This window comes from Streptomyces sp. NPDC052101 (genome assembly GCF_040680235.1).
In the GTDB taxonomy this organism is placed as follows: Bacteria; Actinomycetota; Actinomycetes; order Streptomycetales; family Streptomycetaceae; genus Streptomyces.
On sequence record NZ_JBFAWH010000041.1, the window covers coordinates 1 to 53,143 of the forward strand.

At 69.2% G+C, this 53,143-nt stretch carries 32 protein-coding genes and 6 pseudogenes; 6 read left to right on the forward strand and 32 right to left on the reverse strand.

The window, feature by feature from the left end; genetic code table 11:
* Nucleotides 1-213, forward strand: a pseudogene (locus AB0L75_RS38595) (hypothetical protein); the annotation flags it as partial.
* 335 nt (nt 214-548) lie between these two features.
* Here AB0L75_RS38595 and AB0L75_RS38600 read toward each other — a convergent pair.
* The 8 genes from AB0L75_RS38600 to AB0L75_RS38635 all read right to left on the reverse strand — a co-directional run bounded on the left by AB0L75_RS38600 (nt 549) and on the right by AB0L75_RS38635 (nt 9,422).
* Nucleotides 549-770 (reverse strand): helix-turn-helix transcriptional regulator, encoded by a 222-nt coding sequence (locus AB0L75_RS38600; RefSeq protein ID WP_181648025.1) that lies wholly within the window; start codon nt 768-770, stop codon nt 549-551.
* Nucleotides 770-1,282 carry a DUF2975 domain-containing protein gene (locus AB0L75_RS38605; protein ID WP_365190802.1) on the reverse strand — a complete coding sequence of 171 codons (513 nt, stop codon included), beginning with the start codon at nt 1,280-1,282 and terminating at the stop codon, nt 770-772. The genes AB0L75_RS38600 and AB0L75_RS38605 overlap by 1 nt, the downstream gene beginning before the upstream one ends.
* A 107-nt stretch (nt 1,283-1,389) precedes the next feature.
* Nucleotides 1,390-3,243 carry an RICIN domain-containing protein gene (locus AB0L75_RS38610; RefSeq protein WP_365190803.1) on the reverse strand — a complete coding sequence of 618 codons (1,854 nt, stop codon included), beginning with the start codon at nt 3,241-3,243 and terminating at the stop codon, nt 1,390-1,392.
* 67 nt (nt 3,244-3,310) lie between these two features.
* Nucleotides 3,311-5,047, reverse strand: a complete 1,737-nt coding sequence (locus AB0L75_RS38615; RefSeq protein ID WP_365190805.1) for a trehalase family glycosidase — start codon at nt 5,045-5,047, stop codon at nt 3,311-3,313.
* Nucleotides 5,048-5,127: 80 nt separating this feature from the next.
* On the reverse strand, nt 5,128-5,952 hold the full coding sequence (locus AB0L75_RS38620) for a carbohydrate ABC transporter permease (RefSeq protein WP_365190806.1): 825 nt from the start codon (nt 5,950-5,952) through the stop codon (nt 5,128-5,130).
* The gene (locus AB0L75_RS38625) at nt 5,949-6,932 is read right to left on the reverse strand and encodes a sugar ABC transporter permease (protein ID WP_365190807.1); all 984 of its coding nucleotides are present in this window, start codon (nt 6,930-6,932) and stop codon (nt 5,949-5,951) included. The genes AB0L75_RS38620 and AB0L75_RS38625 overlap by 4 nt, the downstream gene beginning before the upstream one ends.
* Nucleotides 6,933-6,942: 10 nt before the next feature.
* Complete coding sequence (locus AB0L75_RS38630) at nt 6,943-8,190, reverse strand: sugar ABC transporter substrate-binding protein (protein ID WP_365190809.1); 1,248 nt, start codon at nt 8,188-8,190, stop codon at nt 6,943-6,945.
* A gap of 194 nt (nt 8,191-8,384) precedes the next feature.
* Nucleotides 8,385-9,422, reverse strand: a complete 1,038-nt coding sequence (locus tag AB0L75_RS38635; protein ID WP_365190810.1) for a LacI family DNA-binding transcriptional regulator — start codon at nt 9,420-9,422, stop codon at nt 8,385-8,387.
* 337 nt (nt 9,423-9,759) lie between these two features.
* Here AB0L75_RS38635 and AB0L75_RS38640 point away from each other — a divergent pair, with 337 nt between their 5' ends.
* Both AB0L75_RS38640 and AB0L75_RS38645 read left to right on the forward strand, forming a co-directional pair.
* Nucleotides 9,760-11,880, forward strand: coding sequence for a LamG-like jellyroll fold domain-containing protein (locus AB0L75_RS38640; RefSeq protein WP_365190812.1), 2,121 nt, complete (start codon nt 9,760-9,762; stop codon nt 11,878-11,880).
* A gap of 106 nt (nt 11,881-11,986) precedes the next feature.
* Nucleotides 11,987-12,367, forward strand: a pseudogene (locus AB0L75_RS38645) (universal stress protein); the annotation flags it as partial.
* Between the two features lie 50 nt (nt 12,368-12,417).
* On the opposite strand, the pseudogene AB0L75_RS38650 reads toward AB0L75_RS38645, so the two are convergent.
* Nucleotides 12,418-13,146, reverse strand: a pseudogene (locus tag AB0L75_RS38650) (beta-galactosidase); the annotation flags it as partial.
* A 251-nt stretch (nt 13,147-13,397) separates the two neighbouring features.
* Here AB0L75_RS38650 and AB0L75_RS38655 point away from each other — a divergent pair.
* A complete protein-coding gene (locus AB0L75_RS38655) occupies nt 13,398-14,381 on the forward strand; it encodes an acetylxylan esterase (protein ID WP_365190813.1) in 984 nt (327 codons plus the stop codon).
* A gap of 93 nt (nt 14,382-14,474) precedes the next feature.
* Here the strand turns inward: AB0L75_RS38655 and AB0L75_RS38660 are convergent.
* From AB0L75_RS38660 to AB0L75_RS38670, 3 genes and pseudogenes are all read right to left on the reverse strand, one after another.
* Nucleotides 14,475-14,576: pseudogene (locus tag AB0L75_RS38660) on the reverse strand (AbfB domain-containing protein); the annotation flags it as partial.
* A 174-nt stretch (nt 14,577-14,750) separates the two neighbouring features.
* On the reverse strand, nt 14,751-16,304 hold the full coding sequence (locus AB0L75_RS38665; protein WP_365190815.1) for an alpha-L-arabinofuranosidase B: 1,554 nt from the start codon (nt 16,302-16,304) through the stop codon (nt 14,751-14,753).
* Between the two features lie 414 nt (nt 16,305-16,718).
* Nucleotides 16,719-18,949, reverse strand: a pseudogene (locus AB0L75_RS38670) (alpha-L-fucosidase).
* Between the two features lie 452 nt (nt 18,950-19,401).
* On the opposite strand from AB0L75_RS38670, the gene AB0L75_RS38675 reads away from it, so the two are divergent.
* A complete protein-coding gene (locus AB0L75_RS38675) occupies nt 19,402-19,929 on the forward strand; it encodes a transposase (protein ID WP_365190817.1) in 528 nt (175 codons plus the stop codon).
* A gap of 273 nt (nt 19,930-20,202) precedes the next feature.
* Here AB0L75_RS38675 and AB0L75_RS38680 read toward each other — a convergent pair whose 3' ends face one another.
* From AB0L75_RS38680 to AB0L75_RS38705, 6 genes and pseudogenes are all read right to left on the reverse strand, one after another.
* The gene (locus AB0L75_RS38680) at nt 20,203-20,838 is read right to left on the reverse strand and encodes a response regulator transcription factor (RefSeq protein WP_365190818.1); all 636 of its coding nucleotides are present in this window, start codon (nt 20,836-20,838) and stop codon (nt 20,203-20,205) included.
* 22 nt (nt 20,839-20,860) lie between these two features.
* Entirely contained in the window at nt 20,861-21,817 is a 957-nt protein-coding gene (locus tag AB0L75_RS38685; RefSeq protein WP_365190820.1) for a histidine kinase, read from the reverse strand.
* Between the two features lie 397 nt (nt 21,818-22,214).
* On the reverse strand, nt 22,215-22,910 hold the full coding sequence (locus tag AB0L75_RS38690) for an MBL fold metallo-hydrolase (RefSeq protein WP_365190822.1): 696 nt from the start codon (nt 22,908-22,910) through the stop codon (nt 22,215-22,217).
* A 36-nt stretch (nt 22,911-22,946) separates the two neighbouring features.
* A pseudogene (locus AB0L75_RS38695) lies at nt 22,947-23,991 on the reverse strand (IS110 family transposase).
* 203 nt (nt 23,992-24,194) lie between these two features.
* Nucleotides 24,195-25,058, reverse strand: coding sequence for an ABC transporter permease (locus AB0L75_RS38700; protein WP_365190824.1), 864 nt, complete (start codon nt 25,056-25,058; stop codon nt 24,195-24,197).
* On the reverse strand, nt 25,055-26,062 hold the full coding sequence (locus tag AB0L75_RS38705; RefSeq protein ID WP_365190826.1) for an ATP-binding cassette domain-containing protein: 1,008 nt from the start codon (nt 26,060-26,062) through the stop codon (nt 25,055-25,057). Before AB0L75_RS38705 ends, AB0L75_RS38700 begins: the two co-directional genes overlap by 4 nt.
* Nucleotides 26,063-26,164: 102 nt before the next feature.
* Between AB0L75_RS38705 and AB0L75_RS38710 the strand changes: the two genes are divergently transcribed.
* Nucleotides 26,165-26,896 carry a TetR/AcrR family transcriptional regulator C-terminal domain-containing protein gene (locus AB0L75_RS38710; RefSeq protein ID WP_365190827.1) on the forward strand — a complete coding sequence of 244 codons (732 nt, stop codon included), beginning with the start codon at nt 26,165-26,167 and terminating at the stop codon, nt 26,894-26,896.
* Between the two features lie 546 nt (nt 26,897-27,442).
* Here the strand turns inward: AB0L75_RS38710 and AB0L75_RS38715 are convergent.
* The 14 genes from AB0L75_RS38715 to AB0L75_RS38780 all read right to left on the reverse strand — a co-directional run.
* Nucleotides 27,443-27,967 (reverse strand): nuclear transport factor 2 family protein, encoded by a 525-nt coding sequence (locus AB0L75_RS38715; RefSeq protein WP_365190829.1) that lies wholly within the window; start codon nt 27,965-27,967, stop codon nt 27,443-27,445.
* A 99-nt stretch (nt 27,968-28,066) separates the two neighbouring features.
* Nucleotides 28,067-29,302, reverse strand: a complete 1,236-nt coding sequence (locus AB0L75_RS38720; protein ID WP_365190831.1) for a cytochrome P450 — start codon at nt 29,300-29,302, stop codon at nt 28,067-28,069.
* Between the two features lie 137 nt (nt 29,303-29,439).
* Nucleotides 29,440-30,771 (reverse strand): cytochrome P450, encoded by a 1,332-nt coding sequence (locus tag AB0L75_RS38725; protein WP_365190833.1) that lies wholly within the window; start codon nt 30,769-30,771, stop codon nt 29,440-29,442.
* A 375-nt stretch (nt 30,772-31,146) separates the two neighbouring features.
* The gene (locus AB0L75_RS38730) at nt 31,147-32,562 is read right to left on the reverse strand and encodes a carboxylesterase family protein (RefSeq protein ID WP_365190834.1); all 1,416 of its coding nucleotides are present in this window, start codon (nt 32,560-32,562) and stop codon (nt 31,147-31,149) included.
* Nucleotides 32,563-32,581: 19 nt separating this feature from the next.
* On the reverse strand, nt 32,582-33,685 hold the full coding sequence (locus tag AB0L75_RS38735; RefSeq protein ID WP_365190836.1) for a phenazine antibiotic biosynthesis protein: 1,104 nt from the start codon (nt 33,683-33,685) through the stop codon (nt 32,582-32,584).
* An 81-nt stretch (nt 33,686-33,766) separates the two neighbouring features.
* The gene (locus AB0L75_RS38740) at nt 33,767-35,188 is read right to left on the reverse strand and encodes an MmgE/PrpD family protein (protein WP_365190838.1); all 1,422 of its coding nucleotides are present in this window, start codon (nt 35,186-35,188) and stop codon (nt 33,767-33,769) included.
* Nucleotides 35,189-35,190: 2 nt separating this feature from the next.
* Entirely contained in the window at nt 35,191-36,045 is an 855-nt protein-coding gene (locus AB0L75_RS38745) for a cyclase family protein (protein WP_365190840.1), read from the reverse strand.
* On the reverse strand, nt 36,042-36,920 hold the full coding sequence (locus tag AB0L75_RS38750) for a CoA ester lyase (protein ID WP_365190842.1): 879 nt from the start codon (nt 36,918-36,920) through the stop codon (nt 36,042-36,044). Before AB0L75_RS38750 ends, AB0L75_RS38745 begins: the two co-directional genes overlap by 4 nt.
* Entirely contained in the window at nt 36,907-38,130 is a 1,224-nt protein-coding gene (locus tag AB0L75_RS38755) for a CoA transferase (protein WP_365190844.1), read from the reverse strand. The genes AB0L75_RS38750 and AB0L75_RS38755 overlap by 14 nt, the downstream gene beginning before the upstream one ends.
* Before the next feature lie 84 nt (nt 38,131-38,214).
* Nucleotides 38,215-38,898, reverse strand: coding sequence for an alpha/beta fold hydrolase (locus AB0L75_RS38760; protein WP_365190845.1), 684 nt, complete (start codon nt 38,896-38,898; stop codon nt 38,215-38,217).
* A gap of 175 nt (nt 38,899-39,073) precedes the next feature.
* Nucleotides 39,074-40,651: a hypothetical protein gene (locus AB0L75_RS38765; protein WP_365190847.1), complete on the reverse strand. Its 1,578-nt coding sequence runs from the start codon at nt 40,649-40,651 to the stop codon at nt 39,074-39,076.
* Nucleotides 40,648-42,138, reverse strand: coding sequence for a hypothetical protein (locus AB0L75_RS38770; RefSeq protein WP_365190849.1), 1,491 nt, complete (start codon nt 42,136-42,138; stop codon nt 40,648-40,650). The genes AB0L75_RS38765 and AB0L75_RS38770 overlap by 4 nt, the downstream gene beginning before the upstream one ends.
* A gap of 135 nt (nt 42,139-42,273) precedes the next feature.
* Nucleotides 42,274-52,404, reverse strand: a complete 10,131-nt coding sequence (locus AB0L75_RS38775) for an SDR family NAD(P)-dependent oxidoreductase (RefSeq protein ID WP_365190850.1) — start codon at nt 52,402-52,404, stop codon at nt 42,274-42,276.
* Nucleotides 52,405-52,456: 52 nt separating this feature from the next.
* On the reverse strand, nt 52,457-53,143 hold a 687-nt coding region (locus tag AB0L75_RS38780), incomplete at its 5' end, for a beta-ketoacyl reductase (RefSeq protein WP_365190852.1).

A 53,143-nucleotide genomic window follows, 5' to 3' on the forward strand; every position in this document is an offset into this window, starting at 1 on the left:
CACGCGGACCCGCATCTGCGGATCCTGATGGACCCCGACAACGGCCCGTTCGCGGCGTGGTGGCGGTGGCGGTGGCGGTGGCGGTGGCGGTACCCCTGGCGCACCCTGGGCGGCCACTTCCACGACTCCCACGCCTTCTGGACGGCTGCAGGCACAGGCCTGCCGGGAAGCTACCAGCAACGCGAGACCTGCCCGCATACGCCCGAGGGATGAACCCGGCCAGGACCTCGGGCTACCTCGTCGCATCACGGCGGGGCGCACCGGAAGCTATCCGGCCCGGGTCTGCCGGAAACCGTACCGGTATCAGCACCCAACCCATGGAGCAGGCGATGGCCCTCAAGGTCCGCCTCAGCCAGCTCCAGAACCGCGCACGCGGTCAGCGCAAGCATGACGACCAGAACGTGCCGTACGCCGCGCGGATCGCGAGGGTCGGGCACCTCGGCCAGACGCTCAAGCAGGCCTGGGATCGCCCCGGGTACGGCCACGGGGTGCTCGCGGAGTTGGTCAAAGGCAAGCGGGATCCGCGATGGCGCGTCGGCAGGCACGGTTCATTCGCCCGCGCTGTCCTCGGCCTCCCAGCGAAGCAGGTCGCCTGGCTGGCACTTGAGCACCTCGCAGAGCGCGGCGAGCGTCGCAAAGCGCACTGCCTTGGCGCGGCCGTTCTTGAGTACCGCAAGGTTGGCGGGTGTGATCCCTACGCGGTCTGCGAGTTCGCCCACGGACATCTTCCGCCTGGCCAGCATCACGTCGATGTCGACGGCGATCGGCATCAGATCACCTCGGCCAGCTCGGCCTGCATCCGCGCCGCTTCGACGTCGCGGGCGACGGCCTGGGCGAGCAGCATCCGTAGCACGAGCACGATGAGCGCGACTCCCAGGATGGCCACGCCAATCCCGCCCATGATGAGGGTGACGCCCGGGTCGTCCCGCTGACCCGGCGCATTCAGGGCCGTGACCGCGAACCACATGAGAGCAGCCGCAACGATCGCGCCGATGATGACGTCCACGTACCGGAAGGCGGCGTGGGAGAACACGGTTCCGCGTCGCACCATCGTTACCAGCCGCCATACGCAGACCAGGGCGACCTGGGCCGTCCCGATGCCCAGGATCGTGATGACGCGCAGCGCGGTCAGCGGGAGCGACCCGTCCTCCGGGTCACTTCCGCTGGCCAACGCCCACACCATCAATGCCTGTACGAACACGGTGCCGGTGAGCACCACCAGGAGGGGCCGGCCACCCACTTCGTCACGCCTCGGGGAAGCGATCACGGGAGACACCTCCATACGTCTGGCTGCCCTGCTCGCCGCACACAAGGAACGGCGGGGCGGCCACTGGCCCCGGCGGTCGCCCCGCACTGGCCCTTGTCTGGGCGACCGCCGGGCCAGGGTCGTCAGGACTTGCCGATGAGACGCCAGATCTGGTTCTTCTTGGTGGCGAGGGCGCTCGCCGGGTCGCACGTCCACTGGTGGATCAGGGCGCCCGCCGTGGTGGAGACCTTGCTGACGTCGACGCACTTGCCGCTGTGGACGGCGACCAGCTGGTCATCCTGGCTGTTGCCCAGTGCGGTGACCGGATTGAGAGTGAACTGCTGGTTGGTGCCGCCGTTGCACGTGTACTGGATGACGGCGGCACCGTCGGTGGTGGAGGCCCCGGACACGTCGAGGCACTTGCCGCTGAGTTCGTTGACGACGGTGTAGGTGTTGGTCCGGCCGGCGACCGGCTTGAGGTCGAGCATCTGCTGGTAGCCGCCCTCGCAGTGGTACTGCTGGTACTGGGTGCCGTTGGCAGTGCTGAGGTTCGTGTCGTCCAGGCACTGGCCGCTGTTCTCGCTGACCGCCACGGTGGAGATGGTGGTGTCGGAGGGTGGGAGCAGGGTGATGGTGTAGCCGTCCTTGGCGTTGGCGTAGGGGACGGTCAGCGAGGCGGCGTTGTTGCTGACGGTCAGGGTGGTGTCGGAGACGGTGACGGGTCCGGCGACGGCGGCGCCGTTGTTGTAGGGGATGCGCTGGACGACGGCGCGGACCTGGTTGTTCTCCACGACCGAGGTGGTGTTCAGGCCGGTGAGGTTGACGGTGACGTTGCCGGCGTTGCCGTTGCTGCCGACAAGGACCTTGGCGTTCCTGGCGGTGTTGTCCTTGGTGGCCAGGCCATCGGTGTTGCTGCCGGGGACGTAGTTGACGATGTTGCCGGTCTGCGAGCCGTAGTAGCGGTACATGAACCACTCGCCGAGCGGCAGGTACTGGCCGGAGCTGTTCTTGGTGAGCAGGTTGGCCTCGTAGTCGTGCAGGTTCGTGCCGGAGGCCCAGTTGCCACGCAGGCCGTCGGCGCCGGTGCGCTCCAGACGGCCGATGAACCAGGCGCCGCCGCCGGGGTTCTGCTGGGAGAGCGCCCCGTACTCGTTGATCTGGTACGGGCGGGTGTTGGTCAGACCCGCCGCGGCGAGGGTGGAGTTGGCGCTGGCGACACCGGGGACCGGGTCGGCGGGTTCGTCGTGCCAGCTGTAGATGTCGGGGGCGACGTTGTTGGCCTTGACATACTTCAGGTACGTGGTCCACCAGGTGTTGGCGGACGTCGGCTGGCCCGCCATGCTGGGGCCGACGATGAGCTGGTTCGGGAACGTGGCCCGGACGCGGGCGTAGAAGCGCGACCACATCTGCAAGTACTGAGCCTGCGACGGCGCCCAGAAGCCCTTGCCGTCGGGCTCGTTCCACAGGTCCCACTCGACGGTCATGTTGTTGGCCTTGAGGTCGCCTATGAGCTGCGTGACGAAGTTGTCGAACTGCGTCCAGTCACCGTTGTCGCCGGGCCAGCCCTGGTTGGTGGTGCCGTCCGCGCCCCACAGGTCGTGCGGGAGCAGCACGAATGTGCCGCCGAGGGAGACGGTGCGCTTGTACTGGGCCAGGGTCGATTTCCAGCGGGTCTGGTAGTCGGCGAGGCTGGTGGCGTAGCCGCCGCTGTTGAGCTGGGCGCCGCCGGCCCGCATGAAGTGCCACTTGATGTCCTTGAAGAAGTGGTCCTGCGGGAGCGAGCCGTCCGGCGTCATGCCGTAGATCATGCCGGAGGCATGGTAGGTGGGGGCGCCTCCGGCGGTGGCGAAGTCGACGGTGACGCTGGTGTCCGCGGCCCGGGAGGGGGCGGCGGGCACCAGGGTCGAGGCCAGTGCGGCCACGAGGACGGCGACGGACGAGACCGCTCGGCGTCCGGTGCGCGTCGTGGGTCTGCGAAGGGTTACGGTCGAGTACATCGGGCGGCTCCTTGAGGGAGGATGACCGGGGCTCGTACGGCACCGGGGCTGTGCGGGAGGCGGCCGCTCAGCGGCTCTCCCGGTGGGCGTGTGCTTCGGCCAGCAGGAGGTAGCTGCTGGCGGTCCAGGTGTAGGCGCGGTCGCGCAGGCCCGTTCCGGTGACGGCGTCGAAGTTCTCGGCGAAGCCATGTGTCTCGCACAGGGCGCGGAAGCGGGCGCTGATGTCGTCGGCCAGCCGGTGGTGGCCGGCGCGGCGCAGGCCGTCCTCGACGAGGACGGTGGCGGGGGCCCAGATCGGGCCGCGCCAGTAGCCGTCGGCGACGTAGTGCGGTGAGGTGGTCAGTTCGGTGGCCAGGCCGTACGGCGTCAGGTGGGCCTTGATGTGATCGGCCAGCGCGCCGCTGACGTCGCCGGGCAGGTGCTCGCCGAGCACGACGGGCATCAGGTCGAGGAGGCTGGCGCTGCTCCAGGTGTCGCCGCTGGCGACTCCCCGGGCGACGAACCGGTCGCCGGTCCAGAGCTGGTCGAGCAGCTTCGTTTGTGTCTCCTCGGCTGCGGCCCGCCACCGGCGCGCCGCATCCGCTTTGCCCAACTCATCAGCCATGGCTGCGAGTTCGTGCATCTGGAGAACGAGGAAGGCGGCGAGGTCAGCGGTGACGACGACTCGCTCGGGGTCGAAGGTGGTGGCGTTGTCCCAACCGCTGTCGTTGCCGTGCTGGTAGTAGGCCAGTTCGGCGTCGGAGGCTCGTCGTGCGGTGAGCCAGAAGTTGGTCCAGCGCTCCAACCAGGTGTAAATACACGCCAATTGGGTCCGACTGGGAGGTGTGGGCAGTCTGTGGCGCAGGCGACCGAAGGCCCAGCCGTGGACGGGTGGCTTGACGAAGTTGTACAGGACCTCGGAGTGGGTGACGGAGTCGGGCAGGGCACCGCTGTCCTCCTGGTGGTCGAAGGGCAGGGCGAACTGGTCCAGGGCCAGTTCGGGGCAACCAGGAGCCAAAGCAAGGGAGTTGAAGCAGTGGTCCCAGCTCCAGACCTTGTCCATCCAGTGCTTGGACATCAGCACAGCGGGCCGGGTGACCAGGCCCGCCGGGCGCACGGTCGCCGACCAGACGACATAGGCTGCCAGTTCGGCGGCCGGTGTGGCGGACGAGCGCCAGGGGGCCACCGCGTCGACGAAGTCCGTGAACGCGCCCCGCGCAGACTCCACGATGTTGTCGAAGGTCGCCGAGGTCGCGTACGGGGGGCGGGAGGTGTCGAGTTCCTCGATCGCGATCTCCCAGGAACCGTGCCCCTCCGCGGTCACGGCGAGTCCACGGTCGGCGCTGCCCAGCGCCTGGGCTCCTTCCGCCTCGGCGATGGTGCCGGACAGCAGGGTGACGCGATAGCGGCGTCCGGTCTCGTACGACGTGAAGACGTAAGCGTCCGCCGCCGGGTCGTGGAAGAAGTATGTTCCGCTGAACGGGGTCAGGGTCTGTGTGGCGGCGAGGACGCCGATGCCCAGGCCGCTCCCCCGCAGGCGTACGGTGTCCGGTGACTCGTAGGCGAGGTCGATGCGCCCGCTCGCGGCGAGCCAGCGGAGCAGGCCCGGTGTCGCCTCGACGCGGGTCTCGACGCGGTCGCCCTTTGTGGCGTTCAGGGGGACCAGGCGCAGTACGGCGTGCATGCCGTTCTGGTGCGAGACGAGGTGGAGGTCCTCGGCGTACGTCTTCTCCGCCACGACGGGCGAGAGGTCGAACCAGGAACCGTACGTGCTGAACGGGATGTCGCGGACGGAGAAGGCCGGGCCGATTCGGGCGGCGGTCATGTGGCGTGACTCGTTTCTGGGCAGGGGGCAGCGGCCGGCTGACGCGTGAGGTCAGCCGTCGCACACCGGGGCTGGGGGACTCAGTCCTTGACGGCACCGGCGGTCACGCCGGCGGCGACGTAGCGCTGGGCGAGGACGAGGATGACCGCGGCCGGCAGGGAGGCGACGACGGCGGTGGCCATGATGGCGTTCCACTGCTGGTTGTTGTTGCCGATGTAGTGGTAGATGCCGAGGGTGATCGGCTCGTGGGCGCCGCCGTTGACCAGGGTGCTGGCGAAGACGAAGTCGGACCAGGACCACAGGAAGGCGAACAGGGACACCGTGACGACGGCGTTGCGGCTGATCGGCAGGACGATGGACCAGAAGGTGCGCAGCGGCCCTGCGCCGTCGGTCGTGGCGGCCTGGAGCAGTTCGCCGGGGATGCCGGACATGAACGCGGTGAAGATGAAGACGCCGAAGGGGACGGTCAGGGTGGAGTCGGCGACGATCAAGCCGGGGACGGACTGGAGCAGGCCGAGCTGGAGGTAGATGGCGTAGAAGCCCATCGCCATGATGATGCCGGGGATCATCTGGGCGGCCAGCAGGACGAAGTTCAGGATGCCGGCGCCGCGGGGGCGCAGCTTGGCGAGGGCGTAACCGGCGGGTGCGGACAGGGCGACGGTCAGGACGACGGTGCCCAGGCCGATGACGAGGCTGGTGCCGAGGTAGGGCAACTGCTCGTCCAGGACGGTGCGGTAGCCGGCCAGGGTGCCGTGGAGGGGCAGCAGGTCCGGCGGGCTCTTGCGCATGTCCTGGTCGCAGGTCAGGGAGACGTTGACCATCCAGTAGACCGGGAAGAGCATGATCCCGGTCAGCACGACACCGATCGTGGTCTTCACCCACGTGCGCCTGCGGCTTCGGTTCATGACAGGGCCTGCTTTCGCTGGGCCCGGACGTAGACCAGGCCGAAGACCAGTGCGGCGACCACGAGCAGGTTGCCGACGGCCGCGCCGGGACCGAAGGCCGGCAGGAGGTTGCCGAAGCCGAGCTGGTAGGACCAGGTGGCGAAGGTGGTGGACGAGTCCGCCGGGCCGCCCTTGGTCATGATCCAGATGATGTCGAAGACCTTGAGCGTGTAGATCAGCCCCAGGAGCAGGGTGATCGCGGACACCGGGCGCAGCAGCGGGAAGGTGACGCGCCAAAAACGCTGCCAGGCGTTCGCACCGTCGATGGCGGCGGCCTCGTACAGGCTCGCGGGGATGGACTGCAGGCCGCTGTAGAGCACGACCAGGTTGAACGGGACGCCGATCCAGATGTTCGCGATGATCACCGAGGCCAGTGACCACGAGGGCGAGGTCAGCCAGTTCACCGGCCCGATGCCGAGGGCGTGCAGGGCGGCGTTGACGACGCCCGACTCGCTGTTCAGCATCCACGACCAGGTGGAGGCCGAGACGATCAGTGGCAGCAGCCAGGGCACCAGGAACAGGGCGCGCAGAGTGGCCGACAGCCGGAAGTTCTGGCTGAAGAAGACCGCGAGGGTCAGTCCGATGGCGTACTGGAAGACCAGGCACACCGCGGTGAAGACCGCGGTGTGGAGCAGGGCCGGGGCGAAGGTCGGGTCGTCGAAGACCGTGCGGTAGTTCGCCAGGCCCGTGAACGGGGCGTCGCCCTGGACGAAGGAGCGGACAGTGTAGTTGCGCAGGCTCAGATCGAGGTTGCGGTACAGCGGATAGGCGTAGAAGAGGGCGAGGTAGAGGGTCACCGGGGCGAGGAAGGCCCAGGCGGCCCACTGCGTAGAGGTGGTCTGGCGGCGCTTCGTGCCGCAGGACGGGGGCGGAGCGGCGGTGGCCGCCCCGTTCCGGACGCCCCCGGTCCGGTGGTCCGGCGGATGTGTCGTCTGCTTCATCGGGCTCACGTCACTTGGCCGCGGCCTGCGCCGAAGTGAGCGCGTCCTTGGGTGACTTGGACCCGCTGAGGGCGGACTGGACGGCCTTCCACAACTGCTCGGAGATCTTGGGGTACTTGGTGCCCAGGTTGTCACTGGTGCGGCCCTTGGCCGTCCTGACCGCGTCCACCCATGGCTTCAGGTCGGCGTTGGCGGCCACCTGCTTGGCCTGGACCTCGCTGGTGGGGGCCACGTAGGACAGGGTGGTGTCGGTGTTGTAGAGGTTGTCGGTGCTGGTCAGGCAGGTAACCAGCTTCTGGGAGGTGGCATAGCGGCCGGTGTCCTGCTGGACCGGGACGGTTACGAACTCGCCGCCGGTCGGGGCCGCGGCGTTGCCGCCGTTCGCACCGGGGATGGGCAGGACGCCGTAGTCGAAGCCCGCCTTCTTGGCGTTGGCCAGTTGCCAGGTGCCGTTCTCGCTGAACGCGTAGTCGCCGCTCGCGAACTCCTGCCAGCTCGTGGTCTGGGTGTTGTTGAGGACCGAGTTGGGGGCGTAACCGTTCTTCAGCCAGTCCTTCCACAGGGTCAGTGCGGACACCGCCTGGGCGGAGTCGGGTTCGGTCAGCTTGGCGCCGGCGCCCCAGAACCAGGGCAGGAACTGGAAGCTTCCCTCCTCCGTGCCGATCGCCGAGAACGTGATGCCCTTCTTGCCGGCCCTCTTGACCTTCGCCAGGGCCGCCGTCAGCGAGGTCCAGTCCTTGACCGCGGCGATGTCGACGCCGGCCGCCTTCAGGACCTTCTTGTTGTAGTAGAGGGCGAGGGTGTTGGCGCCGATCGGCGCGCCGTAGGTCTTGCCGCCCGACTGGCCCGCCGCCAGCAGGTTGGGGTCGACCTTAGAGGTGTCCAGCTTGTTGTCGTCGGTCGTGGTGAGCACGCCCGCCTCGGCCAGGGTCGACACCACGGGGTTGTCGACGATGAGGAGGTCCGGCGAGTTGCCCTGCTGGGCCGCGAGTAGCGTCTTGTTGCCCAGGTCGCTGGTGTCGAAGGCGGTCCGCTTGACCTTCACCCCGACCTGGGTTCCGCACTGGTCCAGCAGCTTCGCCCAGGCCGAGGCCTTGTCGAACTGCGGGTACGGGTCCCAGATGGTGTACGTGCCGCTGCCGGCGCCGTTGGCGCCGCTGCTGCCCGAGCCAGAGGAGCAGGCGGTGGCGGTGACGGCCACGGCCAGGGCGGTCACGGCCGCGGCGGTCAGACGGCGCTGTCTGGAGGAGCTGTTCATCGCACGGGTTCCTTTGTTCTGGACATGCGGGTGCCGATGTTCTGGACATGCGGGTGCCGATGTTCTGGACATGCGGGTGCCGAGGACACGGGGTGATGAGGAAGGGCACGGCGAACCGCACTGCCGGGCAGTTCGAGCCTCCGGTGAGGTGCGGAGATCCAGAGATGAAGAGAGCTACGTGACGTGCGGCGGGGTTACGCCGATGCGGTCAGGACGCCGTGCCGTCTCCCTGCGGGCCCGGTGCTGGCCCGCAGGGAGACGGGCGGTGCGAGGAGGTGGTGCCGGGGCGGCGCGTCGGGGTGGTCGAGCCGCTCCACCAGCAGGTCGACGGCGCGGCGGCCCATTTCCTCCGCCGGTACGTCGGCCGCGGTGAGCTGCGGGGTCACCGTCTCCGCCCATCGGCTGGCGACGACCCCGGTGACGGAGAAGTCACGCGGCACATGGCGGCCCGCCTGGGCGAGCCCCCGGTAGAGGCCGCCTAGAGCGGCCTCGTTCAGCGTGACCAGGGCGGTGGTGGCTGGGGCGTCGTGGAGGATCTGCTCCAGACAGGCCTGGCCCGATGCCGCGTCGTCCCCGCAGCAGTACGTCCGCACGGTCAGCCCGCGCTCGGCGGCGGCCTTGGTGAAGCCGTCGAGACCCCGGTGCGCGGACTCATACCCGGCCCGCAGCAGCTGCTCGGGACGGTTGACGAAGGCGACCCTGCTGTGGCCGAGGTCCGCCAGGTGGTGAACGCAGGCCGCCGCCAGCGCGGTGTGGTCCAGGCCGACCCACCAGCCGCCCTCCGGATGGGCGGTACGCCCGATGGCGACGGAGGGGAAGTCCAGGGCCGCCAGGTGATCGACCCGGTCGTCCTCCAGCCTGATCTCCATCAGGATCGCGCCGTCGACCCGCCGCTCCCCCAGCAGCCGCTGGAACGAGCGGTCACTGTCCACCCCGCTCGGGGACAGCAGCACGTCGTAGTCGTAGGCCGCGGCGGCCTCCACCACACTGCCGATGAAGTCCAGCTGCATGCCGGTGTAGTGGTTCCCGGCCGGCGGGAACACCAGACCGATCGTGCTGGTCCGGCCGTTGGCCAAGGCGCGCGCACTGGCGTTGGGCCGGTAGCCCAGCTCGTCGATGACCTCCTGGATCTTCCGCCGGGTGTCGTCCGATACCGGGCGCTTGCCGCTCAACGCGTAGGACACGGTGCTCCGCGAGACACCGGCCCGCCGGGCGATCTCACCGATGTTCACGGTCGGCTCCTTGATCGAACCGGTTCGACTCCTCGATGGAAAAGAGTACTCGCCGGTCATGAAAGTGCGTCGGGCGAATGCGAAGCGAAGCCAGTTGTCGAACCGGTTCGCGTGAAGCGAAGGTAGGAACTGTCCCCGCACCTGTCAACACCCCGGGGAGCTTTTCCGTCCCGACAGGAGGCCAGCAGAACCTTGTGACGCAGGGATTGCTGGTCGGACCTACCGGTGCTAGCTTCCCGGAACCGGTTCGATGAAGTGATCCTTCCGACGATCCTCCTGGCCCAGAAATCGAACCGGTTCGACACATGTCGGCACTCAAGGATTGAGGAGGCAATCCATGCCATCTGCTGACAGTTCGGCCCGCCGCCAGGCCCCGGCCGCCACGGCGCTGGCTCTCGGCGCGGGCCTGCCGGCCGCACCGGCCGTCGCCGCGCAGGCGGCCGATACGCCCCGGCCCGCCGCCCACTACACCTTCGACCAGGACGACCTCGCCTCCGGCAGGATCACCGACAGTTCCGGCAACGGCCTGACCGCGACCCTGGTCAACCCCTCCACCGCCCAGTCCGTCACGGGCGCGGTCGGCGGCAGGGCGCTCGGTCTGCCCGGCGGGTCGCCCGCCTCCGACGGTGCTTACGTCCGCCTGCCCCGCGAGGTGCTGGGCGACGCGAGCGACTTGACGGTCTCTGCCCGCGTGAAGTGGAGCGGTGACAAGGCGTCCTGGCAGCGGATCTTCGACCTGGGCACCGACACCACCAAGTACCTGTTCATGACGCCGTACAACGGCAGCGTGCTCCGCACCGCCGTGACCACCGGCGGAGGTGGTGCGGAGGCGCAGGTCTCCGGCTACGCGCCGCTGCCCGGCGACGGATGGTGGACGGTCACCGTCACCCTCGACACCGCCGCCCACCGGGTCACCACGTACCTCGACGGCGTGGCGGTCTCCTCCGCCGCGACGACCGTCAAGGCCAAGGATCTGCTGGACAGTGCGGCCACAGCGGCCGGCTGCATCGGTAAGTCCTTCTATCAGGACCCGCTGTTCAAGGGAGCGATCGACGAGTTCACGGTCTGGCACTCGGCGCTCACCCCGGAACAGGTGGCCGGCACGGTCGCGCCCGTGCGCTGGCAGGGATCGTACGAGGCCGAGGACGCCGCCCACACCGGGTCCGGCTACTCCAAGAACGGTCCGGAGGGCTCGCCCTGCGACGTGTCGAAGTTCTACACCTCCGGCGGCTACGACGTGGGCGGCCTGCGCACCGGCTCGGACGTCACGCTCGACTTCACCGTGGACGTGCCCGAGGACGGCACCTACGACCTGAGCGTCTTCGCCAACTCCCTCAACACCTTCGACAAGGTGAAGGAGCAGGGCCCCACCAACGTCTTCCTGCGAGTGGACGGCACAGCGGACAGCGAGCAGCAGCTCTACCTGCCGCTCGGCTACAAGTGGGTGGTGTGGGACCACACCGACACCAAGGTCCGCCTCACCAAGGGCAAGCACACCCTGACGCTCGCCGCGAAGAGCCTCGACGGCGAGCGCGCCACCAAAGGCGACGCCATCGTCGACCGCGTCACCCTGTCCTTGCCCGAGGCGTCGGCGGCGGCCCAGGTCCACGAGGGTGAGCTGGCCTGGACGGGCGGCGGGGCGGGGCCCGTCTACGACCTGCCGAAGCACACCGGAACCCCGACCACCGGCTCGGGCGCGGTCAGACTCGCGAAGAACCAGACGGCCACGTTCTGGGTCTACTCCCCCGCCGACCGCGAAGCCACCCTCGGGGTCGACACCCTCGGCAGCGCGGACGCGCGGCTGTCCGTCAACGGGCACGACGTGCTGCACCTGACCAAAGGCAGAAGGAGCGTGGCGGTCTCTCTCTCGGGTGGCATCAACAAGGTGACCGTGACCGGCGGTTCGGTCGCCACGCTCGTCGACCGGCTCACGGTCAAGCTCACCGACGGCGCGCTGAAGGCGCGTACGTACGAGGCGCAGGACGCCAAGCTGGCGGGCTCGGCCACGCTGACCCCGCTGTCCCTGGCGACCGACGGTACGGCCATCACCGGGATCGGCGGCGAACCGGGCAACGGCAACACCGCGACGTTCGCCGTCGCCGCGGACAAGGCCGGCCTGTACGCGCTGCGCATCCGCTACTCCAACCCGGAGCAGTCGCAAGCCACCCACTACAACCCGGACCCGCTCGCCCGTCACGCCGACATCGTCGTCAATGGCGGCGCGATGGAGCGCGTCGGCTTCCCGCACACCTTCCACCAGAACAACTTCTGGGAGCTGACCATCCCGGTGCACCTCACGGAGGGACAGAACACGATCACCTTCCGCTGCGAGGAGTTACCGAACTTCGACGGCACCAGCTACGCCTCGGACACCTTCCCCGGCGTGCTGCTCCGCTCGCGATACGCGCCGCTGATCGACCGGATCACGGTCGCGCCGTACGCGCGCGAGGTGCGATGAGGTGAACGCACCGCCGGTGGCAGGAAGGGCCTGAAGGCAACGAGACGAGGCAAGCCTGCTTCCCGACGAGACCTCCAATTCGCTCTGCTGGAGGGGCCAGAGGGGCGGCGTCAGTTCCGGCGCCTTTGCAAGGCTACTCGGCCGTGGCCATCCCGAACGCGACCCTGGCACGGCCGTCGAGCACCTGGCCACCGCCTCCGCCGAACGACTCCTCGCCGAAGCCGCGCAGCTCCTGGGGCGTCCTTGTAACCGTGTTGAGCGCACCGGCCGCGTCGAGCGCGAAGTCGTGGCCGCCGCCGAAGGAGCCGATCTGCTCGTCCTCGCCCGCGACGGCGACCGCACCCATCTCGGGCCTCGCAGCCTCGGCCCCGCCAGCCGCTTCATCGTCGACCACGCCCCCTGCCCCGTCCTGCTCGTCTGGCCCGAGACCGCCCCCGGCGTCGCCACGATCCCACCTCCGCCACCACACCCACCACACCACCCATAGCCGCACACCCCACCGGCACAACGGCCCCGGCAGGCCGAGGAACATCATCATGTGGTGACGAACTGGTCGTCGCGTGCGTAGGCGCGCACGATGTCGGCCTGCCAGGCGACGAACTCGGTGGTCTGGCGTGCCTGGAAGGCCCGCCAGGCGAGGTCGTACTGCGGCTGGACGTTGCCGTCCGGTGTCCACAGGTCGGCCCAGGTGGACAGCCGGTGCGACCAGTAGACTAGGCCCCATTCGCGATTGAGGGTCTCCACGTCCCCGTAGCGGGCGCGCAGGTGGTCCACGAACCGCTGGAAGACACCGTGGTTGTGCGGCAGCCGCAGGCCGGGTTCGTTGTCCACCTGGAAGCCGATGACCTCCGGGTGGGCGGCGTACCGGGCGAGGATGGCTCGGGTGACGCGCTCGGCGTGGAAGCGGAAGCCGGGGTGGGTGAAGTCCGCCTCTTGGCGGGCGCCCCAGCCGATGCGCTGACCGGTGGCCCGCTCGGCGGCGATCTCCGGGTACTGCCGGGACAACCACGGCGGCACGGCGTAGGTCGGCATACCGAGGACGGCCGAGATTCCGCATTCACGGGCACCGTCGAGAACCGACTGCAGCCAGTCGAGGCCGAACGTCCCGTTCTCCGGCTCCCAGGTCGACCAGACCGACTCACCGACCCGGATGACGGTGAACCTGGCCTCGGCCATCAGATCCAGGTCGGCCTTGAGCCGCTCATGCGGCTGGTACTCGTGATAGTAGGCGGCGCCGAACAGGACGCGGGCGGGCAGGACGGGCATGAACAACCTCCGTCGGTTGTTGGAGCGGCCCCTGGCACGCCGATCCGTCAGTTGTCGACATTGCAGTCGAAGCGCTTCGACTATGGAAGCCGAAGAAACGAAGCCGAGACTAAGATGGCCTTTCAGCTACGGCAAGACCTTACGAACTAGACATGATGATGGCACCAGTTGACAGGAACGTATGCACATGACAGCGTCGATGCGCTTCGACTGCGCAGAAGTCTGGTCCCCTCCCCATCGCAAGGACCACCATGCATCTGTCTGATCAAACTCCTGACGAACTCCTCTCCTACCGGCCGGAGGTGTCCGCGCCGGAGGACTTCGACGCCTTCTGGCAGCAGACCCTGGCCGAAGCGCGCGCCCGAGGTGGCGCGGTGAAAGCCGAGCGGGTCACCGACCGGTATCTGCTGAGCACCGTGGAGGTGGACGACGTACGCTTCCCCGGCTGGAACGGCGAGCCGGTGGCCGCCTGGCTGCTGCGCCCGCGCGGCGCCGAGGGACCGCTGCCGGTCGTCGTCACCTTCGCCGGCTACTGCGGCGGCCGCGGGCTGCCCACCGATCACCTGCTGTGGTCGGCGGGCGGGTACGCCCAACTCGTCGTCGACAGCCGGGGTCAGGGTCACGAGACTCCGGACCGCGGTGAGGGCGACGGCACGCAATGGGTCGAAGGCTTCATGACCCGCGGCATCGACTCACCCAGCAACTACTACTACCGCCGCCTCATGACGGACTGTGTGCGCGCCGTGGACGCGCTCGCCGAACTGCCCGGTCTGGATGCCGGGCGGGTCGTCGTGGCGGGCGGCAGCCAGGGCGGTGGCCTGGCCATCGCGGTCGGCGGACTCGCCCCGGACCAGGTGGCGGCAGTGCTTGCGGACGTGCCGTTCCTGTGTCACTTCCGCCACGCGGCGCGGACCAGCGGGGACGGCCCGTACCTGGAACTCACCAAATACCTGCGCTGGCACAGTCCGCACCGCGTCGAGGCGACCTTCGCCACACTCGACTACTTCGACGGTGTGCACTTCGCCCGCCGGGCGACGGCGCCGGCGCTGTTCAGCGTCGGCCTCATGGACCCTACATGTCCGCCTCCCACCGTCTACGCCGCCTTCAATCACTACGCGGGGACGGACCGGACCATGACGGCCTGGCCTTTCGCCGACCACGGCGGCGGCTTCGGCTTCAACACCGCGGTGCAGTTGAAATGGCTGCGCGAACGCGGGCTGTCTCCGCAGCAGTAGGGGAAGTAGGCGAACGGGGCCGGGAGATGCGGTGAGCCAACTGGTGTCCTGGGCCCACGACGACGTGGAGTCCCCGGAGTTGGCGCCGCCATCGCTGGCTGTGTAGACCGTGTAGTTGAAGAGGCGGATGTACTTCGTCGGGTAGTTGACGGACCGGAAGGAGTGGCCGACTCCGCTGTTGCCCGAGCGGGGCAGAAGGTGGCGTCCTGTGCGAACGTGCTAAAAGAACTCCTTCGCAGGGTGGAGTGTGAGGTGAGCGTCGACGAACCCTCGGTGCCCGGCTGTGCGGACGGCGCGAGTTGCGTTGACGCCTCCGGGGCCGGTGCGGATTCGGCCGTCTTCGGCACCGGACCCGGGGCGGGCTGCTCGTCAGCTCCAGGGGGCGGCGGCGAGCCATGTGGTGTCCTGGCGCCACAGTGAGGTGGTGTCCCAGGCGTTCGTGCCACCGTTGCTTGCGATGTAGGCGGTGAAGTCGTGGTGGCGGATGTATTTGGCCGGGTAGTTGAACGACTGAAGGGAGTAACCTGTGCCGCTGTTTCCTGGCTGCGGGCAGAATGTGGCGTCGGCCGCGAACTGGGAGGTCCGGTCATTCGGCTTGAGGTAGAGCTCGAATGCGTAGTGCCTGAGGTAGCTGCCGGATGCGTTGGCCGACTCCAGGGAGATGCAGTTGCTGTTGGCCAGGCCGGGCCTGACGATCCAGGTGGCGTCGGCCTCGTCGGTGGTGGAACTGCTGGAGTTCACCGGCGCGATCACGACCTTGTCGACGCTCGTGTCGTGCTGCAGATAGTCAGAAGTGCAGCAGGAGGTGGTGGCCTGCAGCGAGACCCTCGCGCCCGGGGTCAAGGCGGTGCCGGTAACGTAGCCGACCGCGGCGATGTTGGCCTGGACCGCGGCGTCGGTGGCGTCGGAGGGGTAGCCCTTGACCATGGCGCCCTCGTAGAAGGTGCCCGCGCTCGCGTTGTGGTTGGTCTGGCAGCAGTCGCCGCCGCTGCCGAGGATGACGGCGCCCTGCTTGTGCATCGGGTTGTATCCGCTGGGCAGTGAGCCGCCGTAGAGCTTGGTCAGGCTCCTGGACTGGGCGCCTGCGCCCTGCAGCGCCATCTGGGTGGTGCCGTCGTTCTTGAGCATCGCGGTGACGAACTGGCTGGTCTCGGAGACCTGGTTCGGGTTCCAGGTCTTGCTGCCGCCGGAGAACAGGCCGTTCTCCAGGTCCGCCTGCACCCACGGTCCGGTTCCGCTGCAGCCGCCGAACCAGCATTCCGTGCTGAAGTTGATCGCGTCCATGGCACCGTTGCCGTCGGCCTTGTGGTCGATCTCGGTGTTGCCGTAGTCGAAGCAACAGCCGTTGTTGACGTGGGTGCCACTGGTGACCATGTACTCACCCTCGGGTGAGCTGCCGGTCGGCACACCCCCGGTGGAGCTGTAGGCGAAGTAGCTGTTGCCGGGTTTGATGTAGAGCGCGTAGGCCTTTGTGCCGCCTACGGTTACCGTCTCGGTGGTCGCCGAGGCCGCCGTGGCGGCGCCGCCGGTCCCGCCGGGTCCCTGGTAGACCAGGGTGTTGCCGCTGCCGGTCTGGTCGTAGACGCGGGTGATGGTGCACACGGTGCCCGCGCAGAACGAGTCCTGCGCCGCGGCGTTGGCGACGCCTCCGGCGGACAGTACCCCGATGTTCTGCAACGTGCTGTCCGACGACCGCTGCACCTGGTACAGCGGGCCGTTGTAGGAGGCGAACAGCGCGCGGGTGGTGCTGTGCGCCGCGACGCACGGTGTGCCGCCCGCCGCGTAGATGTCGCAGGGCCCCTGTGCGGCGGCCTGCGAGGCGCCACTCAAGGCGACTAGGCCGGTGAAGGCGAGCGCCACCGCGGCCAAGGGGACGACCAGCCCCCGGCGCAGTCGGTGAAAAATGTGCAGCGCAGACACCATGAACTCCCTTGTTCATCGATACGGGACAGCAAGCCGCGCCCCGACCGGCTTCGCGGTGGACTGTGGGCGGTCTGACGGGGGCGGCTGGGCGGGGTGCGCGGCTTGCGGCGGCGGACGGGATCAGTTCACCTTCACGATCTGCCAGAGCTGGCTGTCGGCGTTGCTGTCCGTCGTCTGGACGAGCCGAGCGCCTGCGGTCGTCGACGAACCGGACACCGTGAGCGGCTTGCCCTGCTCTTGTTCAGGAGCTTGTAGGAGGCGCTGAAGGCGGGGCCGTCGGCGAAGGCGTCGAGCGCGCAGACGATGCCGGACGAGGACGCGTTCTTCGTCCCGTGCACACGACCTTGATCGTGTGGGGTCCGTGGCGAGATTCGTCCGCGCACCGTCGCAGCCGCTTGTCCTGCGGAGTGGAAGTCAGAGCGCTGTGAAGGTCCACAACAGGTTGGTGCTGCTTCCGTACGCCCACTGTTTGGCGACGGAGCCGGAGGCGACGTCGCCACCGCCGTCGAGAACGAGACCGGTGGTGCGGTTGGCGATCGTGTGGCGGCCGTCGCCTCGGTGTGTGATCGTCCACTGCTGGTTCGTACCGCCGTTCCACGGCGCCTGCCTGGCCGTTGACCCGTCGGCGGTGGCGCCCCAGCCGTCGGCGACCATGCCGTTGGTGCGGTTGACGAGCTTGTAGTAGCCGCCGCCGACTTCGACCACCTGCACTGGAGGTTGGAACTTCCGTTCCAGGTCCACTGTTTGAGGTCGGAGCCGGAGGCCACACCGCCGCCGCTGTCCAGGACGAGACCGTCGGTGACGTTGGTGATCCTCAGGTACGTCGACGGATTGAGCTGGACTTTCAGTGAGGTGATCCGGTCGTTGTTGCCCGTGACACGGAGATCGGGGTTGTCGGCGGTGAAGGTCCATGCGGTGCCGGTGAAGTCGTCTCCCGAGTACCCGATCACCTGGAAGCCGAGGGCCGGCCGCAGGGACGAGAGGGTGAGGGGGCTCAGTCCGGCGAGCGTCAGCTGACCGGCCGTGCAGTCGCCGACGGGGAGCACTGCGCTGGCGCCGGAGTAGTCGACGTCCGAGAAGACCACGGCACCTGAGAGCGGTCGCAAGCTGGGGATCTGCCCCGAGAACGCGAGCTTGAGGACGTACGCGTCGGCGCTGAACGGCGCCGACGAGGGCAGGGTCACCTTCAGCCCGGAGGGATCCTGCGCAGGCCTGGCGAGATCGATGTAGGTACCGGCCGTCGAGTCGAGCAGCTTGACCGAGGTCAGCGAGGAGAGGTCGATCCGGTCGGATGCGAGCGTCTTGATCGTCAGGGAACTGCCGGGCCATCCGAGCACCGTGGTGTAGAGGACCGTGCCGGCCTTGTTCCGGGTGAAGCGGATGTCCTGTGCGGTGCCGGCGCACGGAGTGGTGAAGGAGCCGCCGCCCATCTTCGTCGGGCCTTCGCCGTACGCCGTCCAGGGCCGGGTCGAGTAGACCGACTCGCCGAAGCGTTTCAGGTAGTCGCCGATGCCGAGCAGGATGTCCTTCTGGGCCTGCGGGATCGTCCCGTCGGCCATGGGTGCGATGTTCAGCAGCATGTTGCCGTTCTTGCTCACTCGGTCGATGAGCGAGTGCAGCATCTGCTGGACGCTGTAGTAGCCGATGCCCTGGGTGTAGCACCAGCTGGAGCTGGAGATGCTGTCGTCGGTCAGCCAGTACGGGGCGGTGAGGTCGGCGGGACCACCGCGCTCGTAGTCGAAGACCTCGCCCTTGGCGTCGAGGCCGTCCTTGTACGTGGCGACGACCTCGCGGCCCCAGGCGTTCGCCTGGTTGTAGTAGTACGACAGGAAGTTCAGACGCTGAGTCTCGTCGACCGCGTCGAGTTTGAAGTCCTGCCAGAGTATGTCCGGTTGGGCCTGGTCGACGACTTCCTTCAGCTTGTCGTACCAGAGCTGGTTCTCCTTCGTGGTCCCCAGCTGCCCGTACAGCTTCTGCAGGCTCGGGTCCGACTGTGCGGGGACGTGGTCGTAGTAGCCGTTGAAGTGGAACGCGTGGTGCATCGCGACCAGCAGCTTCAGGCCCTTGGCGCGGATCGCCGTGGCGAACAGGCGCAGCAGGTCGAGCTTCGGGCCCTTGGCGACCGAGTTCCACTCGTTGGCCTGGCTGTTCCACATCGAGAAGCCGTCGTGGTGCTCGGCGACGGGGCCGGCAAACCTGGCGCCCGAGTCGACGAACAGCTCCGCCCACGCGTCCGGGTCGAAGTTCCCGCCCGCCGATTTCAGTCTGGGTGCGAACTGCACGGTGTTCCCGGCCTGGTCCTTCGCCCCGTTGATGAAGTTGTGGTACGGCCACACCGACGGGTCGCCGTAGGTCGCGACGTGGTGCCGATTGGCCGCGCTGCCGGTCGCGTACATGTTGCGCGGGTACCACTCGTTGTCGAAGGCGGGAACGCTGAAGACGCCCCAGTGGAAGTAGATGCCGAACTTGGCGTCCCGGAACCATTCGGGGGCGGCCGGGTGCTGGTCGACCGAGGGCCACGCGGGGGTGTACGTACTCGGTGCCGCCTGGGCGACACCGGTCCCCAGGGCGTCGCCCCCGACCGCTGCCGCCACGACACCTGTGGCGCCGGCCAGGAACCGGCGTCTGTTGAACGAGCTCGACATGAGGACATCCCTGAAGTGGGGGGCAGAGGGAAGACGCGGCACTCATGGCTCCGGAGTACCGGGCGTCACACACGAAGTTCGACCATGTGACGCACCGATGTCAACGGGCTTGCAGCGTCATTGATGGGATGGATTCAGCCCGGCTCAACCATCCAACGTGCGGCATCGAGGGCCAACTTGCCGAAAATTGCCCGGGATCTAGACAACCCTGCCGCGGCCCACCTATACATACATCCCATCTCTTCTGCTCCGGGACCCGCGCGAGGAATCACTGATGAGACTCAGAACAACCCTCTGCTCCGCCGCCTCGGCTGTGTCCGCCCTGGCGCTGCTCACCGCGTGCAACAGCGGCTCCGGTACCGCGTCCGGGGGCGCGCCACTGGTCGGCGTCGACCCGGCTGAGTGCCGGTGCCGAATTCGCTCCGCAGAGCTGCGCCGACGAGCTGGGGCCAGTGATCCCGCGAACCTATCCGCCCGCACCCGCCTGGTCACCGGACGGGCACCGGATCAAAGCGGAACTCGACTACAGCCGCGGACCGGTGAAGACCTGGGTCTACGGCGGTCTGCGACCGGCCGATAGCCAGGCAGTCACGATGACCGCGTCGTCCCGTAACAGCGTGTTCTATCAGCAGTTCCTGCAACTGCTCGAGGACGTCAACCCGGACGGGCAGATCTGGATCGTCACCGACAACCTGTCCAGTCACAACAGCGTGTCCACACGGACCTGGCTCGAGGACCACCCCCGCATCCACCATGCCTTCATCCCCGTGGGCGCGTGCTGGCTCAACCTGCAGGAAGGCTGGTGGCGCATCTTCCGCAAGACGGCCCTCTCCGGCCGGTCATCCGCCAACCGCGACGGCATCGAACAGGCCACCACCCTGGCGACGGCCCAGCCCAACGCCCATGCCGGCCCCTGGATCTGGGGCAGACCCGCACCACCTACCAGGTGCTTACGTCGCCGACATGTGTACGTCCTTTGAGGAACCCAGCACTAGAGGCACGTAAAAAGGGCGCCTGCCCAGTCCAGTTGCCCGGTCAGGCGCCCTCCGTCGGCTGGCTCGTCGATCCAGGATCTCGGGCATCCACGCCGCTGACCTTGCCCCTCCTACATGGGGGAATCCGAGCAAGATCTCGGGTAGGCCGCCGAAATACCGGGGATACTAGGGGTTGATCAGGGCCACCCCGCTCAGACAAGCTAGGAACACGGCAAACGTGCCCCCTCCATCCGTACGACCCACGCACTCCAGAGGAACTCAAGCACGGTGTCGGTAGCCCTGATCAGCAATCAACGAGTCGCTGATCGCCTTGTTCACCGCGTCGATCCTGGACACAGCACCCAGCTTCACAAAAACGTTGCGCAGATGGCGCTTCACGGTAGCCTCGGTGATGCTGAGACGCGTGGCAATCTGGCTGTTGCTCAGCGCCTGGGCAACAAGTTCGAGAATCTCTGTCTCACGAGCGGAAAGCGTGCAATCGGAATCGCCCTGAATATACGTCAGGCTGGATCGCGAAACAGCCAGCACGATCCGGTCCTCATCGCTGTGAACGCTGCGCACCGCAGCCACCAGTTCCTGGCGCTCCACACTCTTCAGCAGGTAGCCTCGGATCCCGGCAGCGATCAGGCGCCGCAGCAGCTGCGGGCTGTCATGCATGCTCAGGATGATGATCTGCGAAGTCGGAGCCAGCCGACGCATCCTGGTCACCGTATCGGTAACCTCCCCACCCGGCATCTGCACGTCAAGCAGCACGATGTCGGGACGGCACTCCACAAGCCGGGCCAAGCCGCCATTGGCGTCTGCGGCCTCACCGACGACATGGATGTCGCCCTCGGCCTCCAGGATCCCCCTGACCCCGTCGCGTACCAGCGTATGGTCGTCGACGAGCAGCACCTTGATGCCCGCTCCAGCGCCGCTAGTCGTCATCCCGCACTCGCAGCGGGATCGAGAGGTTCACACGGGTGCCGGCCCCCAGGAGGCTGCTGACCTCGACGGCGCCGTCGAGCAAGCCCGCCCGTTCATGCATCGAGGCGATGCCGACCCCGCCCGAGCCGGCGGCCTGTTGCGGATCGAATCCGAGGCCGTCGTCCTCCACAGATGCGCGCAGGTCGTGCAAGCCGATGTCCACGCGAATCAGCAGCACAGTGGGCTCGGCGTGCCGGAGCGCGTTATGGGAGGCCTCGCGAAGTATCAGGAACACCTCGTCGGCGATGTCCGGCGGGACCCAGGTCTCGTCTCCGTTCACGCGTAGCCGGACCGTCACCTCGCCGGGGCCAATCGAGTCGAGGTAGTGATGCAGTGCCTTCTCCAGACTCTGCAAGGGCGGGCGCTCGTGCAGGTCGGACGTGACAGCTCGCAAGGAATCCATGGCGTCCTTGACAGACTGCCGGGCCGCGTCAAAGCAGAGCGTCGCTTTTAGCAGATCGGTCTCCCGGTTCAGGGCGTAGAGCTCCAGCTGACGATGCATCGCACTGAGACTGAGCCCGATCCGGTCGTGCAGTTCCCTGGCGATCCGCTGCCGCTCCTCGATCTGCGCCTGTCGGACTTGATGTGGCAGGTATTCCGTGTAGCCAGACCCCGCCTCACGGGTCCACAGCGCGGTGCTCCGCTCCAGAGACAGGGCAACGGTGGCGAGCAGGCCAGGCGTTCGCTCACTGTCAGGCGTCAATCGGACTACCGCCTCCAGTACAACCGCGAAAAGGATCGCGAACGCCTGCTGCGACTTCCTCGGGTGCACTTCACCGGCCGAGCTGACCGCCCCGAGAGGACGGACAGTCAGCTCGTTCGAGTCCTCGGCCTCCATACGTCCGGCTCGAAGACTGGCACAGACATCGGCGAGAGCCTGCTCAGCGTTTGCCAGAAATTTACGCATAGCCGCAGGGTGATCGCCTATTATGTTCTCCGCCGACCTGATGGCAGTCTCGCAAGAAAAAAGAATCTCTTGCCAGTCCTTTTCAATCGCACTGGCAAGAACTTCGGCGCCTCCAGCTGGCGCGCACTGCCGACCTCTCATGAATCTTCCCCCTAGCCCAGCAATTCAGACCCGAGGAAACGCCAGCCAAGGTCATTGGCCGCGCCACTGCAGATCACACAGGCCAGCATAACTGCCCTCGCCAGCCGACCGGTCATCATTTACTATCTTTTGATCTTGACCCGCGAGGCGCCACTGGAGGCAAGAGGTCCGACTGAAAGACTACATTTCAGGCACACCCTCCCTTTGCTATTTGATCTCTTCAATAGGGCCCAATTCGCTATGGATCGACCGGGCTCTAAGCGCCCTCGAGGGTGTGAAGCAAGTTGGTGTAGGCGTCGACACCGGCCCCAGTGAGTGGAACACCATGAGCGAACCCGACCACTGCGACATCGACAGGCAGGCGAGAGAGGGCAGCGGGCCGACTCGCCGGGTCCGCGGCGAGTGCGTCGGGTCCAAGGGAAAGCGCTGGGGGACGCTGATTGAAGATGGCATCGCCGACCAGCAGCGTCTGGGTGGGCTCGTGGAGGAGCACGATATGCCCCGGGCTGTGGCCCGGCGTGTGGATTACGCGGAGCCCGTCGGCACCCGGAATGTACTGGCCGTCCATCAGAAGCCGGTCGGGAGTGACGGGTTCCCAGTGCATCGCGGGCAGTCGGTCGAGCAGTCGGCCGAACGCACCAGACCTACCGGACGCGGGCACCCGGCCGGCTTGGAGCCAGGCAGCGTCAGCCTCGTGGATGGCGATTTCGGCGCCAGTGTGCCTGCGGAGTTCAGCGGCGCCCTTGACGTGGTCGGGGTGAGCATGCGTGAGCACTAGGCGGCGAATGTCCGAGGGCTTGCGGCCCAGTTCCGCCACGGCCTTGAGCAGGACTCCCGGCGCCTTGGCCCACCCGACGTCGATGAGAGTGAAGCCGTCGTCGCCGGCGACCAGATAGGCGTTCTCCTGCCTGGTGGTGGGAATACAGGTAACGCCGTTGGCGAGGTCCAACATGATGGTCTCCTTGGGGGAGTGCCCCTATCTCCATCGTCAAGGGGCGGGGCGGCAGTTCTGTCGCAGTTCAGGCGGTTGGGGGGACGGGGGGTGTGATTCGAAGAAGGTGCCGTCGCGGTGCATGCGAAGAGCACGTCGACGCGACGGCGGGCAAGATACATCAGAGCCTGCAAAGGGCCTGTTTGAGGTGCTTGTTCCCGCGGCAGGACGGACTTTCGCTGCGGATGGAGGATCCGTATCTGCGGGTGACGGGTGCCGGGCCCGCGTAGGCGGCGAGGTGTCCGGAGGCGGGGAAGGCGGATCCGTCGCCGACGGCGACGAGGATCCTGGCTCCGGTCCTGACACCTATCCCCGGCATCGATGTCAGGAGCTTGGAAAGAGGGTGAGCCTCCAGCAGTTCCTCGATGCTGGCTGCGAGTTGATTCCGCTGATCCAGCAGCGAGGCGAGGTTGGCGGCGAGCTTGGGTATGGTCACTGCGGCCTCATCCGTGCCCGGGACGATGACCGTCTGCTCGTCGAGCGCGGTGAGGATGTCCTCGACCAGGCGCTCATCCATGCGCGGGCCGAGTACCGGCCCCGGCGAGGGGTGGATCTGGGTCAGAAGGCCCCGCAGTCTGTTCGCGACTCGGGTGACCTCGCCTGCCAGGTCGTCGTCGAAGCCCACGATCATGTGCAGTTCGGCTACGGTCTCGTCGTCCAGTTCGATGGAGCGGAGCGTGTGCGGCATGGTGCGGGCGGCATCCGCGATGATCGCCGCGTCGCGGGCGTCGGCTCTGTCCTCGCCCGGGTAGAGGCCGGCGATCCGCCGCATCGTCGGGCCGGGCAGGTAGGCGACCTTGCAACCCGCGTCGCGGGCGACCGCGAGCGGCAGGGCGCCGATCGAGGCGGGCTGGTCGACGACCACGAGCACGGTGCCGTACTTCGCACTGAGTCTGTCCAGCATGGCCCGCAGCTTCGGCTCGCTGTTGGGCAGTGGCTTGTCGAGCACGGTCTTCCCGTCAGGCTCCAGGCCGTGGGCGTGGTGCTCGCCCTTGCCGACGTCCAGCCCGAGATATACGCCGATGCCGCTGATGTCGATCACGCGCTTCCTCCAGGGAAGGTCATGCCGTCCCGGCCTCGACGTGGCGCCAGCTGCCGGCAGCCACGTTACGCAGAGCCCTGCCGGACGGCCTGGCGCTCGTGCCCCTATCAGCGATGGGCCACGAAGAAGGTAACGGGGAGGCGAGGTAGGGCAACGCATGGAAGCCCGTGGGGAGAGGAACAATCCTCGCCGCATCATCCCGCTCAGCGGCCGTGCGTGGTGAACTTACGAACCGCCAGCGGGACGAAAACCACCAGCAGCACGACACACCAGACCAGCGTGGCGACGACCGGATGCTGCAATGGCGGCGCGGCACTGCCCGTCACGGGCACCGTGTTGCCGAACAAACCGCGCGAGGCTGCGGCAACGGCGCTAACCGGATTCCACTCCGCGATGACTCGCAGCCACCCGGGCATACCGCCGGTTGTAACAAAGATGTTGGTCACCATGCTGAACGGGAAGACCAGCACGGAAAGCTGCCCAGCGGTGTCCTCGCGGCCGACCAGCAGACCCACGAAGATGCCGACCCAGTTCACCACGAAGCGGAAGAGCAGGATCAGCGCGAGCGCAGCCATGGCGTGGAGAATCCCGTTGTGGGCACGCCATCCGAGGGCGAGACCTACCCCGACCATCATGGCCAGCAGGACGACACTGACCATCAGGTCGGCGAGGGTCTGGCCGAACAGGGCGGCAGAGCGGGTGATCGGCATCGATCGCAGCCGGTCGGTGACGCCGCGTCCGACATCGCGAGCGGCGGTGGTCATGCTGGTGATGAGGCCGTTCACCCCAACCAGCATGAACATGCCGGGCATCAGATAGTCTCGGTAACTCCCGCCACCAGGCACCTTGATCGCACTGCCAAAGATGTAACCGAACAGAACGAACATCGCGATCGGTGCCGTCAGCGACACCGCGATCAGGCCCGGCGAGTGGCGGTAGTACAGCAGCGCTCGCAACGTGAGGGTTCTGGCGTCGGAGAGCGCGTGCCGCATCCGAGCGAGCGAGGAGAAGCGGGGGGACGCATCGGCGGGGGCGTGGGCAGGGCCACCCGAGGTGATGGCACTCATCGAATCACTGTCTCCATCAGGTTGGAGCTCGTCTCGGCCGCGACGTGGCCGGTCAGCGCGAGGAAGACGTCGTCCAGGGACGGGTGTCCCAGGGCCACGTCCTGCGCTGAGACGCCGGCAGCATCGAGTTCCCGGACAAGCTGGGGCAGGGCGATCGCTCGGCCGGGTTCGGTCACTGCGCTGACGCGACGTTCGGCAGCATCGAGGGCCGGCTCACCACCCGTGAGTGTGGCCAGAACATGTGCGGCCGAGGCCAGTTGGTCGCTCTCCGCCAGTGTTACTACGAGCCTGGTGCCGATCGCAGCCTTGAGTACCTCGGGCGCCCCGGACGCGATGACGCGGCCGTGGTCGACGACGGCGATGTGATCAGCGAGCCTGTCGGCCTCGTCCAGGTACTGCGTGGTGAGCAGCACAGTCGTACCTTCAGCCACCAGTTCCCTGACGATGGCCCAGATATCGTTGCGGCTGCGCGGATCCAGTCCCGTGGTGGGCTCGTCCAGAAACAGTACGGCGGGCCGGGTGACCAGGCTTGCGATCAGGTCGAGGCGTCGGCGCATGCCGCCGGAATAGGTGCGCACCAGCCGGTCAGCGGCCTCGGTAAGCCCAAAGCGCTCCAGCAGCTCATCCGCCCGATCACGGGCGCCCTTGGTGCCCAAGTGGTGCAGCCGTCCGACCAAGTGGAGGTTGTCCCTGCCGGTGATCCCCTCCTCCACGGCAGCGTACTGGCCGGCGAATCCGATACTGCGCCTTACCTGGTCGGCTTGACGAACGACATCGAACCCGGCAACGCTGGCGTGTCCGGCGTCTGGGCGGCACAGGGTCGCCAGAACCCGGACCGCGGTGGTCTTGCCCGCGCCGTTGGGTCCGAGCACCCCGCAGACAGTTCCGGCGGGCACAGACAGGTCGAGGCCACGGAGGGCGTGGACTTTACCGAAACGCTTGTGGACGCCGCGAATTTCGATGGCCGAGCCATCACGTAAGGCATCGCTGCCGGGAAGGCTCACTCGATTCCCCTTTCTAAGTACACCGCACGTAGAAGTGCCATGCGGGTAGGCTACTACAACGTACGGCGTACGTGTCCAGTCTTCGAGGCGAGGTGTTCACCCATGCCGTCCAGCAAATCCGAGTCCTACAACTCCCCACCCACCAAGGCTCCCCCGGGGATGATCTGGCTGCGCCCCGAACGCACCGGCCGAGGTCCAGAACCGTCCCACAGCCGCGCCGCGATCGCCGCTGCCGCGATCGCCCTCGCGGACGCCGAGGGTGTGGGCGCGGTTTCCATGCGCAAGATCGCCGCCGCGGTCGGCGCGGGGACCATGTCGCTCTACAACTACGTGGCGACGAAGGAGCACCTCTTCGACCTGATGCTGGACGCCGTGGTCAGCGAGTTCGCCATCCCCGACGAACCGTCAGGTGATCCGCGTGAGGACCTCGCCCTGCTGGCCCGTGAAGAACTGGCCGCGATGCGGCGACACCCTTGGCTGGCTCAGTTGTCCATCACACGGCCCTCGGTCGGGCCCGGCGCCCTGCGCAACATCGAGTTCTTTCTCGGCGCCCTCGCGGACGCGCCCTTGAGCGGCGGCACCAAACTGGAGATGTTCGCCCACCTCAACGGTTTTGTCGCCCAGTTCGCGGAGTGGGAGCGCACCACGATCAGCAACGCCTCCACCCAGCATGTCGACCTCGCGGCCTATCTGAGCGGCGTTCTCGCCAACGGCTCCTACCCGAATCTCGCTGCCGCCCTCGCCGACAGCAGTGGCTCGCCCCTGGATGCGGAGGCCATCTTCACCAGCTCACTGGACCGCCTGCTCTCGGCCTTCCTCCGCCCGCCGTCCTGATCGGGAGCAATCGCATGACGGGCTCAACTCCGTGAAGGAACACCTGGCTTCATGTGACGAGTGACAGCACATATGGCGTGGTCTGCTGCTGCCCCAATTCGGTCGGCGTGAGGTGGCCGAGGGCAGAGTGACGGCGTCGCTCGTACCGTTCCCCGTGCGAACCCTTGTCGTTGGAACATGACGCTGTCGGGTCTGCCGCCGCGGGCGGTGAAAGCCATCTCGATGACACCGGTGACCAGAGGAGTGCGCATGTGGTCGGCGATGAGTTGGCCGGGCACGTGGCTCGAGCAGATGTCGATGACCGGGGCGGCAGCGGGGCCGTCTTGTCCGCGGCGAGCCTCTTCGGTCTGACGCTCTGCACGTGCGGGGCCGTTGCCTGATGGGGGTAGTAGCAGGAGCGGGATACCTGGGCGCCCTGCACTGCCGCTTGGCAGCCGCAGTCAGCACAATTGCCCGGCGCAGGACCTCAAACACACACCCGTCCCTTGGCTGGGAGCAGGCGCACGCAGCCAAGGGACGGGTATCAGCGGGGAGTGCACCAGGTCGCTAGCGCCTCTCGTGCTTCCACTCCTTCACGCTGTCCGGCTGGTCCTTGATCGCGAGAAGCATGATGTCCCGGTTGCCGGCGGTCCAGTCGGCCGTCATCTTGATGCCGCTGATCCGCCATTCGCCCTCGCTGCGGGCCAGCGTGTAGAGGTAGTGCCCGCCCACGGTCCAGGTCGACTCGCCCTGATCGTTCGGTAGGACGTGGGTGGCCAGGACCGACGCGGTGTACTGCGCGGTGTCCCCGTTCACCGTCACGAGTTGGTTGCTGACCAGATGCTGGGTCGCCTGCAGGCCACCCAGGACCGCGCTCCAGCCGGCGATGACGGCCTGGCGCGGCAGTACCAGCGGCTCGCCGCCGTTGAGAGAGGTGTAGTCGAAGTCGACCTCGTCAGCGAGGATGTCATGCAAGGCCGCCCAATCGCGACGATCCGACAACCAGGCGACCAGGGTGCAGACCCTGATGATCTCGTTGCGGTCGCGCAGCGCCTGCGATTCGTCGACGTCGTGCGCAGTGGAGACGGACACCTTTGATTGGCTCCTGTGCAGAAAGGGTGGCGCGACGGAAGCACGCCACATCCGGAAGATGTCGGCAGGAGGCGGACCTGAGGTCCCGCCGTATGGTGGCTACGGACGTAGCGAGACCAAGAGCTGCGTCATCCGCACCATCAGCCCGCCGGACGACCACTGGGGTTCACCGGCGATCGCCAGGTCGGGGAAGCGCCGGAAGAGCGCCTGTAGCGCGACCTCGGCCTCCTGCCGGGCCAGCGGGGCGCCCAGGCAGTAGTGCGCGCCGTGCCCGAAGCCGACGTGGCCCTCGCTCCGCTTGTCCTCGCGGCGGGTGATGTCGAAGCGCTCAGGGCACCCGTACTCACGTGGGTCCTGGTTGGCATCCACCAGTACGGGCAGCACCGCCTCTCCGGCCTTGATCTCGACGCCACCGATCTCCACCGTCTCGGTGGCGTACCGCACGGCGGTGACGCGCACGGGGGTCCAGCGACGCATCAGTTCATGCACCGCGGTGGGCCACCGCTCCGGCTCCTTGCGCAGCAGCTCCAGTTGGTCGGGATGGGTGAGCAGCGCCGCGACGGAATTGCTCAGCAGGTGCGCGGTGGTCTCGTGCCCGGTGAGGACCAGCGTGATGATCATCTTGACCAGGTCGTGCTCGGAGAGGGCGTCCTCGTCCTCGGAGTGGGCGCGCAGCAGCGTGGTGATCAGGTCGTCGCCGGGTTCGTCACGCCGCCGTACCACCAAGTCCTCGACCTGGTCGACCATCGCCTGCAGGGCCGGGGCGAAGCGCTTCGCGTCCAGGCTCAGCAGTGCGTCACCCCAATCCCGCCACGCCGGACGGTCGGCTTCCGGCACGCCCACCAGCTCACAGATCACGGTGATCGGAAGCGGATAGGCGAACGCGTTGATCAGGTCGACGGGGCCGGGGCCGGCCGCCTCTATCTCGTCCAGGAGGGCCTCGGTGATTTCCTCGACCCGCGAGCGGAGCTTCGCCACCCGGCGCGCCGTGAAGGGCGGGGCCACCAGCTTGCGCAACCGGGTGTGGGCGGCGCCGTCGCGGTCGGGCAGCAGATCGACGATGTAGGCGGCCAGCTCCTCGGACACACCGAGTTGGCCGACCAGCTGGATCTTGGGGTCCTTTTCCCCCGGCTCCCTCGCGGTGTTGGTGACGACGAATCGTGGATCGCTGAGCACCGAGCGCACCTCGGCGGCGCCCGTTACGTACCACACGGGTGCCCCGACCATGGTCTTGCCGAGGCGCAGCGGCCCCTCCTCAGGCGGTCGTCCGTCCCCTTCACAGGGGTTGGCCGTCAGATCCCGGTCTGACACGTTTTCCTGGGAATCGGTGGTCATGCGGCTGCGCCTCCTCCAGCGCACCGAGCCCTGGGATCTCGGGCTCGGTGACGCCTGTCCGTTCGTCATGCTTGTCAATACACGGGCGGTTTTACGGGCACGTCGAGGACGCATGTGAATCCGGACGTGCCGAATCGTCAACGACCCAGGGAGACTGCCAGTTTGGGCAGCCGGATCATCAACGGGTGCGGCGTCCAGCTCGGTTCGCCTTCCAGGGCGAGGTCGGGGAAACGCTGGAACAGCGCCGAAAGCCCGACCTCGGCCTCGAGACGGCCCAGCGGGGCGCCCAAGCAGTAGTGGACGCCGTGTCCGAAGCCGAAGTTACCTGCGCTGCGCTTCCCCTCGCGGCGGGTGACGTCGAAGCGCTCGGGGCAGCTGTGCTCGTTCGGGTCTGTGTTGGCGGAGAGCAGGATGGCCAGCACGGCCTCGCCGGCGTTGATGGTGCGTCCGCCGAGTTCCAGGGTCTCCGTGGCGTACCGCAGCGGGCTGACGGGGAAAGGGGTCCACAGGCGCAGGAACTCGTGCACCGCGGTGGGCCAGCGCTCCGGCTCCTTGCGCAGCAGCTCCAGCTGATCGGGGTGGGTGAGCAGCGCGGCCGTGGCGTTGCCGATCAGATGGGCGGTGGTCTCGTGCCCGGCGAAGACGATGTTGATCACGAGGGTGATCAGCTCGTCGTCGGAGAGACGGTCACCGTCGTCCGCCTGGGCCCGCAACAGTGCGCTGACCAGGTCGTCGGCCGGCTCTGCGCGGCGCTTGGCAACCAGCTCCTTGACCTGCCCGACCATTCCCTCCAGCGCGGCAGGGGTGCGCTCCGCCGTCATCGACACCAGCCCATCGCCCCACTCCCGCCAGGCCGGGCGATCGCTCTCATGCACACCGACGAGTTCACAGATCACAGCGATGGGAAGCGGGTAGGCGAACTTGTCGATCAGGTCGACAGGGCCGGATCCGGCCGCCTCCACCTCGTCGAGGAGGGCCTTGGTGATCTCTTCGATACGAGGCCGGAAGTTCGCGACCCGGCGGGCCGTGAAGGCGGAGGAGACCAGATTGCGCAGCCGGGCGTGCTCGGCCCCGGAAAAGTTGATGAGCATTCCGGTGACGTAGGTGGTCAGCTCGCCGCGCACACCAATGGCGGCGAGGTTCTTGAGCAGCGTGTCCTCTTCGCCGGGCGCAGGTTGGATGCGGGTGACGAAGCGCGGGTCGCTCAGCACCGTGCGGACCTCGGCGGCGCCCGTCACGTACCACACGGGCGAACCCATCGCGGACTTGCCGAGGCACACCGGCGCGAACTCCCGCATGCGCGCGAAGCCGGCACGGGGATTCGCCATCAATTCGGGATCCAGCAGATTGGGCTCGTAATCAGTCGTCATGTGACTGTGTCTCCTCCGGCGCACCGAGCCCTGCTGGATCCGGTGGCGCTGCTTTAAGTCGTCACGCTGGTCGAACGCACAGCGGTACTGGCAGGGCATTGCCGACGCCCCCGGGGTGCGAGGCCGACAACGCCCCGCTGCACACGTTTCCCTCGTGCCGCCCCCATGAGCGGGTGGCCACAGGCCTTCGGTCGGACCGAAGGCCGGCGCGGTCGGAAAGGACCGGCGGTTGGCCGTGCGATCGCGTGCCGACCGCCCGATCAACGTGCCAGGTGGTGATTCGGTGTAGCAACCCCTAATGACAGTTGACGGGCCGAGACCCACTAGTGCCCCAGCTGTCGGTGGCGCCACCCCCTAAGAGGTGAGGAGCGCGCGGGCTGATCCGTTCCTGCGGCCCCTGACCGGCGACGGTGGCGGGCTGCAACTGGAGTGATGACGATGCTGCTCACCGGCGAAGCACCAGCGAGCGCGACGTCAGGCCCCGCTGTGTGGCAGCGGCCCGAAGTCCAGAGCGGCGGTGTCCGACGGGCCGATCCACTTGGCGTCGGGCTTCTGCGCGGTGTACCGCTCCCAGCCGGGATTCCCGTTCCTGGCCAGGCCGGTGATCGCGGCCTGTTCCGCCTCGCCGACGGCGCGGTCGGTGTCGTTCTCGGCCTCGCTGCTGCGGTCGTAGAAAATCGCGGCGCTGTCCGAGGCGTGGGCCGGCCGCCCCGCCAGAGCAGGCAGATGGACCATGGGCGAGGTGCTGAGCTGGTAGTTGAACACCTGGGCCCAGCACTGCCCACCGCCGGCGTTCGCGGCTGCCAGAAGCCGCTGGGCCGGTTCGATGAAGTACTTCTTGGACAGCGCGTCGACCTTCTCGTCGTGTCCGGCCCCGAGGTCGGCCCCGGGGAGTTCGGCGTACTTGTCGTCGACGTCGTGATCGGAGTAGAGGTCGAACATGCGCGCCTCGTCGGCGGTCACCGAGACCAGGAGCGGGACGTCGGCGGCCATGCCCTTCCCGACCGACTCCAGGGGCTGCCTGGGGAGGATCTCGCCGTCGACGACCGGGTCGTAGCGGACCGGGCCGTCCTTCAGCATCTCCTTGTGGATCCAGCGGAGGGCGACGTTGGACAGCTTCGCCAGGTCCGTCGGAGTGGCGGCCAGGGAACCCGCCGCCGCGATGAAGCGTTCGGCCAGGGCGGTCGCCTCGTCCGGGGTCACCGCCTGCTCGGCGTTGCCGCTGTACACCACGGCCCGCTGGAAGAGCCCGCGGGCGGCGGGAACGCCCAGCAGCGTGCCGACGTCGGAGGCGCCGGACGACGCGCCGAAGATGGTGACGCTCTCCGGATCGCCACCGAACTCGGCGATGTTGTCACGTACCCACTCCAGCATCAGCAGGTAGTCGCGCAGGGCGAGGTTCACGCTGTCGCCGAACTGCGGATCGAGCCCACCGAGGTAGAGCTGGCCCCAGGGCCCGAGCCTGCAGTTGCCGCTGACCACGACCACGTCGTGGTGCGCGGCGAAGACCCAGGGGTCGTACGTCTGCATGTTGCCGCTGCCGAACATATGGGCACCGGGGTGGAGCCACACCAGTACGGGGCGCGGCTCGGCCCGCTTCGCCGGAGGCGCCCAGATGTTCAGCCTGAGGCAGTCCTCACTCTCCACGAAGTCCGGGTAGAGCGGTGTCCAGGTGCCGAAGTCCAGGGTCAGCGGCACCTGCCAGCTGACCGGCCCCCATCGGGTGGCATCGACATCGCCGTCGGAGGCGGCCGTACGCGCCGGGCGGAACCGCTCCTCGACCCGTCCGTAGGGCACTCCGCGCCAGTTCGGCACCCCGCGATCGAGGAAGCCCTGCAGCCGGCCGGAGCCGGTCCGCACCGACAGATCGGTGTTCTCGTTGTGCGACATGGTGGTTGGTTCCCCCGACTCAGTAGATGCCTTCGATGACGGTCTCTCCGCCGAACACGTCGACGGGAGCGGGGGACGAGACGGAGTCGCCGATCCGCCCCTCGGGCGCGGGCACCCGGACGGCGGTGTCGCGCTCGAGGTTGTTCGGGACGAACATCCCCTTGCTGACGTGGTTCATCACGACCTGTCCGCGCTGGCCGTAGGGCACTGTCTCGCCCGTCTCGGGGTCGACCACACGGAATGTGACCACCGGGCTGGGGGTGTCGAAGACGATGTCGTCGTCCGAGCCGAGACCCTGCCGTTGGGTGGCGCCCTCGAGAATCATGATGCTGCTGTACCGGCTGACCATCCGCACGTTCGGGAAGTGCACGTGCTGCAGCTCGAACCGCTCGTCGATGGTCATGTGGGCGCCGCCCCAGAACACCACCTCGACCTTGGAGTTGATCAGCTCGGCGACGCGCGGGCGCCTGGCGCAGGCGCGCAGCAGCGGCGGTGTGGTCACCAGCAGGCCGACGTCCTGGCTCTCCAGCACATGCTCCGCCTGGTCGACGACGTGCTCGACGTAGGCGTCCGCCTGGTCCTTCTGTCCCGAGGCGATGAGCTTCTTGACCCAGCGCGGGTCCATGTCGATGCAGAACTTGATGGTGTTCTGGCGCTGGACGACGTAGTCGTACATACAGCCGATCTTGTGCGGTCCGGTCGGCGTCATGACCAGGATGTTGGAGGGCGCACGGCCGGCGAACTGCGGTCCGTTGAGCATCCGGTCGATCGAGGCTTCGATCCATTCCGGCATCAGGATGGCCCGCTTGGGGGCCCCGGTGGTGCCGCCGCTCTCGAACACCCTGGGCGCCGGAGGGTTGGGGCCGTAGCCGCGCGGGATCAGGTCCTCCACCGGGATGTCGCGCCACTCGTCGACGACGTTGGGGAACAGCTTCAGGTCGTCGAAGGTGCGCACCTCGGTCAGTGGGTCGAAGTCCAGCTCCTTCGCCCTGCGCAGCCAGAACGGCGAGCCCGTGTCCGCACCGAAGTGCCAGGCCACGGCGGTCCGCAGATACGCGTCGGGGTCACCGGGGTCCGTGGCGGGATCCAGGACCGCCCAGCGGGGGTCGGTCGCTTCGGTCATCGCATACTCCGTTGCTCGTGTCGTGCTGAAATGACAGTCCTGCCGCAGCGGCAGCCTTGCTGGATCCCCACCGGCGACCGGTCAGCCCGGGATGCGGAGAAGCTTCATGACGGACCGGGCCGATGCGGTGTCCGCGAGCCGCTGGATCTCGCTCGCGAGAAGCTCCACCGAACGGCCGTCGAACGAGCGCGTGGCGTTCAAGGTGAATTTCCGCCGCAGTTCGCCCTCGGTCAGCGGAAGGTGGGGTCCGCCCCGGTTGGTGTGGCGGATCACCTCTTCGGTTCGGCCCTCGGTGAGGTGTGCGGTGACCCTGGCGGGGAACTGCCCGGGGAAGAGGGCCGTGCAGTCGGGGTCCGCGTAGCAGGTCACCTTGCGGGCGAGTGCGAGGACTTCCGGCCGACGAGCCGCCTCGTCGGTGAAGTCGTCGATGTACAGCCCGAGCCCGCCGCCGCCGACCAGCGCCGCCGCCACGGTGTAGGGCCCGGAGAAGGCCGCCGCGTAGCCGCTTTCCGGCGAGGCCTTCACATCGGCGGGTTCGGCGACCGTGCGCAGGACCGGGGCGGGCAGGCCGAGTTCGACCGCGACCACGTCCTCGGGTGTCACTCCCCGGCTTCGCAGTTCGAGGGCCGCGTCGATGCCCGCGTGGGTGAAGTGGTTGCTGGGGTAGGGCTTGATGTGCATCGCGTCCGAGTACCAGTGGTCGCCCAGGTCTTCGGTGACCAGTTCCGGGCGTGCCCCTTCCCCGCAGAACGCCGTGAAGAAGCCGAAGCGGCCTTCCAGTACGGTGGGCGGCCCGGTCAGGCCGCACGCGGCCAGCTGAGCGGCGGCCACACCGCAGTGCGCGGCCCAGCCGGTGTGTATCCGCTTGACGCTGCCACCGGTCCGGTTCGCTTCCAGCAGTCCGGAGCCCATGCTGGCGGCGATGCTCGCGGCCGCGGCGATCGTCCCTGCGCCGCCCGTGGCGAGCATCGCGGCGGCCACGGCGGATCCCACCGCACCGCAGATGGCGGTGGCGTGCTGTCCGCGTTCGAAGAAGATCGAGTTGCCGAGCTGCGCGTCGTATCCGGCCATCCCGAGCCGGACGCACACCTCGATCCCGACCGTGATGGCGTCGAGCAGGCGGGGCCCGTCGGCCTCTCCCGCCTCACCCGCCGCGAAGGCGGCCGGCACGACCGACGCGCTCGGGTGCAGGACCGAGGGGAGGTGTGTGTCGTCGAAGTCCATGCAGTGGGCGAGTGTGCCGTTGACGAACGCCGCCGCGGTGGACGGCATGCGGTGGGGGTGACCGATGGCCGTGGCCGCGTCGCCGGTCCCCCATTGCCGGGCCACCTCGCTGACGAGGCCGTGGATGGGTTGTGCGGCGCCCAGGGCCATGTTGCCCACGGTGTCGAGCACCGCGCGGACCGCGTTCTCGCGGCGGTCGGCGAGTCCGGTCTTCACGGCCCGCTCGGCGAAGTCGGCCACGTCGTCGATGAGGCCGCGCGGAGCATTCCCCTTGAGCACGCTCAGTCCCCCCGCGCGGGTTCGGCGGCGCTCACCGCTGCGAGCGGGCGGACCGGGCAGCCGGTCGCTCCGACGATCTTCAACGGCGCCAGGACGAAGGTGAACTCGGCGATGCCGCGATCCACGAGGTCCGTCAGCCTCATGTGCTCGATGATGTGAATGCCGTTCTCCACCAGCATGATCCGGTGGACGGGCAGGACGGCGTGGCCGCGGCCGGGCTGGATCCGCTCGAAGGCGGTGGTGTCGGTACCGGCCGCGCGGATCTCGTGCTGCGCGAGCCACCTCGCGGCCTCCGCCGTCACACCGGGGACCCCCGACTCCGTCCCGAGATACCGCTCGGGCTGCGGCCACCAGCGGCTCCACCCGGTGTTGATCAGGCAGACGCCCCCGGCGGTGGGGGTGACGTTCGCCTTCTCGGCGGCCGTGGCCAGGTCTTCTGCAGTGATCCCGTAGCCGCCGTCGAGGCAGTCGACGCCGTGCAGCCCCGCGATGTCCAGCATGACACCGTGGCAGATCATCGGGGCGATCGTCTCGACCCCGTGGACCGAGAAGCTTCCTCCCGTCTGGGCTTCCATGCAGTCGTGGCCGCCGTGCAGAAGGCCGTCCTGGGAGACGTGCGCGAGGGCGTCGATGTGAGTTCCCACATGCCCGCCCGTCACGATGATCTCGGCGGCCGCCGAGCCTCCGTCCGGGCGCACCATGTCACCGTGGCGCCGAGTCAGCGCCATCCTGAATCCCGGGTGGTTCGGCGAGCACGGGATGCCGTTGGCCAGGGGTTGCGCCAGGTCCAGCACCTCCACGCCCTGCCCGACGGCGGCCAGCAGGGCGTCGGGCCTCGCTGCTGTCGGGTGCGTCACGACGACTCCTCGGTCGAGTTGATTCCGGCTGCGATCTCCAGCGTCCGCCGCGCCTTGGCGATCATCGGCGGCCCGACCGTCCTGCCGTTGGGCGTGATGATGATTGAGGCGTTCTGCGCCTGTGCCAGCGCGGCGGCATCGCATATCTCCTGGGCTTCCGCGACCTCGTTCGGCTTGGGCGTGTAGACGTCGTGGATGATGGGGATCTGCGCCGGATGGATGGCCATGCGGCCGACGAAGCCGAGGCGCTTGCCGTGCACGCTGCTGGTCAGCAGGTTGTCGAGGTCGCGGATGTCGGAGAACACGCTCTGGCACGGGCTGGACAGGCCGGCGGCGCGGGAGGCCATGATGACGCGGGTGCGGCAGGCGTCCATCGTCGGGCCGTCCAGATCGCTGTTCAGGTCGACCTGCAGATCGGTCTCGCCGAGCCCGAGCATCTCCACCACGGGCGACGCCGTGGCGAGGGGGTAGGCCAGCTCCAGCGCGCGGGCGGTCTCCAGGAGCAGATGGATCGCCGCGGAGCTGCCGGCCTGCTGGAGCAGCCACTCGAGCTGCCGGACGTCGTCGGGGTGTTCCACCTTGGGCAGGCGTACGCCCGACAGCCCCGCTCCGGCCACGGCCAGGACGTCGTCCTTGCAGAGGCCGGAGGCCATCGAGTTCAGCCGCACATAGGTCGGCTTCAGGGGGGTTCCGGCGACCATCTCGGAGACCATCGCCCTGGCGTACGCCTTGCGCGGTTCCGGTACGCCGTCCTCCAGGTCGAGGATGACGGCGTGGGCGTCGGATGCGTACGCCCTTGCTATGCGCTCGGGTTGGTGGCCGGGAACGTAGAGATAGCTGAGGAAGAGTCGCTGCCGCCGCTCAGGAGGGTTCATGGTCCGTTCTTCCTTGTTGAGGCAGGCCGGAGGCCGGATCGCCGGCAGCCGCCAGGACCTCGTCGGTGTGTTCGCCCAGCCGAGGTCCGGCCCACCTGACGTGCCCAGGGGTCACCGACAGGCGAAATGGCACGTTCTGCATGCGCACCGTCCCCAGCTCGGGGTCGGGTATGTCGATCGCCACATCCCGCGACGCGAAGTGCGGATCGCTGAGGACGTCGTCGACTTCGTAGATGGGGGCGACGGCGGCTTCCGCGCGTTCGAAGGCCGCCATCACCTCGGAGCGCTCGCGGAGCGAGATCCACTCGCCGACGGCGTCGTCGATCAGGTCGCGGTGGGCGGCCCGGCCGACGCCGGTGGCGAACCACGGTTCCTCGATCAGCTCGGGGCGGCCGACGAGCCGCATGACCCGCTCGGCCACCGACTGCGCCGGGGCGGACACGGCCACCCATGCGCCGTCCCCGCAGCGGTAGACGTTGCGGGGAGCATTGTTGTTGGACCGGTTGCCGACGCGGGGCGGCTTGGTGCCCGACGCGGTGTAGGCGGTCAGCTGGGCGCCCAGGGCACCGATCAACGACTCCGTGATCGCGACGTCCGCGACCTGTCCGCGGCCCAGCCGGTCGCGGGCCCGCAACGCTATCAGGGTGGCGCAGGCCGCCTGCATCCCCGCGAAGGCGTCGCCGAGCGGGAAGGCGGGAAGGGCAGGAGGGCCGTCCGGTTCCCCCGACATGGCGGCCAGGCCGCTCATGGCCTCGGCGAGCGTGCCGAATCCCGGCCGGTTCGCATAGGGCCCGTCCTGTCCGAAGCACGTGACCCTCGTGACGACCAACCGCGGGTTGTGCTCCGCCAGTACGTCGGGGCCGAGCCCCCAGCGTTCCAGCGTTCCCGGCCGGAAGTTCTCGATCAGCGCGTCCGCCCCGGTCGCCAGTTTCAGGAAGTTCTTCTGGTCGTCCGGTTGCTTGAGGTCGAGGACGACGCTCTTCTTGTTGCGGTTGAGAACCTTCCAGACGAGCGGCACCCCTTCGTGCATGGCACCGTACCGGCGCACCGGGTCACCCGTCGGGTGCTCCACCTTGATCACTTCGGCGCCGAAGTCGGCCAGCAGCTGGGCCGCGTAGGGGCCGGCGAAGAGAGTGGAGACGTCGATGACTTTGAGGCCCGCCAGTGGAAGGGGAGCAGCACCAGGGGAATCCGGTGACGCATCGGCCATGGCATGTCCTCTCGTTCTCGATCGGCCCCGGGAAAATGTCAGCCGCAGCCCCGGGAAAATGTCGGCCGGGACCCCGGGGAAACGTCAGCTGCTCAATTCCTCGACATGCCTGCGCACTGTTTCGGTCACGGCGGCGGCATGGCTCGTCAGATAGAAGTGCCCTCCGGTGAAGACCCGCGTTTCGCAGCTCTCCCGGGTGTGGTCGCGCCAGGCGTCGACGTCGTCCACGCCCGCCTTGGGATCCTTGTCGCCGACCATGGCGAGGACCGGGCAGTTCAAGGGGTTGCCCGGGCGGTGACGATAGGTGGCGACGGCCTCGTAGTCGCCGCGGAGTGCGGGCAGGAAGAGGGCGCGCAGTTCCTCGTCGTCCATCAGCCGGGAGTCGGTCCCCTCCAGCCGCTCGATCTCGGCGAGCAGGACGTCGTCGGAGGACAGGTGCAGGGGGTCCTGACGGTACCGGGACGGGGCCCGGCAGCCGGAGACCACCAGCGACAGCGGCCCGGCCGACTCGGCTTCGAGCTTCCTGGCCACCTCGAAGGAGATCAGGGCCCCCATGCTGTGCCCGAAGAGCACCAGCGGACGGTCCGACCACGGCCGCAGTGCGTCCACGGCCTGCTGGGCCAGTTCGTCGATGGTGCGCAGCACCGGCTCCGAACGGCGGTCCTGGCGACCCGGGTACTGGATCGCCAGGACATCGAGCGCAGGTGACAGGGCCGCGGAGACGCCGTAGAAGTAGCTGGCCGACCCGCCGGCGTGCGGAAAGCACACGAGCCGGGTTGCGGAATTCGACGCTGAATGGAAGCGGCGAATCCAGCCACTCGCCTCCCGCGTATCTGCATTCAGCACGAAACTACCTCTGCTTCTTTCATCGACTCCACCCGTGGTGAAATCATCCCGACCACCTGGCAGGGTTTCAACCCCACATAAATCCCAGGGGCTCTGGCTAACCAATAGGGGTTGACCTGGGTGCGGTGACCGCTTTGGGAACGACCCGGGTGCCCTCGACGAGGAGCACTTCGTCGCAGGGCGGGAGGACGAATCCCGGTCCGGGGACGAGCCAGCAGGTCCGGTCCTCGGCGAGGGCGGACAGCAGGTCGGCCAGATCGGGTTCCTCGGCGAATCCGTCCGATCCCGCGGTGCCGTCCACGATCACCACTTCGGGGTCCTCCACCAGCGTGCGCAGCAGCGCGAGCCGCCAGCGGTCGGCGTCGCCCAGAGCGGACCCGGCGGGTTCGGCAAGGTTCCGGCGCAGGCGGTCCAGGCTGGCCCTGACCCGTGGCGAGTCCAGGTGGGACGGTGTGCCGTCGGAGCCCTCAAGCGGCTGGGAGCCGACGAACTGCTCCGCGCTCTCCCGTGTGAGGGCGGGCGCCGACGCCGACACGCGGCTGATGTTCCGCTCGATCTCCGGGACCGCGATGGTGCCGACCTCCACCCCGCCGATCAGCACCCGTCCGGACGCCCCCGCGACCTCGCCCGCCAGCAGTTCGCCGAGGAGCAGCCGGACGCCGTCCGGAGCGCCGACGATCGCGGTCGTCGCCCGCGCGGGAAGCCGGAACGAGGTGGCGCTGAGCACCGTCGTTGCGTCGACGGCGAACTCGACCTCGGCGAACTCCACATCCGTCCGCTCCGGCCACTCGGCGCTCGGCGGCTCCGCGGTGCCGGGGTCCGCCAGCCGGCCGATCATCGCCATCACCTCGTAGGAGTTCATCACCGTGCTGGTGAGAAGGACGGCTTCGAGCACCGCACGGAGGGTCAGCACCGACAGAATGACGAGGCCGACCTTGGTCGCCGTGGACGCGCCCCCGCCCTTGGCGATCGCGACGCACAGGGCGACGGCACCGCACAGGGCCAGTTCGGTGACGCGCCAGAGCATCACCTCACCCGCTGCCGGGCGCAGGGCGGGCCCGGCGTGAGTGCGTGGCGAGCGGGCCGGGTAGGAGCAGATCTGGCGGAGCCATTCGGCCCCGTCGGGCTCCTCGTCCCGGGTCAGCAGACGGACCACCACTGGGGTCACGAGCACCAGCGCCAGCATGCCGACGGCGAGCACCGCCGCGACCTTGACGTCGATGAACGCGGTGATCACGATCACCGTCACCGGCGTGGCGACGGCCGCGACCAGCGGGCGCAGGATGTGTGCGGGCAGGCCCATCAGCACCACCAGGGCCGTACCGTCGAGCGAGGCGAGCCGGTCCGCGTGGCTGACGTCGAGGGTGCGGGTGGGCCGCCGGGACAACTGCTCGGCGAGGTCGTGGTGGAGCGTGGTCACGAGGTCGGCACCGAGCTTGTTGCCCATGGGCACGCTGCGGTAGTGCAGTACGGCGTGGATCAGGGCGGCCACCAGCAGGGCGGCGATCCACCCCCAGGGGACCTCCGCCCCGCGGCGGAACAGGCTTTCGGCGATGGGCACCGCGAAGGTGAAGGCGACTCCCTGCACGATCGCACCGAGGGCCAGGAAGAGCAGCAGCGGCGTCACTGCCTGCCAGCCGGATGCGCGCCACAGGCGGACGAGAACGGGCCTCACTGGGCGGCCTCCCGGGATGCGAGGGAACGGGGCGGGGCCACGAGGACCACGGACGTCTGCTCGCGCAGTTCCTCGGCGGCGGTACGGGCCAGCTCCGGTGCGCCCGGGAACGCCCGCTGATCGAGCAGGACGCGCTCCCGGCCGCCGGCCAGCGCCCTTGCCAGGGCGAGCCGTTGGAGTTCGGCGGAGGACAGCGACGCGTCGGAGCCGAGGACGGAGTCGTATCCGCGCGGCAGGGCCGAGAGCGTCTCGTGGACACCGGCGATCCGGGCGGCCCGCTCGGCCTCCTCCGGCGTGCCGGGTTCCGGGCGGTCGGCGGTGATGTAGGCACCGACCGGTCCGACCGCGACGGGTGCGTCGGGCACCACGACGGCCAGGCGGTCGGCCGGGGTCGCGGCCGCGACCTGGTCGACGATCAGGTCGGCCGCCTCGTCCGTCGGCTCGGCGACCGTGTGGACGCCGGTCTCGGGCAGGTCGAGGGTCAAGGCGTCGGGATCCGCCGCCTGTCCCTCGCTGGAGAAGGCGGTCAACCGGAACACCGACATCTTGCCCCAGCCGATCTCCTCCAGGTAGTAGGTGATCGCCAGCAGGGGCGCTCCCAGGCCCACGCCCACCACCAGGGGCGGGATCAGGTCGGCCGGGGTCAGCCAGCCCGACCTGATCATCGTCGCCCCGCCGCAGAGGACGAAGGTGAAGACGGTCAGCGGCGAGAAGGCGATCTCGGCCAGAGCCCGGGCGCCGAGCAGCACGCCCACCCGGGTCAGGAAGAACTCGGTGAACCCGGTGGTGACCTCGGCCAGCTTGCCGGCCGCCGTGCGGGTCGTGGCGGCGGTGTCCGCGCGCGTCCCGGCCCGGTTGAGCCGTGCCACGAGTCCGATCCTGGGGCGTACGGCGTTGACGGTGCGCAGGCTCGTGATGTAGTCGTCCCTGATGTCGCGGGTGAAGCGCGCCCCGTTCACACGGAAGACGAGGAACCCGAGCGCCATCGGCAACAGGGTCACCAGCGCCATCTGCCACGCGGCCCAGAACAGGTAGCCGACCGACAGTGCGAACACCGTCACGGACGAGACGAGTTCGGCCTGGGTCCGGCCGACCATCGTGCCGGTCTGGGCGATGTCACGGCCGAGGGTCGCCGCGTTCGTCCGCCAGGAGGCGTGCACCGAGCGGGCGGCGGGGTTGCCGTGCACCCTGCCGGTGACCGCGGCGAAGAAGCGCTCCTGCGTGCGCACGCCCGCCTCCCGGCTCAGCACCCGGCCCACCACCTGCACGGCGAATCCCACCAGCACCATGGCGACGGCGGCACCGACGAGCCACCAGAGCCGGTCGGTGCCGGTGCGCCCGGCCAGCATGTCCCGGCAGATCTCGATAACGGCCGCCATCGATCCGACGGTCGCGAACGCGCCTGCCACCTCCAGGACGAGGGTCGCGCGGGTACGCCACCGGATGCCGTCGGCCGTCACGGCGGCCGGACCGTGCCGGTCAGCCATGTCCCGCCTCCTCGGCCATCAGGTGGTCGGTGTCGGTGTTGGTCATCTTCTGTCTTTTCTCCTGTGGAGGGGGCGGTGAGGGGGGAATGGGAGAACGGGAGACGGGCCGGCCCGGCGGCTTCGCGGTGACCGGGGTCAGTACCCCTGTTCGGTCAGCCAGCCTTCGATCGCTTCCGCGGTCACCTTGATGTGGTCCTCCATGAGCGTGAAGTGGTCGCCCGGAGTGGTTCCGAGCGTGTGGGGGAACGGCCAGGCCGGGCGCCACCCGTCGTCGTCGAAACCGTCGGCCTGGTACGGCATCGGGTCCGCGGCGCGCAGGAAGTACGTCGGGGCCGCGACCGGGGAGAGCTCGCACTCGTTCATCAGCGAGTAGTAGCGCCCCATCGCGCTGAGCCGCACCCCGGACATCGCGCCGGCCCCGAAGATGTGTTCACGGTCGAAGAGGCCGTCCATCATGGCCCGGTTCGTCTTCACCGTGAACTTCGCGTCCGGCTGGTAGGTGTCGATCAGGACGATCGCGGAAGGCTTGAGCCCCACCTCTTCCGCCCGCATCGCCAGGGAGTAGGCGAGCACCCCGCCCGCCGAGTGCCCGAGGAGCACGAACGGATCGTTCCCGACCGCCGACCGCAGTGTCAGAAGGTGGGTCTCGGTCAGGGTGCGGTAGGAGTCGGGCAGCAACTGGCCATCAGCGTATCCCGGGTTCGTCAGGGCAATCAGGTCCCGCTTGCCCTGGACCAGTTGGGACAGCCGACCGTACATCATCGGACTCGCCGTCGAGGTGATCGCGGGCAGGCAGACCAGGGTGGCCCTGTCTCCGTCGCCGCGGGACATGCGCGTCACCGGAAGGGCGTTGTCCGCCGCGGCCTCGACCGAGTACGACGGCCGGATCCGCGAGGCGGCCTTGATCAGGTCCATACCCGCCTGCCCCGACTCGCCGATGGCGTACGACGCGCGGTACAGCGCCTCCAGGCTGTCGAACGGGGACAGCGGCGCGGGCGCGGCTCCCGCCGCCGCGGTGGGCGACGCGGCTTCCGAACCGACGAGGCCCACCAGATGAACGGCGAGCCTGGCGATGGTCGGGTACTCGAACAACGTCGTGGCGGGAAGCTGGAGTTCGAGCAGCTCGCCGAGACGGTCCCGCAGATCGATGGCGGCCACCGAGTCCACGCCGAAGTCGAGGAACTCGCCCTCCGGGTCGAAGTCCACCGGGCCGTCGTGGCTCAGGACGACGGCCAACTCGGTCCGGATGACGTCTTCCACGACCTCGTGGCGCTTGTCCGCCTCGACACCCAGCACACGGGTGCGCACGTTCGCCCTCGGCGCCGTGCGCGTCCGCTTCCGGCGCACCGGTGCGGCGGCGTCCGACGCCTGACGCAGCTGGTCCACGGGAACGACGCGCATGGCCAGCCGGTCGATCTCGGCCACGGGCCGGCCCGCCGCGTCGGCGATCCTGACGCCCAGCGCATCCGGGCCCGCGGCGGACAGCCGCACCCGGCCCGTGGAGCCGGCCGCGGCGTGCAGCCGTACGCCTGCCCACAGGAAGGGCATCCGGACCTGCGCCTCGTCCTGGTCGAAGAAGGTACCCAGGCCCATCGCGTGCAGGGACGCGTCGAGCAACGCGGGGTGCAGGTCGAACTCCTCCGTCGCGGCCCCCTCGGGCAGGGCCACCTCGGCGAGGATGTCCGCACCGGAGCGCCACACGGCCCGCAAGCCGCGGAACGTCGGCCCGTAGTCGTAGCCGAGTTTGGCCAACTCCTCGTAGAAATCGCCCAGTTGGACCTCTTCCACGCCCGGTGGCGGCCACGCGCCCGCGAGGGGAGCGAAGCCGCTCAGGTCACTCGGCGCCTCCGGCGCCGGGGACATGAGTGCGCTGGCGTGGCGGGTCCACTCCGGGCCCCCGTCCGGTGCGGCGGCCTCGCTGCGGGAGTGAACGGTGACGGTACGGCGGCCGGTCTCATCCGCCTCGGTCACGTGTACCTGAACGGCGACGGAGACGCCGTCGCGCAGCACCAGAGGCCCTTCCAGGGTGAGTTCCGGCAGCCAGGGGCAGCCGACTTCCCGTCCGGCGTACAGCACCCAGTCCAGCAGGACGCTGCCCGGCAGGAGGACCGTTCCCGCGACGGCATGGTCCGCGAGCCACGGCTGGGCGGCGGTTGACAACCGTCCGGTGAACAGGGCCGTGTCATGGCCCGCCGGGCGGACCACAGCCCCCAGCAGGGGGTGGCCCGTGGACTCCAGGCCCACCCCGGAAGCGTCACCGGTCACCGCGGGGGCGTCCAGCCAGTACCGCTCACGCTGGAACGCATACGTGGGCAGATCCACGAACTCCGCGACAGCGGGCAGTACCGACGTCCAGTCCACGCCGATGCCACGGGTCCACAGCGTTCCCATCGAACGCAGCAGCGTCTCACGCGCACCGTGATCGCGCCGCAGACTGCCCACCGCCAACGCGCCGGGCCTGCCCGCGGCGGCCGTCAGGTCCTCCATCGCGCCCGTGAGCACGGGATGCGCACTCACCTCGACGAAGACGCTCACCCCCTGCTTCACCAGCGCGGCCACCGTCTCCTCGAACTGCACCGGGCGGCGCAGGTTGCGGTACCAGTACTCGGCGTCCAGCTCCGTGCCGTCGACCTGGCTCCCGGTCACCGTCGAGTACATCGGGACGTCACCCGGGCGGGGGCTGACCGGAGCGGCCAGCTCCATCAGTCGGTGGCGGACCTGCTCGACGTGCGGAGTGTGCGAGGCGTAGTCCACGGGGACCCTCCGCGCACTCAGACCGGTCTCCTCGCACGCCGCCACGACCTCTTCCAGAACAGGGGAATCACCGGCGACCACCGTGTTGCCGGGGCCGTTCACCACGGCGACCCACGCACCCTCACGACCCGCCAGCAGCTCCTCGACCCGGGCGGCCGGCGCCGCGACCGACACCATCCCGCCCCGGCCCACCAACTGCTCGGCGATCACCTGGCTGCGCAACGCCACCAGACGCGCACCGTCCTCCAGCGACAGCGCACCCGACACACACGCCGCGGCGATCTCACCTTGGGAGTGGCCGATGACAGCGGACGGAACAACACCGACCGACCGCCACACCTGTGCCAGCGACACCATCATCGCCCACAGCGCGGGCTGCACGACATCCACCCGCTCCAGCTGTGCGTCGTCCGAACCGCCCCGCAGCACCGCGAGCAGATCCCAGTCGACGAACTCGGCCAGAGCCTCGGCGCACCGCTCGACCGACTCGGCGAACACCGGTGAGCTGTCCAGCAGTTCGCGAGCCATGCCGGCCCATGGCGCCCCCTGGCCCGGGAACACGAACACCGCCTTCGCCCCGGAGCGCGCGAGGCCCCGGACCATGCCCGGCGACTGCGCGTCGCCGCTCGTCAGCGCGTCCAACCGCGCCACGAACCCGGCGCGGTCGTCAGAGGTCACCACAGCCCGGTGATCGAACTCCGTCCGCGTGGACGCCAGCGCGGCGGCGATCGTGTCCACCGGCACCCCGGGATCCGCCGCCAGCCGGCTCAGACGCGCGGCCTGGCCGCGCAGTGCTTCGGCGCTCTTGGCCGAGAGCACCCAGGACTGGACGGCCCCCGAGAGGACGGGCCGGGGCTCCGGCCGGTCGGCCTCGGGTTCGGCCGGCGCCTGTTCCAGGATGACGTGGGCGTTGGTGCCGCTGATCCCGAACGAGGACACCGCCGCGCGCCGGGGGCGGTTCGTCTCCGGCCAGGCGACGGACTCGGTCACCAACTCGACCGCGCCCGCGCTCCAGTCGATGTGCGGGCTGGGCTCGTCGACGTGCAGGGTGGGCGGAACGATTCCATGCCGCATCGCCATCACCATCTTGATGATTCCCGCGACGCCCGCGGCCGCCTGGGTGTGGCCGATGTTGGACTTCACCGACCCCAGCAGCAACGCCCGTTCCTCGAACCGCTCCTGGCCGTAGGTCGCGATCAGTGCCTGTGCCTCGATGGGATCGCCCAGCGAGGTGCCGGTGCCATGGGCCTCCACCACGTCGACCTCGGACGGGGACAGGCCCGCGTTCGCCAGGGCGTCCCGGATGACCCGCTGCTGTGACGGGCCGTTCGGGGCACTCATCCCGTTGGACGCGCCGTCCTGGTTGACCGCCGAACCACGCACCACCGCGAGCACCCGGTGCCCGTTGCGGCGCGCGTCCGACAGCCGCTCCACCAGCAGCACACCGACGCCCTCGCCCCACGCCGTACCGTCGGCCGACGCGGCGAACGCCTTGCAGCGGCCGTCGGGGGCGAGTCCCCGCTGCCTGCTGAACTCGGTGAACGCGGTGGGGGTGGACATGGCGGCGACACCGCCGGCCAGGGCCAGGTCGCACCTGCCGCTGTGCAGCGCGCTGATGGCCATGTCCAGCGCCACCAGAGACGACGAGCATGCGGTGTCCACCGTCACCGCCGGCCCCTCGAAGCCGAACGAGTAGGCCACCCGGCCGGATGCCACACTGCCCGCGTTCCCGTTGCTCAGGTAGCCCACGAGGTCCTCGGGCACGGCCCGAAGCCGTGCCACGTAGTCGTGGTACATCAGGCCGGAGAAGACACCGGTCCGGCTGCCGCGCAGGCTCCTGGCGTCGATGCCGGCCCGCTCGATCGCCTCCCAGGAGGCCTCCATGAGCAGCCGGTGCTGCGGATCCATCGCCACGGCCTCACGCGGAGCCACCCCGAAGAAGCCCGCGTCGAACTCGGCGGCGTCGTAGAGGAAGCCGCTCTCCCGCACATAGGTGGTCCCCGACCCGTGGCCCTCCGGGTCGTACAGCGCGTCGAGGTCCCATCCTCGGTCGGTGGGGAATCCGCCGATGCCTTCGCTGCCGTGGACCACGAGGTCCCACAGGTCCTCCGGGGAACGCACGTCGCCCGGGTAGCGGCAGCTCATGCCGATGATCGCGACGGGCTCGTCGGAGGGGCCGGCCACCGCTGTGCGCCGCTCGGCCTCGTCGGCCGAGCCGAACAGCTCCGAGCCGAGGAAGTCGGCCAGCACCTGCGGGTTCGGGTAGTCGAAGACCAGGGTCGTGGGCAGCCGGACACCGGTCAGCCCGGCCAGGCGGTTGCGGAGTTCGACGGCGGTGAGCGAATCGAACCCGAGGTCGCTGAAGGACTGCGCCGCACCGATGTCGGTGGGCGAGGCATGGCCGAGCACGACGGCCGCGTGCTCGCGCACCACGTCGACGAGGGCGTCGGACCGCAGGTCGGCGGGGAGTGCCGCCAGACGGTCGGCGAGGCCCGCGCCCTCGGTCACGGCCGCGGCGGATGCCCGCCGCTGCGGGGCCGCGACGAGGCCGCGCAGCAACGCGGGCGGCGAGTCCATGTGCCGCAGGTCCAAGCGGACCGGGACCACCACGGGCTCGGCAAGCCGCACGGCGGCGTCGAACAGGGCCACCCCCTCGTCCTCGGAGAACGCCCGCAGGCCGCCCCGGGTGAGACGCCCGAAATCGGTGTCGCTCAGGGTTCCGGTCATGGTGCTCAGATCGGCCCACAGTCCCCAGGCCAGCGAGTGCCCGGGCAGCCCCTCGGCACGACGCCGCTGCGCCAGGGCGTCCAGGAAGGTGTTGGCCGCCGAGTAGTTGGCCTGTCCGGGGGAGCCGAAGATCCCGGCCGCCGAGGAGAAGAGGACGAACATCCCCAGGTCCCGGTCGCGGGTGAGCTCGTGCAGGTTCCAGGCTGCGTTCACCTTGGGCCGCAACACGGTCGCCAGGCGCTCCGGGGTCAGAGCCGTGAGGGTGCCGTCGTCGATGACACCGGCGGCGTGCACCACCCCGCGCAGGTCGGGGATGCCCGCGAGCAACTCCGCGACGGCGTCGCGGTCGGCGACGTCACAGGCCGCGATCCGCACCTGCGCGCCGAGTTCCCGCAGGTGCTCGGCCTGCTCGACCGCGCCCGCGGCGTCAGAGCCGCGCCTGCTGACGAGGACCAGGTCCGTGACACCGTGGGCGGTGACCAGGTGCCGGGCGACCGCCGAACCGATCACACCGGTGCCACCGGTGACCAGCACGGTGCCGTCGACCGGCGCCGCGGACGGGGCGTCCTGCGGTGTCCGCGCGGCGGAGTGCTGGAGGCGAGGCACGTACGCGGTGCCGCCGCGCAGCGCGAACTCGGTCTCGCCCTGGTCGATCGCCGCAGGCAGCAAGGTCCGCAGCAGGTCACCCGCTTCGGGCTCGCCGTCCGCCGCCGCACTCGCGTCGACCAGCAGGAACCGGTCCGGGTGCTCGGACTGCGCCGACCGCAGCAGACCGTGGACGGAGGCCTGCAGCGGATCGACGCGCTCGTCGGCGGACGTCTGGACCGCGCCGCGGGTGAGGACGACCAGCCGCGCACCGGCCGGCACGTCCTGCACCAGCCACTGCTGTACGCGTTCCAGCACGCTGTTCAACGCGGCCAGGACCTGGTCCGGCAGCGCGCCGTCGAAGCCGGGCAGTCCGGCGCAGTCCAGCAGCGCACTGTCGCCCGTCGCGGCGACGTCCTCCGCCGACAGGGCGTCGGTCCAGCCGACCGGGGGCCGCTCCGCTGGGGTGCCGTCCGCCTCCCAGCGCTCCCACCGCGTGGTGAACAGCGATCCCGCCACCACCGACCGGGCCGAGCTGACCTGCGCCTGCGTCACCGGGCGCAGCACCAGCTCATCGATCCCGAGGACGGGCACACCGGCCGCGTCGGCCATGCGGACCCGCAAGGTGGAGCCGCCCTTGAACGACAGCCACACCCGGACGGAGCGGGCGCCGAGTGCCCACAACTGCACTCCGGACCAGGCGAAGGGCAGCCGCGCCGCTCCGCCGTCGTCGCCGCCGGGCGCTCCGCCCAGGCCCATCGCATGCAACGCCGCGTCCAGCAGGGCCGGGTGGATGCCGAAGTCGCCGGCGTCGGCCGCCGCCCCCTCCGGGAGCTCCACCTCCGCGAAGATGTCGTCACCGCGCCGCCAGCCCGAGCGCACTCCCTGGAACGCGGGGCCGTAGCCGAAGCCCTGACGGACCAGTTCCGCGTAGAAGCCGTCGGCGTCGAGGGCCGTGGCGCCGCTGGGCGGCCACGACTTTCCGGCCACCGCACCGAAGTCGGTGGCGTTGGGGGCCTCGGGCTGCGGGGCGATCACGGCCTGGGCGTGCCGGATCCACGGCACGCTCTCTCCCCAGAGGGTGTCGCCGGCCGGCTCCGGACGCGAGTGGACGGTGACCGCACGGGATCCGTCGGCGTCGGCCTGCGCCACGACGACCTGGACCTGTACGGCGCCCGAGGCGTCGAGCACCAGCGGCGTCTCCAGGGTCAGATCGCGTATCCGGCCGCAGCCGACGTCCTGTCCCGCGCGCAGGACCAGTTCGACGAAGGCCGTGCCCGGCAGCAGCACGGTGCCCATCACGGCGTGGTCGGCGAGCCAGGGATGGGTCGTCAGGGAGAGACGGCCGGTGAGCACGGCCGTGTCGCCGTCCGCCACGCTGACCATCGCGCCCAGCAACGGGTGGTCGACACCGGTCAGGCCCGCGGAGGCCACGTCGTCGGCGAGCGCGCGCAACGAGGTCCGCGGCCAGAAACGCTGGTGCTCGAAGGCGTACGTGGGCAGGTCCGGCCGGCCGTCCGTCGCCGGCAGCACCGCGGCCCAGTCCACCTCGATCCCGCACGTCCACAGCGCGCCGACAGCGCGCAGCAGGCTCGCCACCTGCGGCCGTTCGCGGTGGGCGACCGCGGCCACGGTCACGGGAGCGGCACTGTCCTGCAGGCTGTCCTCGACGGCCCGGGTCAGAGCCGTGTGCGGGCCGAGCTCGAGGAAGGCGTCCACCTGGCCGACCAGGGCGCGCACGGCGTCGTGGAAGCGGACCGCCTCACGGGCGTGGCGCACCCAGTACTCCGGCGACGCCAGCTCGGTGGGTTCGACGGCCGCGCCCGTGACGGTGGAGACGATGGGAATCTCCGGCGGGGACCACGTCAGCCCGGCGAGAACGGAGCGGAACTCGTCGAGCATCGGCCGCATCAGCGGCGAGTGGAAGGCGTGGCTGACCTGGAGACGGCGGGTTCGCCGGCCCGCTCGTCCGGCGGCGTCGACGATGTCCTCCACCGCTGCGGCGGCACCGGAGACGACGACGGCGGACGGACCGTTGACCGCGGCCAGCGCCACCTCGTCGGCCGGTGCCCCGCGCAGCCACTCGGTGGCCTCGGACTCCGAGGCCTCGATGGCCACCATGGTCCCGCCGTCGGGCAACTGCTGCATGAGCCGCCCGCGGGTCACGACCAGGGTCACCGCGTCGGCCAGGGACAGCACCCCGGCCACATGGGCAGCGGCGATCTCACCGATCGAGTGGCCGAGCAGCACGTCGGGCCGTACGCCCCACCCCTCGAGCGTGCGGAAGAGGGCGACCTCGATCGCGAACACGGCGATCTGGGTGTACTCGGTCCGGTCGACGAGTGCGGCCTGCGCGGAGTCCTGCCTGGCGAAGACGACGTCCTTCAGCGGGACGTCGAGCTGTGCGTCGGCCCCCGCGCACACCGCGTCGAACGCCACGGCGAAGGAGGGGACTTCATCGTACCACTGACGTCCCATGCCGGCCCATTGGGCGCCCTGTCCGGCGAAGACGAAGGCGGCCTTGGCACCGGTATGCGCCCTGCCGAGGACGAGGTGCCGTCCGGGGGACGCCTTGCCCGCCAAGGTGTCCAGCACCTGCTGGAACCCGGCGTGGTCGGCGCCGAGAACCACGGCACGGTGGTCGAACACCGAGCGCGAGGTCGCCAGGGCCACGGCCGCACCGGCGAGATCCGGTGCGGCGGTGGCGACGGTGTCCCGCAGCCGCTCGGCCTGGCCCCGCAGCGCGGCTTCCGTCCTGGCCGACAGCACCCAGGGCAGCACGCCGCCCGTCGGTACGGGTACGGCGCCGGGCTCCTCGGCCGCGGGCTCCACGGGGGCCTGCTCCAGGATGACGTGGGCGTTGGTGCCGCTGATGCCGAACGACGACACACCCGCGCGCCGGGGCCTGTCGCTCTCCGGCCACGCCGTCACCCGTGTGGCGAGCTCCACCGCGCCCGCCGACCAGTCGATGTGCGAGCTGGGCCGGTCGACATGGAGCGTCGCGGGCACGAGCCCGTGGCGCAGCGCCATCACGGTCTTGATCACACCGGCGACACCCGCGGCCGCCTGGGTGTGCCCGATGTTCGACTTGACCGACCCCAGCAGCAACGGCCGTCCGGTCGCACGGTCCTGACCGTACGTCGCCATCAGGGCATGGGCCTCGATCGGGTCGCCCAACGAGGTACCCGTGCCGTGGGCCTCGACCAGATCCACCTCGGCGGCCGACACACCCGCGCTCGCCAGGGCGTCACGGATGACCCGCTGCTGGGAGGGGCCGTTGGGGGCGGTCAGGCCGTTGGACGCACCGTCCTGGTTGACGGCCGAGCCGCGCACCACGGCGAGCACCTTGTGCCCGTTGCGGCGCGCGTCGGACAGCCGCTCCACCAGCAGCACACCGACGCCCTCGCCCCACGCCGTGCCGTCCGCGCCGTCCGCGAACGCCTTGCAGCGGCCGTCCCCGGACAGTCCGCCCTGCTTGCCGAACTCGGCGAACACACCGGGCGTCGACATGACGGTCACACCGGCCACCACCGCGAGCGGGCATTCGCGGGCCCTGAGCGCCTGCGCCGCCAGGTGGAGTGCGACCAGCGACGAGGAGCAGGCCGTGTCAAGGGTGACCGCGGGCCCCTCGAAGCCGTAGTTGAAGGCGATACGGCCGGAGATCACGCTCGCCGCGGTACCGGTGAGCAGGTAGCCCTGTGTCTCGTGCCGGGCATGGTGGATCAGGGCGCCGTAGTCCTCGCCGTTCACCCCGACGAACACACCGGTGCGGCTGCCGTGCAGCGACTTCGGGTCGATCCCCGCGCGCTCGAAGACCTCCCAGGACGCCTCCAGCAGCACCCGCTGCTGGGGGTCCATCTCCATCGCCTCACGCGGGGAGATCCCGAAGAAGCCCGCGTCGAACTCGGTGGCCGAGTCGATGAAGCCGCCCTGCTTGCGGGGGGCGCCGGAACCGGCGTCCGCGGCTTCCATGAGCCAGCCGCGGTCGTCGGGGAAGCCGCCCATGGCGTCCCCGCCGCCGAGCACGAAGTCCCAGTACGACTCCGGCGTGTTCGCGTGGCCCGGGAAACGGCAGCTCATTCCCACGATGGCGATCGGTTCCCGGCTCGCCTCCTCGAGGTCCCGGACATGCCGCCGGGTGCGCTTGAGATCAGCAGTGACCCGCTTCAGGTACTCGACTACCTGTTCCTTCTCAGCCATGATCACAATTCCTTTTGAAACAGCATCGGTACATGAGCGGGTGTCGTGAGCATCAGCTCACCCCGAGTTCGTCATCGATGTAGCGCAGCAGTTCGTCCTCACCGACCGCGTCGACATCGTCGGCGTCGTCCGCGGCGACCCCGCCGAGGGCCCTGGACCGCTCCCGCCAGCGGACGAGCAGCGTCTCCAGCTGGGCCGTGACCTTCCTGACCTCGTTCTCGTCCCGAGGCTCGGCGAGCATCGCCTCCAAGCGGCCGATCGTCTCAATGCCCCACTCCCCCGGCTCCACGGCCGGCAGCAGCAGCCCGAGCAGATGTCCGCTGAGCAGCTCCGGCGTGGGATGGTCGAAGACCAGCGAGCTGGGCAGCTGAGTACCGGCGACACCGGCGAACCGGTTGCGCAGCTCGATCGCGGTGAGCGAGTCGATCCCAAGAGCGGCGAAGGACTGACCGGGCACGATCTCGGCCGGCGAGGAGTACCGCAGCACCGCGGCAACGTGCTCGCGCACCACGCTCAGCATCGCATCCCGGCGTTCGTCCTCGGGCAGCGCCAGGAGGCGGCTGCGCAGCGTCTGCGCGTCCAGCGCCGTCGTGCGGCGGTTGGGGGTGCGGACCAGGGCGCGGAAGAGGGCGGGCACGGGAGCACTGCCGTCGGAGCGGCGCGGCAGGTCCAGACGGATGGGCAGGCTGTGCGCCAGACCGACGGCGAGGGCATGGTCGAAGAGCGCCAGACCCTGCGC

Excerpts from the sequence above, each read along its gene's own strand:
- AB0L75_RS38685 (WP_365190820.1), bottom strand. The coding sequence starts at position 21,817 with ATGCGTAAATTTCTGGCAAACGCTGAGCAGGCTCTCGCCGATGTCTGT.
- AB0L75_RS38610 (WP_365190803.1), bottom strand. The coding sequence starts at position 3,243 with ATGTACTCGACCGTAACCCTTCGCAGACCCACGACGCGCACCGGACGC.
- AB0L75_RS38690 (WP_365190822.1), bottom strand. The coding sequence starts at position 22,910 with ATGTTGGACCTCGCCAACGGCGTTACCTGTATTCCCACCACCAGGCAG.
- AB0L75_RS38620 (WP_365190806.1), bottom strand. The coding sequence starts at position 5,952 with ATGAACCGAAGCCGCAGGCGCACGTGGGTGAAGACCACGATCGGTGTC.
- AB0L75_RS38710 (WP_365190827.1), top strand. The coding sequence starts at position 26,165 with ATGCCGTCCAGCAAATCCGAGTCCTACAACTCCCCACCCACCAAGGCT.
- AB0L75_RS38735 (WP_365190836.1), bottom strand. The coding sequence starts at position 33,685 with ATGACCGAAGCGACCGACCCCCGCTGGGCGGTCCTGGATCCCGCCACG.
- AB0L75_RS38755 (WP_365190844.1), bottom strand. The coding sequence starts at position 38,130 with ATGGCCGATGCGTCACCGGATTCCCCTGGTGCTGCTCCCCTTCCACTG.
- AB0L75_RS38700 (WP_365190824.1), bottom strand. The coding sequence starts at position 25,058 with ATGAGTGCCATCACCTCGGGTGGCCCTGCCCACGCCCCCGCCGATGCG.
- AB0L75_RS38655 (WP_365190813.1), top strand. The coding sequence starts at position 13,398 with ATGCATCTGTCTGATCAAACTCCTGACGAACTCCTCTCCTACCGGCCG.
- AB0L75_RS38720 (WP_365190831.1), bottom strand. The coding sequence starts at position 29,302 with ATGACCACCGATTCCCAGGAAAACGTGTCAGACCGGGATCTGACGGCC.
- AB0L75_RS38665 (WP_365190815.1), bottom strand. The coding sequence starts at position 16,304 with ATGGTGTCTGCGCTGCACATTTTTCACCGACTGCGCCGGGGGCTGGTC.
- AB0L75_RS38600 (WP_181648025.1), bottom strand. The coding sequence starts at position 770 with ATGCCGATCGCCGTCGACATCGACGTGATGCTGGCCAGGCGGAAGATG.
- AB0L75_RS38730 (WP_365190834.1), bottom strand. The coding sequence starts at position 32,562 with ATGTCGCACAACGAGAACACCGATCTGTCGGTGCGGACCGGCTCCGGC.
- AB0L75_RS38775 (WP_365190850.1), bottom strand. The coding sequence starts at position 52,404 with ATGGCTGAGAAGGAACAGGTAGTCGAGTACCTGAAGCGGGTCACTGCT.
- AB0L75_RS38750 (WP_365190842.1), bottom strand. The coding sequence starts at position 36,920 with ATGAACCCTCCTGAGCGGCGGCAGCGACTCTTCCTCAGCTATCTCTAC.
- AB0L75_RS38725 (WP_365190833.1), bottom strand. The coding sequence starts at position 30,771 with ATGCCCTGCCAGTACCGCTGTGCGTTCGACCAGCGTGACGACTTAAAG.
- AB0L75_RS38640 (WP_365190812.1), top strand. The coding sequence starts at position 9,760 with ATGCCATCTGCTGACAGTTCGGCCCGCCGCCAGGCCCCGGCCGCCACG.
- AB0L75_RS38615 (WP_365190805.1), bottom strand. The coding sequence starts at position 5,047 with ATGACCGCCGCCCGAATCGGCCCGGCCTTCTCCGTCCGCGACATCCCG.
- AB0L75_RS38630 (WP_365190809.1), bottom strand. The coding sequence starts at position 8,190 with ATGAACAGCTCCTCCAGACAGCGCCGTCTGACCGCCGCGGCCGTGACC.
- AB0L75_RS38770 (WP_365190849.1), bottom strand. The coding sequence starts at position 42,138 with ATGGCTGACCGGCACGGTCCGGCCGCCGTGACGGCCGACGGCATCCGG.
- AB0L75_RS38605 (WP_365190802.1), bottom strand. The coding sequence starts at position 1,282 with ATGGAGGTGTCTCCCGTGATCGCTTCCCCGAGGCGTGACGAAGTGGGT.
- AB0L75_RS38625 (WP_365190807.1), bottom strand. The coding sequence starts at position 6,932 with ATGAAGCAGACGACACATCCGCCGGACCACCGGACCGGGGGCGTCCGG.